This window comes from Alphaproteobacteria bacterium (assembly GCA_015231795.1).
GTDB lineage: Bacteria > Pseudomonadota > Alphaproteobacteria > Rhodospirillales > WMHbin7 > WMHbin7.
In genome coordinates, this window is the sequence record JADGAX010000013.1 from 1 (window position 1) to 48493 (window position 48493).

At 59.4% G+C, this 48493-nt stretch carries 35 protein-coding genes and 3 tRNA genes; 16 read left to right on the forward strand and 22 right to left on the reverse strand.

All coding sequences use genetic code 11. From position 1 onward, the window contains the following. A partial coding sequence (locus tag HQL44_16800) for a hypothetical protein (GenBank protein ID MBF0270244.1) occupies window positions 1–226 on the forward strand: 226 nt, incomplete at its 5' end. Between the two features lie 93 nt (window positions 227–319). Here HQL44_16800 and nifJ read toward each other — a convergent pair. After that, window positions 320–3886, reverse strand: coding sequence for a pyruvate:ferredoxin (flavodoxin) oxidoreductase (nifJ, locus tag HQL44_16805; GenBank protein MBF0270245.1), 3567 nt, complete (start codon window positions 3884–3886; stop codon window positions 320–322). 364 nt (window positions 3887–4250) lie between these two features. Between nifJ and HQL44_16810 the strand changes: the two genes are divergently transcribed. Continuing rightward, complete coding sequence (locus HQL44_16810; protein ID MBF0270246.1) at window positions 4251–4775, forward strand: Hsp20/alpha crystallin family protein; 525 nt, start codon at window positions 4251–4253, stop codon at window positions 4773–4775. A gap of 237 nt (window positions 4776–5012) precedes the next feature. Here HQL44_16810 and HQL44_16815 read toward each other — a convergent pair whose 3' ends face one another. Beyond that, window positions 5013–5276, reverse strand: a complete 264-nt coding sequence (locus HQL44_16815; protein ID MBF0270247.1) for a Usg family protein — start codon at window positions 5274–5276, stop codon at window positions 5013–5015. Between the two features lie 195 nt (window positions 5277–5471). On the opposite strand from HQL44_16815, the gene HQL44_16820 reads away from it, so the two are divergent. Next, window positions 5472–5546: transfer RNA gene (locus HQL44_16820), tRNA-Gln, on the forward strand. 237 nt (window positions 5547–5783) lie between these two features. Here HQL44_16820 and HQL44_16825 read toward each other — a convergent pair. Together HQL44_16825 and HQL44_16830 are read right to left on the reverse strand one after the other, a co-directional pair. Then, the gene (locus tag HQL44_16825) at window positions 5784–6920 is read right to left on the reverse strand and encodes a helix-turn-helix transcriptional regulator (GenBank protein MBF0270248.1); all 1137 of its coding nucleotides are present in this window, start codon (window positions 6918–6920) and stop codon (window positions 5784–5786) included. A gap of 19 nt (window positions 6921–6939) precedes the next feature. After that, a complete protein-coding gene (locus HQL44_16830; GenBank protein ID MBF0270249.1) occupies window positions 6940–8103 on the reverse strand; it encodes a PAS domain-containing protein in 1164 nt (387 codons plus the stop codon). A 418-nt stretch (window positions 8104–8521) separates the two neighbouring features. Here HQL44_16830 and HQL44_16835 point away from each other — a divergent pair, with 418 nt between their 5' ends. Continuing rightward, entirely contained in the window at window positions 8522–18928 is a 10407-nt protein-coding gene (locus HQL44_16835; protein ID MBF0270250.1) for a cadherin-like domain-containing protein, read from the forward strand. Between the two features lie 906 nt (window positions 18929–19834). Here the strand turns inward: HQL44_16835 and HQL44_16840 are convergent. The 7 genes from HQL44_16840 to HQL44_16870 form a co-directional block, all read right to left on the reverse strand. Next, window positions 19835–20020 (reverse strand): hypothetical protein, encoded by a 186-nt coding sequence (locus HQL44_16840; protein MBF0270251.1) that lies wholly within the window; start codon window positions 20018–20020, stop codon window positions 19835–19837. A gap of 6 nt (window positions 20021–20026) precedes the next feature. Continuing rightward, window positions 20027–22006 carry a diguanylate cyclase gene (locus HQL44_16845; protein ID MBF0270252.1) on the reverse strand — a complete coding sequence of 660 codons (1980 nt, stop codon included), beginning with the start codon at window positions 22004–22006 and terminating at the stop codon, window positions 20027–20029. Between the two features lie 165 nt (window positions 22007–22171). Continuing rightward, window positions 22172–23473, reverse strand: coding sequence for an HlyC/CorC family transporter (locus HQL44_16850; GenBank protein MBF0270253.1), 1302 nt, complete (start codon window positions 23471–23473; stop codon window positions 22172–22174). A gap of 20 nt (window positions 23474–23493) precedes the next feature. Then, a complete protein-coding gene (gene der, locus HQL44_16855) occupies window positions 23494–24849 on the reverse strand; it encodes a ribosome biogenesis GTPase Der (protein ID MBF0270254.1) in 1356 nt (451 codons plus the stop codon). Window positions 24850–24858: 9 nt separating this feature from the next. Then, window positions 24859–26205, reverse strand: a complete 1347-nt coding sequence (locus tag HQL44_16860) for a PQQ-binding-like beta-propeller repeat protein (GenBank protein MBF0270255.1) — start codon at window positions 26203–26205, stop codon at window positions 24859–24861. 3 nt (window positions 26206–26208) lie between these two features. Beyond that, window positions 26209–26895: a tetratricopeptide repeat protein gene (locus HQL44_16865; protein MBF0270256.1), complete on the reverse strand. Its 687-nt coding sequence runs from the start codon at window positions 26893–26895 to the stop codon at window positions 26209–26211. A gap of 52 nt (window positions 26896–26947) precedes the next feature. Continuing rightward, window positions 26948–27502, reverse strand: coding sequence for a thioredoxin family protein (locus tag HQL44_16870; GenBank protein ID MBF0270257.1), 555 nt, complete (start codon window positions 27500–27502; stop codon window positions 26948–26950). A 75-nt stretch (window positions 27503–27577) separates the two neighbouring features. Between HQL44_16870 and HQL44_16875 the strand changes: the two genes are divergently transcribed. After that, entirely contained in the window at window positions 27578–28558 is a 981-nt protein-coding gene (locus HQL44_16875; GenBank protein MBF0270258.1) for a transglycosylase SLT domain-containing protein, read from the forward strand. Window positions 28559–28621: 63 nt separating this feature from the next. Beyond that, the gene (locus HQL44_16880; GenBank protein ID MBF0270259.1) at window positions 28622–29320 is read left to right on the forward strand and encodes a Crp/Fnr family transcriptional regulator; all 699 of its coding nucleotides are present in this window, start codon (window positions 28622–28624) and stop codon (window positions 29318–29320) included. A 308-nt stretch (window positions 29321–29628) separates the two neighbouring features. On the opposite strand, the gene HQL44_16885 is transcribed toward HQL44_16880, so the two are convergent. The 4 genes from HQL44_16885 to HQL44_16900 form a co-directional block, all read right to left on the reverse strand. Then, entirely contained in the window at window positions 29629–30048 is a 420-nt protein-coding gene (locus HQL44_16885) for an SET domain-containing protein-lysine N-methyltransferase (protein ID MBF0270260.1), read from the reverse strand. A gap of 65 nt (window positions 30049–30113) precedes the next feature. Continuing rightward, entirely contained in the window at window positions 30114–30383 is a 270-nt protein-coding gene (locus HQL44_16890; GenBank protein MBF0270261.1) for a SemiSWEET transporter, read from the reverse strand. Further along, a complete protein-coding gene (locus HQL44_16895; protein ID MBF0270262.1) occupies window positions 30383–31666 on the reverse strand; it encodes an HD domain-containing protein in 1284 nt (427 codons plus the stop codon). The genes HQL44_16890 and HQL44_16895 overlap by 1 nt, the downstream gene beginning before the upstream one ends. Before the next feature lie 74 nt (window positions 31667–31740). Beyond that, the gene (locus tag HQL44_16900) at window positions 31741–34221 is read right to left on the reverse strand and encodes a glycogen/starch/alpha-glucan phosphorylase (GenBank protein MBF0270263.1); all 2481 of its coding nucleotides are present in this window, start codon (window positions 34219–34221) and stop codon (window positions 31741–31743) included. Window positions 34222–34357: 136 nt separating this feature from the next. Between HQL44_16900 and HQL44_16905 the strand changes: the two genes are divergently transcribed. From HQL44_16905 to HQL44_16915, 3 genes are all read left to right on the forward strand, one after another. Further along, entirely contained in the window at window positions 34358–34699 is a 342-nt protein-coding gene (locus HQL44_16905) for a rhodanese-like domain-containing protein (GenBank protein MBF0270264.1), read from the forward strand. 82 nt (window positions 34700–34781) lie between these two features. Next, window positions 34782–35915, forward strand: coding sequence for a SpoIIE family protein phosphatase (locus HQL44_16910; GenBank protein ID MBF0270265.1), 1134 nt, complete (start codon window positions 34782–34784; stop codon window positions 35913–35915). A gap of 86 nt (window positions 35916–36001) precedes the next feature. Beyond that, entirely contained in the window at window positions 36002–36388 is a 387-nt protein-coding gene (locus tag HQL44_16915; GenBank protein ID MBF0270266.1) for a hypothetical protein, read from the forward strand. An 8-nt stretch (window positions 36389–36396) separates the two neighbouring features. On the opposite strand, the gene HQL44_16920 is transcribed toward HQL44_16915, so the two are convergent. Then, window positions 36397–38565 carry a transporter substrate-binding domain-containing protein gene (locus HQL44_16920; GenBank protein MBF0270267.1) on the reverse strand — a complete coding sequence of 723 codons (2169 nt, stop codon included), beginning with the start codon at window positions 38563–38565 and terminating at the stop codon, window positions 36397–36399. A 118-nt stretch (window positions 38566–38683) separates the two neighbouring features. Further along, a complete protein-coding gene (locus tag HQL44_16925) occupies window positions 38684–40090 on the reverse strand; it encodes an adenosylhomocysteinase (protein ID MBF0270268.1) in 1407 nt (468 codons plus the stop codon). Window positions 40091–40252: 162 nt separating this feature from the next. Between HQL44_16925 and HQL44_16930 the strand changes: the two genes are divergently transcribed. Genes HQL44_16930 through HQL44_16940 form a run of 3 tightly spaced genes read left to right on the forward strand, consistent with a single transcriptional unit; the run spans window position 40253 to window position 42094 of the window. Then, window positions 40253–40711, forward strand: a complete 459-nt coding sequence (locus HQL44_16930; GenBank protein MBF0270269.1) for a hypothetical protein — start codon at window positions 40253–40255, stop codon at window positions 40709–40711. Next, window positions 40712–41470 (forward strand): TSUP family transporter, encoded by a 759-nt coding sequence (locus tag HQL44_16935; GenBank protein MBF0270270.1) that lies wholly within the window; start codon window positions 40712–40714, stop codon window positions 41468–41470. It begins immediately after the preceding gene. A gap of 9 nt (window positions 41471–41479) precedes the next feature. Then, window positions 41480–42094, forward strand: coding sequence for a MarR family transcriptional regulator (locus HQL44_16940; protein ID MBF0270271.1), 615 nt, complete (start codon window positions 41480–41482; stop codon window positions 42092–42094). 188 nt (window positions 42095–42282) lie between these two features. Here the strand turns inward: HQL44_16940 and HQL44_16945 are convergent, their stop codons facing one another. Further along, window positions 42283–44322, reverse strand: a complete 2040-nt coding sequence (locus HQL44_16945) for a sel1 repeat family protein (protein MBF0270272.1) — start codon at window positions 44320–44322, stop codon at window positions 42283–42285. 50 nt (window positions 44323–44372) lie between these two features. Between HQL44_16945 and HQL44_16950 the strand changes: the two genes are divergently transcribed. Further along, window positions 44373–45299, forward strand: a complete 927-nt coding sequence (locus HQL44_16950) for a response regulator (protein MBF0270273.1) — start codon at window positions 44373–44375, stop codon at window positions 45297–45299. 284 nt (window positions 45300–45583) lie between these two features. Next, window positions 45584–45952 carry a hypothetical protein gene (locus HQL44_16955; GenBank protein MBF0270274.1) on the forward strand — a complete coding sequence of 123 codons (369 nt, stop codon included), beginning with the start codon at window positions 45584–45586 and terminating at the stop codon, window positions 45950–45952. Between the two features lie 6 nt (window positions 45953–45958). Here HQL44_16955 and HQL44_16960 read toward each other — a convergent pair whose 3' ends face one another. The 4 genes from HQL44_16960 to rlmB form a co-directional block, all read right to left on the reverse strand. Beyond that, window positions 45959–46369 carry a nuclear transport factor 2 family protein gene (locus HQL44_16960; protein MBF0270275.1) on the reverse strand — a complete coding sequence of 137 codons (411 nt, stop codon included), beginning with the start codon at window positions 46367–46369 and terminating at the stop codon, window positions 45959–45961. 15 nt (window positions 46370–46384) lie between these two features. Next, a complete protein-coding gene (locus tag HQL44_16965) occupies window positions 46385–46783 on the reverse strand; it encodes a type II toxin-antitoxin system VapC family toxin (GenBank protein MBF0270276.1) in 399 nt (132 codons plus the stop codon). Continuing rightward, a complete protein-coding gene (locus HQL44_16970; protein ID MBF0270277.1) occupies window positions 46784–47005 on the reverse strand; it encodes an AbrB/MazE/SpoVT family DNA-binding domain-containing protein in 222 nt (73 codons plus the stop codon). Between the two features lie 67 nt (window positions 47006–47072). Then, window positions 47073–47882: a 23S rRNA (guanosine(2251)-2'-O)-methyltransferase RlmB gene (gene rlmB / locus HQL44_16975; protein ID MBF0270278.1), complete on the reverse strand. Its 810-nt coding sequence runs from the start codon at window positions 47880–47882 to the stop codon at window positions 47073–47075. Between the two features lie 245 nt (window positions 47883–48127). On the opposite strand from rlmB, the gene HQL44_16980 reads away from it, so the two are divergent. Together HQL44_16980 and HQL44_16985 are read left to right on the forward strand one after the other, a co-directional pair. Further along, window positions 48128–48213, forward strand: a tRNA-Tyr gene (locus HQL44_16980). A gap of 49 nt (window positions 48214–48262) precedes the next feature. Beyond that, window positions 48263–48336: transfer RNA gene (locus tag HQL44_16985), tRNA-Gly, on the forward strand. Window positions 48337–48493: the final 157 nt, after the last annotated feature.

Below are 48493 nucleotides of genomic sequence, written 5' to 3' on the forward strand. Positions count from 1 at the left end.
ACTGGGCTATCTGTTGGCCGGGCTGCTGGGCGGCACAAATTTCTGGGCGCTGGCCTTGCAGGCGGGCTTGAACCAGATCGGCCCGAAATATCAAAACGATTGGCAGGAACTGAAACTGGACGGCGAGATCGGACCCAAGACCACCGACGCCTTTAATCGCGTCTCGGCCAGCGCCGGGCCAATGGCCATGGCCGAAGGCATCGGCAATTTCCTGGGATGGCTGTGAGAAGCTGTCCGCCGCTAGCAATCAGCCGCCAGCAAGCAAAACGGCCCCGGATTTCTCCGGGGCCGTTTGCGTTTTCGAAAGTGGGCGCAGCCGTTACTCGGCCGCGTCCTTGGTGCCGTCCAGCTTGGGCATGCCCACGCCGGTCATGCGTTTCAGCATGTCGTAGCGGCGCCTGAGCAACACTTCCGACTGCTTGACCATGTCGGCAAAGCGGGCGGGATTCTGGCGCTTGGTGGACTGGAAGCGGGATTCCAGCTTCATGTACTCGTCCAGCGACGCCGTGGGTTCGCCCGAGTCCAGGGTCATCGGCCCTTCGTCGGTGCCGAACTTCCTGGGATCGAAGCGGTACAGCGGCCAGTAACCCGACTTCACCGCCAGGATCTGCTGATCCAGGCCGGCGGCCATGTCATAGCCATGGGCGATGCAATGACTGTAGGCGATGATCAGCGACACGCCGTCATAGCTGGCGGCATCCAGGATGGCGCGCACCGACTGCTGGTCCTTCGATCCGAAGGCCACCGAGGCGACATAGACGTTGCCGTAGCTGATCGCCTGCATGCCCAGGTCCTTCTTGCCCAATGCCTTGCCCGCCGTGGCGAACTTGGCCGTGGCCGCCATCGGCGTCGATTTCGACGCCTGACCGCCGGTGTTGGAATAGACCTCGGTGTCCATGACCAGGATGTTGACGTTGCGGCCAGAGGCCAGCACATGGTCCAACCCGCCATAGCCGATGTCATAGGCCCAGCCATCGCCGCCGAAGATCCACACCTGCTTTTCGACCAGATAGTCGGCCGCCAGCAACAGGCGGGCCGCTTCCGGCGACGTCAGGCCCAGCAGCTTTTGCTTAAGCTGTGCGACCAACGCGCGCTGCTTGGCGATGCCAGCCTCGTCGTTCGCGCCGGGGTGCAGAAGCTCGGTCGCCAACTGCTCGCCGATCTGCGAGGCCAGTTGCTTGACCAGGATGCGCGCCTGCTGCGTATGGAAATCGACGGCCAGACGGAAGCCCAGGCCGAACTCCGCATTGTCCTCGAACAGCGAGTTGGCCCAGGCGGGGCCGCGTCCATCGTCGTTGGCGCAATAAGGCGTGGTCGGCAGGTTGCCGCCATAGATCGACGAACAGCCCGTGGCGTTGGCGATCAGGGCGCGGTCGCCGAACAACTGGGTGACCATCTTGATATAGGGCGTTTCGCCGCAGCCGCTGCAAGCGCCTGAGAATTCGAACAAGGGCTGCAACAACTGCGTCGCCTTGACGTTGGTGAGCTTCAAGGCGGTGCGATCGACTTCGGGCAATTCAAGGAAGAAGTCGAAATTCTTCTTCTCGGCTTCCATGATTCCCATCTGCGGAACCATCGCCAGCGCGAAGCGCTCGGGATTCTGCTTGTCCTTGCCGGGGCAGACCTTGACGCACAGCGAGCAGCCGGTGCAATCCTCGGGCGCCACCTGCAACAGATAGGCGGCGTCCTTGAATTCGGTGCCCTTGTAGGTCATCGACTTGAAGCTGGCGGGCGCGCCCGACATCAAGGCGTTGTCGGCCACCTTGGCGCGGATGGCGGCATGCGGGCAAACCATCACGCACTTGTTGCACTGAATGCACAGGCTGGTTTCCCAGACCGGCAGTTCGTCGGCTAGGCTTCGCTTTTCGAAACGCGCCGTTCCGATCGGCCAGGTGCCGTCGGGCGGGAAGGCGCTGACCGGCAACAGATCGCCTTTGCCTTCCAGCATGACGGCGGTCACGGTCTTCACGAAGTCGGGCGCATGATCGGGCACCGAGGGTGGCAGGTCGTGATCGGCCGTGGCCAAGCCGTGCACCGGCATCTGTTCCAGATGGGCCAGAGTGGCGTCGACGGCTTCGAAGTTCTTCTGAACCACTTCGTCGCCCTTGCGGCCATAGGTCTTTTCGATCGCCTTCTTGATCTGGCTGATCGCCTCGTCCCTGGGCAGAACGCCGGACAGGGCGAAGAAGCAGGTTTGCATGATCGAGTTGATGCGCGATCCCATGCCGGTCTTCTGGGCCACTTCATGGGCGTCGATGACATAGACCTTCAGGTCCTTGTCGATGATCTCCTGCTGCACGCTTCTGGGCAACTTGGCCCACACTTCGTCCTTGCCGTAAGGCGCGTTCAAAAGCAGCGTTCCCTTGGGGGCGGCATATTGCAGCACGTCATACTTCTCAAGGAAGACGAAGTGATGGCAAGCCAGGAATTCGGCCTGATGGATCAGGTAGGGCGATTGGATGGCCCTGGGGCTGAAGCGCAGGTGGGAAATAGTGACGGCGCCCGACTTCTTCGAGTCATAGACGAAGTAGCCCTGGGCATACAGGTCGGTATTGTCGGCGATGATCTTGATCGAGTTTTTGTTGGCGCCAACGGTGCCGTCGGAGCCCAGGCCGAAGAACACGGCGCGGGTGACGTCCTTGGGGTCGAATTCGAAGTGGGAATCGACGGCCAGCGACAGATGCGTGACATCGTCGGTGATGCCAACCGTGAAGTGGCGCTTCGGTTCGGGCTTGGCCAACTCTTCGAAGATGGCGCGCACCATGGCGGGGGTGAATTCCTTGCTGGACAGGCCGTAGCGCCCGCCGATGATGGTCGGGTTCAGCTTGGTGCGGCCTTCCGCGCGGGCCTCGGCCAGGGCCGACAGCACGTCGCAATACAAGGGTTCGCCGACCGATCCCGGCTCTTTGCAGCGGTCGAGAACGGCGATGGTCTTCACCGACTTGGGCAGGGCGTCGATGAAATGCTTGATCGAGAAGGGACGGAACAGGCGCACTTTCAGCACACCCAGCTTCTCGCCATGCTGGTTCAGCCAGCCGATGGTCTTGTGAACCGTTTCGGCGCCCGAACCCATGACGATGACCACGCGCTCGGCCTGGGGATGGCCGTGATATTCGAACAATTGATATTGGCGGCCGGTCAGATGGGCGAATTTGTCCATCTCGGCCTGCACCTGATCGGGGGCCTTGAGATAGAACTGATTGCGCGCCTCTTGTGCCTGGAAGAAGGTGTCGGGATTGGCCGCCGTGCCGCGCACCTTGGGGGCGTCGGGGTTCAGCGCGCGCTTCCTGTGATCGGCCACCAGTTCGGGGTCGATCATGGCTTCCAGAACGGAATCTTCCAGATATTCGATCTTGGCTACTTCGTGCGAGGTGCGAAAGCCGTCGAAGAAGTGCAAGAAAGGCAGGCGCGTCGACAGCGTCGAGGCATGCGCGACCAGCGCCATGTCGTGGGCTTCTTGCACCGAACCCGAGGCCAGCATGGCGAAGCCGGTCTGGCGGGTCGACATCACGTCGGAGTGATCGCCGAAAATGGACAACGCGTTGGTGGCCAGGGTGCGCGCCGAAACATGCATGCAAAAGCTGGTCAGTTCGCCAGCGATCTTATACATGTTGGGGATCATCAGCAGCAGGCCCTGCGAGGCCGTGAAGGTGGTGGACAAGGAACCCGCCTGAAGCGCGCCATGCACGGCGCCGGCAGCACCTCCTTCAGATTGCATCTCGACCACGTCGGGGACCACGCCCCAGATGTTCGTGCGCCCGCCCGCTGACCATTCGTCGGACAGCTCGCCCATGGTCGAAGAAGGCGTAATGGGGTAAATGGCGATCACCTCGCTCAAGCGATGGGCGATCGAGGCGCAGGCTTCGTTGCCGTCCACCGTTACCATGGCGGGCGCATTCTTTCCCGCGGCAGTCTTTGCCGCGCCAGTCTTGGCAGGGGGCGTCTTCGTCTTGGGCATGGATTCCGCACTCCATTATCGAATTGTCATGATGCGGTGCCGCAAAGACGCCGCGAACGACCGCAGATTAGGCGATGTATTTCGCATGTGCAACCTGATTTTGAAACAATACTGCTTATTTCTGGGAAATCATGGTAATAAAGTTGCGCTGCGGTGCGAAATGACGTCGCCCGGCCCATCCCATGTAGTAATTCGATCTCGGCCATGACAGGCCTGCATGCCAAAAAATAATGAAAAGTGATATATTACAGACGGGTAGATGTGATCCCACCTCTGGCAAAGGAGGGTAGCCATGTCAACCAAGACGTTAGAGAAAACCGGCAAGGCGCCGGTTGGCAAGGCAGGGGCGGCCAAGGCCCCCGTGTCTTACGAGTACCCCAGCGGCTGGCTGTTCGAAGGTCTGGCCGATTTCGACCGGATGTTCGATTCCTTCATGGGTGGCCTGCCAATGCTGCGGGATATGGAACGTTCGCTGGCGGCTCTGCCAAAAATGGATGTGGCGGAGACCGAAACCGGGTTCGAAGTGACGATTGATCTGCCTGGTATGGACGAGGCCGACGTCAAGCTCACTCTGAAGGACGGTCTTTTGACCATCGAGGGCGAGAAAAAGTCCGAAACCCAGGAAAAAGGAAAGGATAAGGAATATCACCGCGTTGAGCGGCACCACGCGACCGTCATGCGCAGCCTAAGGTTGCCCGAAACGGTCGATGCGGACAAGATCACGGCCCGCATGGAAAAGGGCGTGATGACTGTTTCGCTGCCCAAACTTCCCGCCGCCGCCCGGGAACCCCGCAAGATCGAGGTGAAAGGCACGTAACTGATGCAGCTTGATAGCCGTTTTGCCAGCGGCCCGGCCCAGCCCGCCGGGCCGTTTGGTTTTGTTGGACTACGGCGTGGGAACCCTTAATACTGTTTTGCATTAATCGTGACCGATTAATGCAAGCCTCAATCGCCGGGCGGGATGCTCCGCATCCCTTGGCTCCCGCGCCATTGGGCGCGCGCGAGCCTTGCTCGCGTCCAAGCGGCAATAAGTTAAGCACTTTGCCGCTTGGTATTAATGCACGCTTAGGCTGACCTGGGCATAGCGCCAAGCGCCGGGGCGCAGCGGCTTGGCCGAGGCGACATAGATCGAATGCAGCGTGCCCTCGATATTATGGCTCCAATAATCGAGGAATTTGTGCAGTTCCGGATAGTCGGGGGCGTGGTCGTATTCCTGCCAAACATAGCTTTGCAGCACATTGGGGTGATCGGGCAGGTGATAGAAGATTTCGGCCGTGGTCAGGCGGTAATCTTTCAGCATCAGGTCGAACTCGCGCATGGCACCCTCCTTATGGGCAATGCTTGCCGGGAGGAAATTGCCGATCCGCTTTGAAATGAAAGGCGTTTCGGGTTCCGGCAGCGTTCTAGCCATGGTTCTTGCAACCCTTGGGCCAAACCGTCCAAAATCGCTAACATGAAAAGCTCGGGCTTGCAGCCAAAGGGCAAGCGCATTATGTTGCGCGCTCCTCTGTGTTGGGGCGTAGCCAAGTGGTAAGGCAGCGGTTTTTGGTATCGCCATTCCTAGGTTCGAATCCTAGCGCCCCAGCCAATGTTTTCAATGGCTTAGAGAAAGACAGAAAATTTGGCCCGGATTTTTCGGGATAATTTGGGGCCACTTAAGATTGCTTGGTGACCATCTGAATCCAGTTGAAACAGCCTAAACCAGCTTCGACAGGCACGACGGAACCTTCATGGCGACGGTTTGCATCGCAGCCGCTCTTGCCTGCTTCCTCAAGTGAGTCTTGCCTTAGTCCTAACCTACCGTGCCGTGCCAAAAAACAAAGCATCACGTTCCAGGGGCTGAGGCATGTTCCCACACCGGCGCCGAAAGCACCAGCCTGACCAAATCGGCCTGGGTTGCTGCGCCTGTCTTTCCGAAAACGGATTGCAGATGCGTTTTTGCCGTCGGGATTGAAATGTTCATATTCGCCGCGCAGGCATCGAGCCGCTCGCCCCTGGCAATCAAGGCGGCCAATTCGACCTCGCGCGGTGTCAGGCCATAGAGGCGCTGAAGCAACTCCAACATCGTTTCCTGCGGACGGTCAGGATCGGTGATGTACAAGGCGGCCACAGGTTGCGGCAAGGCGATCTGCTTTCCTGCCATTTCATTCCGATGAAGCGAGGCGATGCGCAGGAATAGAGGGGTGCCCGCCTGGCGGGTTATGGCTAGCGCCTGATGAGGCTTGCTGCCATCCACGGCACAAGCGATGGCCGATCTAAGAGCTTCCGAAGCATCTGATGTATTGCCCCAAAGCCTTCCGTGATTGAACAACAATCCGTCTCCGGCTTCAAGAATGCGCTGCGCAGCCGTGTTCGCATGCAGTAAATGACTTTGCGCATCCGCGATGGCCAGCCCCATCGGCATCGTGTTCAGCACTTCGAGGGCGGCCCACTTCTCCTGCTCCAGCCTGAGAAACTGCACAACCAAACGGATGGCCCGCCTGAGATGCGGGACCAGTCGTCCCATGCGCCGCAAATCGCTCTCATCAAAAATTGCATCTTGGCGTCTGCGGTAGAAGCCAACGGCGGACATGGTTGTTTCATCGACGAAGGAAACGCCCAAAGTGTATCTAAGCCCATTGGGGATCAGACAATCCACGGCCATTGGCGAACGGTCAAGCTCGTCATGGGGCATGACAAGATAATCCGAAAAGGGCCGACCGGGGTTTGCCATGCTGTAGAGCACACGTAAATCCGTTTGGCCATGCTGGATCGCCTTGGCAAGCTGGTCTGGATTGAGATTGTACAGGGCGCTGTAGACGCCGTTGGCCACCTGCGCATCGGTGATGATGATCGATGCCGCCTTGGCGTCGAACGCATTGGCGCAGACGTTTAAGAACTCCTGCCAGCGCGAGGAATCGGTGATGGCTTCGTAAAGAAGCTCGATGGCGCGTTCAAGCACCATATCCGGGGGGCTGTCCATGGCTGTCATGATGCTCTACCTATTCAATCCTCTTCCTGGTAAGGCCGGTTGCGTCCATTTCCCACACCGGTGCCGAGAGGACCAATCTGACCAGGTCGGCCTGGGTGGCGGCGCCGGTTTTCGAGAAGATCGATTGCAAATGGGTTTTGGCCGTCGGCTTCGATATCTTCATTCTTGCCGAACAATCGTCAAGCCGTTCGCCTTTTGACAGGGCCGCCGCCAGTTCGACTTCACGCGGCGTCAGTCCGTACAGACGTTGCAGAAGCTCGAGCATCGTTTCTTGGGGACGGTCGGGATCGGTGATATACAGAATGGCCAGCGGCTGCTCGAGGGATATGATGCAGCCCTCAAAGCTGTCCTGGCGTAGGGAGCCTATACGTAGCAGCAACGGAGAACCTTCCAGCCGGGGCAAGGTGATGCCCTGAGGCGTGTGGCCGTCAATTGCCGCGCGGATTGCCTGCTTCAATTTCGAGGTGCTATCGGAATCCGAACCCCATAGAAGATTGTGCCTGACCAACAAACCGTCCTTGAGACCGAGAATCTCCCTGGCGGCGAGATTGGCATGCTGGAGATGGGCCTCGGCATCGGCGACCAGAATGCCAAGCGGCATGGTGTCGAGAACGCTCATGGCCGCCCATTTGTCGCGTTCGAGTCGCATAAACTGCGTAAAGAGACGTACGGCGCGGCGGAGATGGGGAACCAACTTTCCTAGTTTTGCGACTTCCCTCTCGTTAAATACTCTGTCTGAGGGAGAGCGGAAAAAAACGAAACCGGAGTTGACTCCGTCCTGCGGCAGATGCACGCCCAGGGAATATTCGATGCCGTTTGGGCGCATTACCTCGGTAAACAGACGGGACCTGTCGAAATGCGCCTGGGGAAGTTCCAAATGATCGGAAAGCGGTCGCCCCGGATTTTCTTTCCATAATGGCAAACGCGGGTCTTCGGCGACATAGTCCATGAACCGCACGAGCAACCCCGGATCCAGCTTGTAGAAAGCGTTGAACAGCCCGCTTGACCAAGTAGGATCAAGAATATTGATCGAGGCGGAACTGGCGCCAAACACTTTGGCGCAGCTCTCCAGAAGCGGTTCCCATTTGGTGGAATCGGTAACCGCTTCGTACAAGAGATCAATGATCGGTTCCAATTCGCTGGAACCGTCCGTTTTGCAAGCAAGTCCCTCCATGATGCCCTGCCTCCCGCTTGCGGCCATTGCATCAGCTAACGGTCCTGCGGGGCGCGCGCACAGCGCCTGTTGCTCTTGTCGGTCGGCAATTGTTCCCGCTTTGACCGTATAACCCTCTCATAGAGAATTCACTGCGTCTACGGAAAGATGATTATCTTTCGATATTTTGTTGCCATATTCAAATGCGTTGTAATTTCTCCCGGCGCATATCAACTGGGGGGCTCAACCCCACAAGAAAAATAGGGATTATTTGTTCTATCGAGAAAAAATATTTTTCAAACTCATACGTTCGAACGATGGCTGCTTGCAAAAGATTTGGTCTTCTTGCATGCGCGATAAATTCAACTCCCCTCGTAGCGGGGTAAAAAAGCGCAGGGAGAGGGTTGCCGCCAGATAACTGTAAACATTCAGGGCGGAAATGAAAAAAGCATTTAACACGGGAGACGGCGTAGAATCTGGAGGAAGTATTAGGACCGGCGCCTCGTCGCAAACAGGAGCCGCCGTTGGCGTTCCCTCGTCTCAACTTTTGCTTTCGGGGGAGTATCAGCGGCTTGGTCCGGACCTGCTTTTGCAAAGCCCGAACGGCGAGCAGTTCCTGATCCGAGATTTCTTTGCCACCGAAACGCCGCCTGACCTGGTCAGCGCGGACGGTTCCGTCATTCCGGGCGAGTTGGCTGTCAGGCTGGCTGGCTCCCTGACTCCTGGACAATACGCCCAGGCGGGAGACATCCCGGCCAAACAGCCGATTGGTCGCGCCGACGCTTTGTCCGGGGACGTGACGGTTGTTCATGCCGACGGCAGCAAAAACCAGTTGCACAAGGGTGACGCGGTCTTCCAAGGCGACGTGCTGCAAACACTCAAAGGCGCCGCTATCGGCCTCGTCTTCATGGATGGCACCACTCTTGCACTTGGCGGCAACGGGCGACTTGTGCTCGACCAGATGGTCTTCGACCCTGCCACGCAAATTGGAAGGTCATCCTTCTCGCTTGTTCAGGGCAGCTTTTCCTTCGTCTCGGGCCAGATCGCCAAATCGGCGCCGGATGCCGCGTCGCTCAAAACCCCGGTGGCCACCATCGGCATTCGCGGGACCATGGTGGCGGGAAGTTTCACGCCAGAGTCTGGGTTGGTCACCGCTCTGCTTCCGGAGGGAAACAGTACCGGCGAATTCACGATCACCACGGCGGCAGGAACCACCACCAACAATCAAAACTTTGGCGCCGTGCATGTTGCCAACTTTTTTGCGGCTCCCTCAAGCGTGGTGCAGGTCAGCAAGGGCCAGATCGCCAACAGTTTCGTGGAAGTCTTAAATGCGGTGACGAGCGTCAGCGCGCCACAGGCCGCACGAAGCTCCGCCGAACAGATTTTGCAATTGGCTCCACAGGCGCCTCAATTCCAACAAGAGCAGGTCGGACCGAAAGCCGGTCCTGTATCCGGCATTCCGGACGCCAAGGGGGGTGGCGCAGCCGTCCAGCCGTCTGGCACTCAGCCTGCTTCAGCTTCCCAGGCAGCGGAAACCGTCGAGGGGGTGTTCCAGGCGAAGGCCGTGGAAACGGGAGGATTGGCCAAGGGGATCGATGCCAGTTTCGCCGCGGCTGCCCAGGCGGCCATTCTAACCGCCGTTCAGCAGGGAAAGCCAGTGGAATCGGCACTGCAAGCGGCCATGGCGGCATCCCAGGCCTACAGCGATGCCAAGGCTCAGGGCGCTTCGACCGAAAATGCCCTTGGAGCAGCCGCCAGCGTCGCCCAACAGACCGGTGTGCTGACAGCGACGCCTTTCGTTTCAACCACGCCAGCCACCACCAGCCCCCAAACGACCGCACCAGTTTCAGCGCAGACTGCGGCAACGTCCGCTGCACAAACATCAACACAGGCCGCCGCTAGCCAGACATCGACCGCAACGCCAGCGCAAACCGTTACGACAGGCTCGCAAGCAACCAGCGCCATCGACGCAACCGCTTCAACCTCCTTCATTCGGGTCACGCAGACATCTGTCGACACCTCCACCGCTTCAAGCCCGACCACGACAAGCGCGACGACGCAGACCGCATCCGCATCGACGGCCTCATCGCCGACAACCACCACCTCGTCCAGCACGACAGGCAGCAGTTCCAGCAACAACGACAACAACGCAACGACGTCTAGCCAGACAACGACCGCCCCTGTGAATTACACCTATTCCGGCAAGGCCATCGACGGCTATATCTCGGGCGCTACCGTTTTCCTGGACGCCAATGGTAACGGGACCTGGGATACCGGCGAATCAAAAACGACCACCGACGCATCTGGCAACTTCTCCCTCTCCAGCACAGGCACGACAGGATCGCTGGTGATCGAGGGCGGTACGGACCTTTCGACCAACAGCGCCTTCACGGGGTCGATGAGCGCTCCCATCGGTTCCAGCGTCATTACGCCGCTGACGACCTTGATCGACCAGATGATGTCCAGCGGCATTAGCGAAACGGAAGCGAAGGCGAAGCTGGTGACGGCGCTGGGCATTCCTTCTTCGGTCGATCTAAAGACCTTCGACCCCATCGCTGGCAGCTTCAGCGGAGCGCAGACAAGCGAAGCCGCAAGCGTACTGGCCGCCGCCGTCAAGATCCACAATACCGCCGTACAGGTTGGATCGGCGCTGAGGGGGGCCAATTCCAGCCTGTCCGCCGCCGGGGCAACCGGTTCCGTTTACAGCGCCCTGGCTGACCTGCTTTCCACGTCGTCAAGCGCCGTAGATCTTAGTTCGTCGAACTCGACGGCGCTGGGCAACCTGATAGACAATGCGGCCATATCGGCGGGCCTTGGCGGCAGCAGCTTCATCGTCAACGCCAAAAGCAATATTTCCCAGATGATCGCGGCGGCCAACAGCCAGATCGATGGATTGAGCGGTTCCGGCGCGTCGCTGGTCGATTCCATCGCCCGCATCGCCTACGTGGCACAGGGGGCGGCGGATACGATCAAGGCTGCGGTCAGTGGCGGCAATAGCGCCAATCTGGTCGCGCAGTTCACCGGAGACGCTTTTGCCACAAGGATGGAAGCGGCGGCAAGTTCCATCGGCGTCATCAACCCAAACTTGGCGGCGACGGACGGCAATGACGTTCTGACCGGAACTTCGGGCGGCGACATCATCCGCGGTCTTCTGGGCAATGACTTCATATCCGGCATGGAAGGCGCCGACTTTCTCTATGGCGGACCCGGGGCGGATACGTTGATCGGCGGCGACGGATCGGATCAACTTACCGGCGGACTTGGCGTCGATTCCTTCATGTTCAGCCTGTCCGACACGGGATTGGACACGATTGCCGATCTGTCGGAACTGGAGCGGATTTTCTTTTCCGACCTTGAGCTTGAAGGAATCGTCAGCGAAGGAAGCGGCGATGCGACCGCAGGCGCCGTTCAGGTCCAATGGAGCGACAGCGGATTCACGACAGTCCATGTCGGAACCGGCGACGGCATTTACGATATCAGGCTGACCGACGAGGATGGCGGCTGGGAAGATATCACCCGCTGGGGGATCGCCGACGGCCAGTTGCGGGTTCTGGCAACACCGGTTCTTGAAGGTGGGCGAACGGCAAACTTCACCGAGGGCGGCGATGCGGTTCCGGTCGCCCCTCACCTGATCGTCGCCGATAACGACAGCCCCCTTCTTGCGGGCGCTACTGCCACCATCGTTCAAGGCTATGCCGCCGGACAGGATATGCTGTCTTTTACCCAGACGGCCAACATCTCTGGAAGCTACAACGCCCAGAATGGCGTTCTGACTCTTTCCGGCCAAGCAACGCTGGCCGAATATCAGACGGCGCTGCGCTCCGTTCTGTTCGACAACGAATCACAAGATCCGGCGGCGGACCAGACCAGAACCATCAACATCACCGTTAGCGATGGCGTAAGGACAAGTCAGCCAATTTCCTCCACCATATCTTTAACCGCGGTCAACGACGCGCCGCAACTTGATAGCGGCGCCCTTCTGATCACCATGGACGAGGACGGCGAGCATAGCGACAATTTCACAGCAACCGATCCCGACAGCGCAAGCCTTGTATATTCCGTCGCCGTCCAGGCTGCTCATGGTTCGGTCATTTTGGATTCGGTCACGGGAGACTACACCTACGCGCCGCAAGCGAACTTTTTTGGTCAAGACAGTTTTGTCCTTCAGGCAAGCGACGGGCAAGGCGGCACAGCGTCGATGGCCGCCAGTGTCGCCGTATCCGCCATTGACGACGCGCCGGTTCTCGATATCAACCAGGGTCTGGCGACGACCGGCGGACAAAGTCTGGTTTTGACGACGGCGCTGCTGTCCGCTCATGACATCGATACGCCGACCAGCTCACTGTCTTACATCCTGACCGGGTTGCCGGAACACGGCGCGATCATGCGAGGCGGCGCATCCCTTTCGATTGGCGAGAGCTTCACCCAATCCGAACTGGCCTCTGGCCTTGTCTCTTATGTCCATGACGGCGGCCAAACAACAAGCGATGGCTTCGGCTTCGCGCTTTCGGACGGAGTCAGCACGCTTGCCCCGGCAAACGTTGCCATCACCATTGAGGGCGGTTCCGGCCAGGGCGGAGAACAGGGCGGCGGCAGCGAGCCGGGGGTGGCTGAGTTCCAAGACACCATGAGCGGCTACCGCCTATCCGCATCCATGCAGATCCTGACGGTCACGGATCTCGATTCCAACAACGGCAATGACAGCGCCGCCGGACTTGCAGACATCACCACCTTGAGTTTCGCCAACGGCGATATCGCCGTCTCGGCAGTGACCGTGGGTGACACAAAGGTCAATACGACGACAAGCAGCAACCAGTTTGGCGCGTCCGTAAAGGCACTGTCGGACGGCGGGTACGTCGTTGCCTGGGCTGGGTCAAGCACAGCGCAGGCAGCGAACGGGATATTCCTTCAGCGTTACGACGGACAAGGCATTCCTCAGGGCGGCGAGGTGGCGGTCTACACTGTTGGCTACACCAACAACACATACGAATGTTCAGTGGCTGGGCTGGAAGATGGCGGGTACATCGTCGCCTGGAAAAATGATGGCAACAGGATCAGCGCCAGGCGTTATGACTCCGACGGCATTGCCCAGGGTGGGACGATGAGCCTTGGCGCCTGGACCGGCGGAGGACAATGGCATCCAGATGTCGCAGGCCTGGAGGGCGGTGGATTCGTTGCAGTCTGGAACAGCTACCTGCAAGATGGGTCAGGGCAGGGAGTTTACGGGCAGGCATTTAGTTCCGGTGGTGCGGCGCTGGGAGACGCCTTTCGGATCAATGCCACGACGTCAAACGACCAGTGGTACGCATCAGCAGCCCCTCTGACAGGCGGCGGATTTGCGGTGGCTTGGCAGAGTCAGTACGAGGTTTATGGTCGGATCTACGATGCGTCCGGCTTGCCGATTGGCACAGAATTTCAGGTCAACACTTACACGGCCAATTATCAAAGCATGCCTTCAATTGCTAAGTTGCAAAATGGCGGCTTCGTCGTAACTTGGCAGAGTCAAGGGCAGGACGGTTCTGACTACGGTATTTATGGACAAGCCTATAACTCTGAAGGCATTCCCCAGGGAGCCGAATTCCGAGTCAACACGGCGACGGTAAACGCACAAATAAATCCTTCAGCCACAGGCCTTGCCGGAGGGGACTTTGTCGTCACTTGGCAAAGCATTGGACAAGACGGTTCCGGCTATGGCGTCTATGCGCAGCGTTTCACAGCGGACGGGCAAGCCGTTGGCAATGAGTTTCAGATCAACACCTATACATCCTACCACCAGCAAGCGCCGTCGGTCTCTGCATTGCCGGATGGCGGTTTCGTTGTGGCTTGGCAAAGCTCTGGTCAAGACGGCTCGGGCGATGGCGTCTACGCACGGCGTTTCGACGCCAATGGCAATGCAAGCGAGTTGGTACTGACAGCCGGGGGGCTGGACGACACGCTAAATATCGGCACCGGGCTGCGCAGCATCGATGGCGGCGCTGGAACAGACACCGTAATTCTGTCTAACGAGAACCATGCACTAACTGTTTCTCACGTCGAATCCGTCGTCGGCGGCAGCGGCGATGACGCCATCACGTTGGGTGCGGCTTTGGCATCAGGCGCCATCGACCTTGGCCAGGGCACGGATCGGCTTGTTCTATATGGGGGCGCCAACAGCCTTACCGTCAGCAACACGGAATTCATCACCGGCAACAGCGGCGCAGACATCATCACCTTGGGGGCCGCCCAGGCAGTCGGCACCATCGACCTGGCGGGCGGCATCGACCGTCTCTATCTGGCGGATGGCGGAAATACGCTGACCATTCTGGCCGTGGAATCCGTCATCGGCGGTACCGGCGACGATTCCGTATCCATTGGTGGCGGCCTGCAAGGCGGGTTCTTCGACCTTGGCGGCGGAACCGATGTGCTAAACCTTTCCGGTGCCGCGACCATAAATATAGCCAATGTCGAAACCATCAATGGCAGCTCAGGACTTGATTTCATCACATTGACCACCGCGCAAAGCCAGGGATTAATCGATCTGGGCGCTCATTCTGGATCGGGCGATTCCCTCCAGCTTGCCGATGGCGGCAATATTCTGACCGTGAAGAACACGGAAAACATTTTTGGGGGTTCCGGCAACGACGCCATCATTTTGGGAACGATTCTCGCCTCCGGAAGCTCCAATCTAGTCGATCTCGGAGACGGCACGGACGCTCTGACGCTTGCCAACGGCGCCAATTATCTCAACGCTAGATATATCGAGACCATTATCGGCGGAACCGGTAACGACAACGTCACTTTGTCGATTGCGCAGAGCGAGGGGTTGATTGATCTTGGCGCAGGCACGGACAAGCTGACGCTCGCGGCTGGCGGCAATGCGTTGACCGTGAGAAACACGGAAACCATCACCGGCGGCAGCGGCAACGACGCCATCGCGCTGGGAACCGCAATGACCACCGGCTCCATCGACATGGGGGCGGGAGCGGACGTTCTAACGCTGGCCAATGGCGGCAACGCCCTAACCGTCAGGAATTCTGAAACGATCATCGGCGGCACGGGCAACGACGTTCTAACGCTCGGCATCGCCCAGACATCTGGCGCTATTGATCTTGGAGCCGGAGGGAACAAGCTGACTCTTGCTGCGGGAGTCAATGTCCTGACCGTCAGCAACGCCTATAGCATCGTCGGAAACACGCACGGAGACGTCATCACGCTGGGCGCTGCCCAGTCTTCGGGCACGATCAACCTAGCGGGCGGAACCGATCAGCTGTATCTGGCAGATGGCGGCAATACCCTCACCGTTTCCTATGTCGAAACGATAACAGGCGGAGCCGGAGATGATGTCATCACGCTGAGTGCAGCGACGCCTGCATCCCTTGTTGATCTTGGAGGCGGGACCGACCGGTTGGCCCTTTACAGTGGCTCCAACCACCTAGTTGTCAGAAATGTCGAGACCATCACCGGCGGCAGCGGCAACGACCAGATCGTGCTGGATACTGCCCAAGCATCCGGCGCCATCAATCTGGGTTCTGGAATCGACATGCTGACCCTGGCCAACGGCGGCAACACGCTGACCGTCACCGCCACTGAAACCATCACCGGAGGCAGCGGAGCGGATATCATCACCCTGGGCGCCGCGCAATCTTCCGGCATTATCGATTTGGGGGGGGGCGCTGACCGGCTGGTCCTGGCGAATGGGGCCAATAGCCTGAGCGTCAGAAACGTCGAAACCATCACCGGCGGCGCCGGCAACGACACGGTAACCGTTATGGCAACGCTTGTTTCCGGAAGCATCAATCTGGGGGCGGGAACTGATACGCTTGTAATAAACGGAACCGGCTCCAGTTCGATTGAGGTCACAGGCGTTGAAAACGTTATCCTTAATGACAACTACGCTCACTTCATCAACTTGGCTGCCGGCTCTGCCGTTTCCATGATCGGGGGAAGAGGAAGCGACACGTTATACGGCAATGCAGGAAACGATACGCTCACAGGCTATTATGGCGCCGATACCCTGAAAGGCGGCGTCGGCAATGACGTTCTGGTTGGCGAATTGGGTCCAGGCTACTCGGTTGCGGACTCGGCAATCGACATCGCCTTGTTCTCGGGAGATGCCTCGAACTACACCATCAGCGCAAAGGGGGCGGACGGCTATTACACCATCGCCGGAACGGACGGCGTAGATAGGGTGCACGGCATCGAAATCCTGCGCTTTGACAGCGGCAACGACATTCATTTGCCATATTCTCTGACTGGGTCGTCAGGTTCGGACACCCTGACTGGCGCGGACAAGAGCGACATACTGTTGGGCGATCTTGGCGCCGACACGCTGCGTGGCGGGGCTGGCAACGACACGCTGAATGGCGGCTCGGGTGACCTGTTCCTGGATATCGCGCTCTTTTCCGGCGATGCCTCCGCCTATACCGTCAGCACCCAAGCGGCCGACGGCTCCTTCACCATCACAGGCCCGGATGGCGACGACAAACTGATCGGCATCGAGGTTCTGCGCTTCGACAGCGGCAACGATATCTACCTGGCCCGCAGCCTGACGGGAGGCAATGGCGCCGATGTCATGATCGGATCAAGTTACAATGATTCCTTGAACGGCGGCGGCGGCAACGACACGATCATCGACGGGTTTGGAAATGACAGCTTTGTCGGAGGTCCTGGCAGCGACGTTGCGATCTTTTCGGGAAGTTATTTTGATTACGCCGTTGACTTCAGCATGCTAACGGGAAAGACGACGGTTACCGGGATTAATGGAACGGATACAATCAGCAGCGTGGAATTGCTGCAATTCAACGATCTTAGCCTTTCTCTCTTCACCAATATGACGCTTGCGGGCACAGACGCCAGCAACACCCTAGTCGGAAAATCGGGCAATGACACGTTCATAGGCGGACTTGGCAACGATAGCCTTGTCGGAAATGCCGGCAACGACATAGCCGTCTTTTCCGGAAACTTAGCCGATTACGTCGTCACCTCGAGCAGCGCGACTGGAGTCATCACCGTAGCCGGTGCGGGCGGGACGGACACTTTGATCGGAATCGAAACGTTGAAGTTTGATGATCAAAGCCTGTTTTTGCTTTCCTCCACGAGCTGGGTAGGCGGTTCGACTGCATGGTCATCCCCCGCCTACTGGAATTCTGGAGCAATTCCCGACCCGCTAAGCGCTGTTACAATCTCACAGAACGCAGTAACCCACTCAGATGGTACGCACACCATAGGCTCCCTGGGCATTTCTGGTTCCGGCTCCCTGATTCACAGCGGCGGCAGCCTGATCATGTGCGCCAATTCGTCAGTTGGGTCAGGACGTACGCTTACTGCCAGCGGCGGGACTTTGGCCGGAAACATTTCCAACAGTGGCACCATAAATTTCAACGCGTGGACGAATCACTCCGGCCTGACGCTCACTAATCTGACCGGAGGAGCCGTCAACGTAACGAAGCATGGCGTTACGCTGGGCGGCCTTGTTTCGAATGCCGGTACCCTAAACATAAGCATGACCGAGCAAGGTGGCGACGCGCTGTATATCGCTGGCGATCTGCGCAATGTAGGTTTAATAACGCTGAACGCGGGAACCAGTGGCTATAGGACGGCTCATCTGGTGATGAAAGATGGAATTTTGACGAACGAAGCGGGCGCCACGATCACCACGATGGGAACAAACCCTTCCGGCTACGGTGATCGAATAACGTATCTAGATGGGCGAATCGACAACTACGGGACAATCAATGCGAATACAATAACCTATCTGTCAGGTATGGACACCAACCTGATCAATTGGGGAGTTCTCGCCGGATCATGGGCTTTGTATGTGGAGAATGGAGCTGCCTTAACTTTTACAGGCAGCGGAAGTTACAACGTTCCGATTTATCTGCTCAATGGCGGCATCTTTAATGTGGCGCAAGACGCTACGCTTACAAACGTAAGCATGCTAATGGATTATGCAAATGGAACCATAACCAATTTGGGTACGATCAATCCAGGCGGAATCGGCGTTCGGTCAACAATGACCGTGTATTCTCCAACCGTTACTTTCCTGGACGGTGGCGATCTTGCAGTGGACATCACCGCCGCTGGCTCAGACAGCCTTGTCCTGGCCAGTGGCAAGACGGTCAACCTGACCGGCATCGACAACGATCTTGACGTCGCCTTCGCTTCCGGCTTCACGCCATCCGCAGGCGCGAATTACACTGTCGTCTCGGCGGGAACGGTGAACGGCGCCTTCGACGCCATCGACGGCGTCGATCTTGGTGTTTCCTCGGGCCTTGCCGTTGGCGCCACGGCCAGTTCGACCGCCTTCACCTTGAACGTGCGCGCCCTCACGGACAGCGGCTCTGATGGGGCCAATGACACGCTGACCGGCGATTCCGGCATCGATGTGATGCATGGTGGCTCCGGCAACGACACGCTGATCGGCAATGGCGGCGCCGACATTCTGGTCGGCGGCGCCGGCAATGACGCGTTCCATGTCTCCGACGACGCCTTCTCGCGCATCGACGGTGGCGCGGATTTCGATCGGCTTTTAGCCGACTTCAATCTGGACCTGACCGATCTTTACGGCTACCGGCTCGATAACATCGAGATGATTGACAGCAGAGGCGGCAATGCAAACACGCTGACCCTGGACCGGAATGCCGTGCTCAACATCACCGATGGCGGGGTCAATCAAGCCACCCAAACCGCCAACACGCTGATCGTCGTCCAGGATTTCGCCGACAACTTCATTCTATCCGACAGCGCGGACTGGACCACCTCGACCGCCAACCTTACCGTCGACGGCAACCTGGACAGCTATACGGTCTATACGAACCAAACAGACACATCCGTCAAGGTCTATGTCGCAAGCAGTGATGGCGAATAAAGTTGCTTGGGATTGTCCACTCAATTTGTAGAAGAAAGTGACACCTAGCACCTTTATTGAAATTTATCTCTTCCAGGACGGCAATCGTCGGGTTACGACCCGCAATATGGTTCGGGAATTTGGGGCAAGCCTCAACACACTCAAGGTGACGTTCGGAAATCTTGTCGAAAAAGGGTTGCTGGTCCGCCATGGCGCTGGGCGCTCGACATGGTATGGCCTGCCGTAACGCGCGGGCGAGGGGGCCATTCGCGGGACAATTTGGGGACAGTGCTAGGTGAAATTACCGGAATCTAGAGGAAACTAGGCGCAGGTTAATCTGCTGATTTTAAAGGATACAAAATTTTCTGGCATTGATAATAAACGGTTTTCTGCGGTTTTTGGTATCGCCATTCCTAGGTTCGAATCCTAGCGCCCCAGCCAAACAAAAACCCGCCATCCGGCGGGTTTTTGTTTGGCTGGTGGTAATCTGATTCAACCTTCGTTCGACACCGAGGCCCGAAGGGCCGAAGGGGCGGCGGAGCATAGCGCAGCCAATCTTAGCGCCCCAGCCAAACAACACGTTGTCCGGTCTTGGGACATAGGTAACAGATCGTACCTAAGACATGGGTGACAATCTCGAAGCCCAACGTCTCCGTCATCAGAAAGCAAAAGCCGAAAGTACGGAATCGCAAACCGCAACCGGCCATAATCCGGTGTAATCGGGTAAATTTAGGGGTGAATAATCCGGTGTAATCCGGTATAAATGCCGGTATGCTCAAGACCGAAACAATCCAGATCACCCCGGAACTCCTCGCTTTCCTATCGGAAATCGATGAATTCAAGGGGGCTTGGCGCGCCCTTGGCACACTCGCCCCTGAGCGCCTGAATGCGCTCAGGCGCATTGCGACAATCGAGAGCATCGGATCTTCAACCCGCATCGAGGGCAGCAATCTTTCCGACCGCGAAGTCGAGAAGTTGCTGGCCAATCTTGAGATCAAGAAATTCGCAACACGCGACGAGGAGGAGGTCGCTGGCTATGCCGAGGTCATGGAGACCGTCTTCCATGCCTGGGCCGACATCCGCATGACCGAGAATGTCCTGAAGCAATTGCACGGCGACCTACTGAAACACAGCGCCAAGGATCAGCGGCATCGCGGCGACTACAAGACGCTTCGCAACGATGTTGGCGCTTTCGGCCCTGACGGCAAGATGATCGGTGTCGTCTTTGAAACAGCTACGCCCTTCGACACGCCGCGCCGCATGGCCGAGCTGATCGCTTGGCTTGCCCAAGCGCGTGAGGTGGCAAGGCTCCATCCGTTGATCATCATCGCGGTGTTTGTCGTGACCTTTCTGGAGATTCATCCCTTTCAGGACGGCAATGGCCGCCTGTCTCGGATTCTGACGACGCTGCTGCTGCTCCAGGCAGGCTACGCCTATGTGCCCTACAGTTCGCTTGAGAGCGTCATCGAGAACAACAAGGAAAGCTATTATCTTGCCCTGCGCCAGACCCAGACCACCATCCAGAGCGCCGCGCCCGACTGGCAGCCCTGGCTGACCTTCTTCCTGCGAGCCTTGCAGCAACAGAAGCGCCGTCTTGAAACCAAGGTCGAGGCTGAACGGCGTGCCCTTCTCGATCTGCCCGAGCTGGCGCTCCAGATCATCGACTATGTTCGCGCACATGGCCGGGTTTCGACACGCGATATGGTTCGGGAATATGGAGCAAGCCCCAACACCCTCAAGGTGACGTTCGGAAGCCTTGTCAAAAAGGGCCTGCTGCTTCGCAAGGGGGCTGGGCGCTCGACATGGTACGGACTGCCATGAAGGACGGGCGAGGGGGCGTCTCGCGGGACAAATTGGGGACAGTGCCAGCGGAGTTGTTTTTAGAATCCCTTGCCGGGGGCTTGGGCCAGTTCTGGGGTGAAGCGCACTAACCCGGTTGCGGCCATTCTTCTTGGCCGCGTATAGCGCCTTGTCGGCGCGTTCCAGCACCAGCAGGAAATCGTCTTCCTCGGGCAGCATATCGGCAACGCCGATGCTGACCGTCATCGAGAAGACGGTCCCGCCGCCGTCGATTCGGGCGGCCGCAATGTTTTCGCGCAGTTTCTCGGCGACTTGGCAGGCTTGCTCCAAGGCCGTCTCGGGCAGAAGGATGGCGAACTCCTCGCCGCCCAACCGTCCCAACAGATCGCTGGCGCGAATGCTGGGCAGGATGGCGTTGACCAGAATCAGCAAGGCATCGTCGCCGACGGCATGTCCGTAGCTGTCGTTGATCTTTTTGAAGTGATCGATATCCAGCATCATCACGGACAGCGTGGCGCCCGAGCGGCGCTTGCGAGCCGCCTCGCGCAGGGCGGCGTCCATCAGGAACCGGCGGTTCCAGCATCCGGTCAGGGGGTCGGTTCTTGCCGCATCGAGCAGCTTGGATTGCGCGGCTTCCAGCTTGCGGAACAAGGGGCGGAAGACGAAAATGGCTTCGGCACCCAGGGTCGCCAGCATGACGCCCACCAAAGCCAACAGAATTTGGCGCAGGTTGCGGATCGCGGCTTCGCTTTCCGTCTCGTATTGGCGAACGGCCTTGTCCAGCGCTTCCAGGATCGGGCCGTGCGAAGCGTCCAGCAGCGCATTCAACTGGCTGCTGTTGGCCCGCTCTTCGTCGGGCAGCGCCATGAATTGGCGCGCCTGCAGCAAATAATTCGCCACCTGACCGTTCAAGCCGAGCGGCTGGGTGGTGTACAGAGCCGCTACTTCGGCGCTCTTTTCCGCCGATATGTTCAGTGTTGGCGATCCCTGGGCCAGCGCCTCATGCGAAACGGCCATCATCTCGACGGCCTTTTGCATTTCCGCTTGGTATCGGGCGCGCGCGCTAGCGCTGTCTGTCCGGCTGATTTCAAGCGCCAACATGGGAATGCGTTGCGACAGCATGCGCTGGCGTCCGCTGATGTTGACGATGCGCGCCGTGGCTTCCTGGCGCTGCACGATGGCGTCTACCATGACATGCGTCACCATCGACAGAGTGGCGATCAAGGCCAAGGCCCCCGCATAGATCAGCGTCGCCGTTCGAAACCCACCCAAGCCGGAATGATCTGTCCGGTCCTCCATGCCATTATCCCGCCGCGTCAGCTCGTTGTTATTTTATATTCCTTAACATACCCGGCGGTTGGGGGAAAGAAAGGAAGGGGCGGCGATTATTCTTGATTGGCCGATTACCAACCCGGAACGCTGAAGGGCGGCCAGCGCCATTACGGCAAGATAAGCAGGTTTCATTCAAATGGATGTCGGGCGGGAAATTAGAACTTTATCAATACGGCGCCCATCCATATCCATGATTTCGAATTTCCAACCGTCCCATTCGAAATGATCGCCCGCCTTTGGAATGCTGCGCGCCCTCGATAGAATGAAACCGGCCACGGTGGAAAAATCTCCGCCTTCAGGATTCAAGATTTTGCATCCGGTGCGCTCGGCCGCCAGATCCACGGCGACATAGCCGTCCAGCAGCCATGATCCATCCTCGCGCTCGACGATGCTGCCCTCATATTCCTCGCCATGTTCATAGAGCGAGCCGACGATGGAGGAGAGGATGTCGGCCATCGTGACGATGCCTTCGAAACTTCCATGTTCGTCCACCACCACGGCAAGATGAATGGGCGAGCGCTTCAAGATATCCAGCACATGCAGGGCAGGGGCGTTGTCGTGAACCGCCTCGACCTTCTTGATCTGGGCGGCGACATCCATCGGCTTGCCGTCCAGGAAGGCGTTCAAGATGTCCTTGGCCTGCACGACGCCCAGCACGTCGTCGGGATTGCCCCAGCAGACCGGCACGCGCGAGTGATGGCATTCTTTCAGCGTGGCGGCGATCTTGGCGGCATCCCAGCCAAGATCGACGTAAATCACCTGATTGCGGGGCGTCATGATGGCCCGGATCTTGCGGTCGCCAAAGCGCATGACGCCCGAGATCAGTTCCTTTTCTTCCGGTTCGAAAACGCCGCTTTCGGTGCCTTCGGCGATCATCGCCTTCACTTCTTCCTCGGTCACCGACTGATCTTCCGATTTGCGCACGCCCAGGATTTTCAAGACGATCTTGCTGGACTGTTCAAGAATCCAGATCAGGGGCGAAGTGGCCTTGGCCACCATGGCCATGGGGCGGGCGGCCAGGACGGCGATCCCTTCCGGATTGGCCAGGGCGATCTGCTTGGGCACCAGTTCGCCCGCGATCAAGGACAGATAGGTGATGGCGCCGACGACCAGAAAGATCGACAGCGCTTCGCTGGCCGGGGCAAGGGATGGCATCTCGGTTTCGATCCAGCCATCCAAGTGACCTGCCAGCGTGGCGCCCGAGAAAGCGCCGGTCAGGATGCCGATAAGCGTGATGCCGATCTGAATCGAAGACAGGAAGCGACCGTGATTCTCGGCCAGTTCCAGCGCGATGGCCGCCCCCTTGCTGCCCTCTGCCGCCATGGACGCCAAGCGCACCTTGCGCGCCGAAACGATGGCCAGTTCCGACATGGCGAAACAGCCGTTCAGAAAAACCAGAAAAACGATGATCGCGATTTCAAGAAAGATGGACATGGATCCGAATCTCCATTCCGTCAGTTGTCGCCGTCGTCATAGGGGTTTTTTGTTTTGCGCAAGGTCATGCGAATGGGCGTGCCCGGCATGTTGAAGGTTTCGCGCAGGCCATTGGTCAGATAGCGCATATAACTGTCGGGCAGTTCTTCGGGCCTTGTGGTGAAGATCACGAAGCTGGGCGGTCTGGCGCTGACCTGGGTCATGTAGCGCAGCTTCAGCCTGCGCCCCCGCACGGCGGGCGGCGGGTGGCGCTGGGTAGCTTCTTCCAGCCAGCGGTTCATCTTGGAGGTCGAGACCCGGCTGTTCCAGATGTCATAGGCCTTGATCACCGCCTGCATTAGCTTGTCCAGCCCCTTGCCGGAAAGCGCCGACAGGGTGACGGCGATAACACCCTTGACCTGCGGCAGGGCGATGGAGATTTTATCGTGCAGATGTTCCAGCGCCTCGCGGTGGTTTTCCACGGCGTCCCACTTGTTGACGGCCAGCACGATGGCGCGGCCCTCGCGCTCGGTTAGTTCGGCGATGGACAGATCCTGGCGTTCCAAGGGCGCGTTGGCGTCGACGACCAGCACCACCACTTGCGCGAATTTCAGAGCGCCCAGCGTGTCGCCCACCGCCTGGCGCTCGATGCGCTGGGTGATGTTGGCCTTCTTGCGCATGCCCGCCGTGTCGATCAGCACGACATTGCGTCCTTTCCAGGAAAAGGGCACTTCGATGGCGTCTCGCGTCAGCCCCGCTTCAGGCCCGGTGATCAGCCGGTCTTCGCCGATCAGCCGGTTGACCAGCGTCGATTTGCCGGCATTGGGCCTGCCCACCACGGCGATGCGGATGGGGCGTTCCTTGCCGCCTTTCTCTTCGTCCTCGTCCTCGTCGATATCCGGCGCGGGGGCATAGGGCAACAGCGCGTCATAGAGATAGCCTAACCCCTCGCCATGCTCGGCCGACAGCGGCACGGGATCGCCCAGCCCCAGGGCATAGGCCTCCAGCATTCCAGGCTGTCCGGCGCCGCCTTCGCATTTATTGGCGGCAAGAATGATCGGCGTTTTGCCTTTGCGCAGCCACTGGGCGAAATGTCGGTCCAAGGGCGTCAGACCCGCCCTGGCGTCGATCAGGAAGACGGCGACATCGGCCAGCTCAAGCGCCTTCTCGGTCTGGGCGCGCATGCGCGCCTCGATGGCTTCGCCCTTTGCGTCTTCAAGGCCCGCCGTATCGATGATGGTGAAGGTCAAATCGCCCAGGCTGGCGGGCGCTTCCCTGCGGTCGCGGGTAACGCCCGGCAGATCGTCGACAATGGCCAGACGCTTGCCCGCCAATCTGTTGAACAGGGTCGATTTGCCGACATTCGGTCGGCCCAGGATGGCGACGGTGAAGCCCATTTCTTTCTATCAGCGATAGACGACCAAGTCTGCTTCGTCGGTCAGGAACAACAGTTCCTTGTTGGCGACGATGGGAGGCAGACTGACGCCGTCGGGCATTTCGGCCAGCCCCTGCGGCTTGCCGGTGTAAGGCGAAAGAGAGACGGCCATTCCGCTCGAACTGGTGACGATCAGCCGGTCGCTGGCCAGCACGGGTCCGGCCCAGACGATGGGGTCCTTTTTCTTTTCGGCGTTTTTCCAGCGTTGCAGCGGCGTGACCCAGCGGATGCGCCCCGATTTCGCCTCGACGCAGATCACTTCGGCTTCGTTGGTGATGGTGTAGAGGTACTCTCCCGCCACCCAGGGGCTTTGCACGCCGCCGACCTCAGCTTCCCAGATGCGTCGTCCCGAACGTAGGTCGATGGCGACCATCAAGTCGCCATGGCCGATGGCGAAAACGCGACCGCGGTCGATGATGGGCCGCCCGCGAATGTCGGAAAGGCCTGAAATCGCGTCGGTGCGACGGCCCGAGGACAATGAGTCGGACCACAGTACGGTGCCGTTTTCGCTTCTAAGCGCGGTCAGTTCGCCCGAGGAATAGGGCACGATGACCAGCGTGTCGTCGGCAGCCGGACTGGTGGAACCAAGGATGCTGGCTCCTTCGTTGATGCCGGTATGCGTCCACAGCGTCTTGCCGGTAGCCTGATCGAGCGCATGGGTTTGGTTGTCCATGGTCACCACGAACAGCCGACCCGCCCGCGCCGTGGGGGCGGCGCGCAACGAGGCCACCAGTTTGGTACGCCACAATGCCTTGCCGTTGGCGGGATCGAGCGCCACGATGTGCCCGAAACTGGTGGTGGCGAACAATCGTCCGCCATCGACGGCCAAACCGCCGCCCATCAAATCGTCGCCGTCTTCCTCGTCGGGCGTCAGGTCGATCCGCCACAGGCGCTTGCCTGATTTTTCGTCATGGGCCGAAACCCTGGATTTGACGTCCATCGCGAAAACCCGCCCGGCGAAAATCACCGGCGGCGTCAGCAGTCGGCGATAGTCCGAGGAACCCGCGCCGATGCCCGCCGTCCAGGCGCGCTTCGGATTGGCGCTGACCAACATGTGGTGCATGGCGTGGGTGGAATAGCCGCCAGCCTGCGGCCAAGCGTCGTTCGCCTCGGGGGCGGGCAGGCGCAATTCCTGCTCGGCGGCTTCTGGGTCGGCCTTCAGCTTGCTGTCATGGGCCAGAACGGAAACGCGCTTGCCGGGAAGGGGCTTCTTGTCGTCGCCGCCCATCCAGGTGTCTTGCATCCATTCGCATCCCGCAAGGGAAAACGACAAAACAAGGGCCAGCGCGAACGAACGGCGGCTAAATGAGAGTGTCATGATCTAGCTCCGGCCTTTGGCTTCAAGAGATTGGCGAAGCTCGGCGGCTCTGGCTCGCAAGCCATGCGGGGCGGTCGCGTCGTCGGAAAGGCGGGTGTAGATGTCTTGCGCCTTGGCGGTGTCACCGGTGCGGATGGCCAGCAGGGCCTGCAATTCGCGGGCGGAATGGCGCCAAGGCTCCGAGGCGCCTGCCAAGGGGGCCAGTTCAGCTTCCAGCTTGGCGGAATCGCCCGTGTCGATCTGCAAGGCCAGCGCGTTCAATTTCGCTGCGCTTTGATAAAGAGCACCCATGCCGGAATGGGTGGCCGCCAACTGATAGCTTTCGACCGCCTTGGCCGTCTCGCCGCGAATCGTCAGGATGCCTGCTTTCTTCATTTCGGCCAGCGTGCCATAGACGCCGCCGTCCTTGGCCATGGCTTCCAGGCCGGAAAGCGAGTCTTCCGCCTTGCCCTGGGTCGCTTGCCGACTGACCTGGGCGAAACGGGCGCTTTCGTCTTGGGCTTGGCTGGTCTTCCAATGGGACCAGCCTTCGTTTCCGGCCACCCCCAGCACCAGGATGGCGGCGGCGGCGACCACGTAGGACCCATAGGCTTTCCAGAGCTTTTCCGCCTTGTCGCGCTTCAGGTCTTCATCGACCTCGCGGATCAGGGCTTCCGTTGCGGCGTCGCTTTCGTTCACTTTGGCGTTCACTTTGGCCTCTTTCAAATTTCGGGCGCTACCATAGCCGCCGCAGCGCCCAGGCTCAAGCCTCACGCCACTTTATCGAGCAACCCATGCTGGGAATCTGCTCAAGCGGGCCTTGCCCACACTCGGCCACCAGCCGCATTGCCAGGAAAAGCTCTCTTTTCGAGTCGCCAGGGGCCGGGTTCTTGCCCGACGAATCGAGCCTACCCCGGTATTGAAGCTCGAATTTCCGGTTGAAGCCGAAGAAATCCGGCGTGCAGACGGCGTCGTAGGCTCTGGCCGTTTCCTGACTTTCGTCGATGACGTAGGGGAAGGAGAAGTCGTGTTTTCTAGAGAATATCTTCATGTTTTCAAAGGAGTCTTCGGGGTAGCGGCTGACGTCGTTGGACATGATGGCGATGCTGCCGACGCCCAGGCCAGCCAAGTCTTTGCAGTCGCGCGCCAGCCTGGGGGCGATGGCCTGGACATAGGGGCAGTGATTGCAGATGAACATCACCAGCAAACCATTGGGACCCATGGCCCGGGCGGGGGTCCATATCTGGCCGTCGATGCCGGGCAGGCTGAAATCCGGGGTTTTCCAGCCGAAATTGCAGATGGGCGTGGAAATAGCCATGGCGTCCTCTCTTTTTTAACCATTCCGTTAATGAATCGCCGTAATCTGGAATGACGTCAAGAAAACGAGCTTCTCATGTTGAACGACCCTCAAGCGATCATCAGCGCGGTAGCGGGAAAGCCCGTGCGCACCGACGTGGCCCATGGGCTGAAGTCGGCCAGCGAGAAGACTGGGGTCAGTTTCGAATTCCTGGTCGCCGAGGCCACGCGGGAAAGCGGGCTTAATCCCAACGCCAAGGCGCCAACCACGTCGGCCAGGGGGTTGTTCCAGTTCACCAGCCAGACTTGGCTTGAGATGTTCAAGACCAACGGCGCCAAATACGGCCAGGGCGACTTGGCCAAGAAAATCCGGCGCAACGACGATGGCGTGCTGGAAGTCGGCGACGATGCGGCGCGCAAGACCATTCTGGGGATGCGCCAGGACCCCGAAATGTCGGCGCTGATGGCGGCGGAATACGCCAAGGTGAACGAAAAGCGCCTGGAAACCCGCCTGGGGCGCGAGGTCGGTCCCACGGAAGTCTACCTGGCCCACTTTTTGGGACCCAATGGCGCGGCGCGTTTCATCGGCGCTTCCGATAAGTCGCCTGGCAAGGAAGCCGCCAAGTTGATGCCTGCGGCGGCCAAGAACAATCATTCGGTTTTTTACGAGGGCAGCAGGCCGCGCACGGTGGCCGCCGTCTATGACCAGGTGCGCAACTCCATCGACGGAACGATTGACCGCTTGAACCGGGCCAGCGCAATGGCCGAAGCGCCGAAGCCCGAGGCCCAGCCCCCGCAGGCTGATCCGCAAAGAATCGCCGCCGCCCAGGCCGAAGCCGAGGCGCGTCACGACATGGCCCGCCAGGCTCTGGCGTCGCAACTGACGCCCGCCTCGTCTTCTCGGGGCGCCAATATGTTTGACCCGTCGGAAAGTCAGCAGTACGGCAACGCCACGCCCCGGGTTTCCATGCCCATGCCGCCGCCTTTGGTGCGCCAGCCCCAGCCGCAGGCCCAGGCACCCGATGCCGGAGCGCTGGAAGTTCTGATGCGCCGTGTGCGCCTCTCCTTCCTGGGATAGCAATTTTCTCGAATTCCCGCCCGAGTCGTGCTACTAGATGGCCGATACTCTAAGGGGGTTAGGGTGAGCAAGGACATCGTCAGCAGTCTGGAAGGCATACGCCTGTTGTCGGGCCTCTCGCGCGAGGAGCGCGAGGCGGCCGAACGCCAATGCTCGTGGAAGCGTTATCGGGCGGAAGAGCAGATCCTTGATCGCGACAGCGATACCCGCGACGTCTTCTTCGTCGTTTCGGGCAAGGTGCGCATCGTCAACTACTCGCTGTCCGGGCGCGAGGTCACCTTGGGCGACGTGGCGGCTGGCGGTCACTTCGGCGAATTGGCGGCCCTTGACGGCGATCCTCGCTCGGCCAGCGTGATGGCGCTGGAAGATACGGTGGTGGCGGCCATGCCGCCCGATTATTTCCTGCGCCTGATCCACGCCCATCCGGAATCGACGCTGTTCATTTTGCAAAGCCTGTCTCGCATCGTGCGCCGTTCGACCGAGCGCATCATGGATCTATCGACGCTGGGCGCCAACAACCGCGTCCATGCCGAGTTGCTGCGTTTGGCCAAGAGCGCAGCCAAGGGGGCCAATCAGGCCGTCATATCGCCCATTCCCGTGCATAGCGACATCGCCAGCCGGGTCAGCACCACGCGCGAGACCGTGGCTCGCGTGCTGAACGAATTGGCCCGCGAGGGCATCGTCAAGCGCGAGAAGGAAGCGCTGAAGGTGCTGGACATCGACGCCCTGGAAAGCCTGGTCATCGAAGTGCGCGGCGAGTAATCCCCCTAATTTTATAGCGGAATATACGAAAATATCTTAAGTCGCCCCTCTTGTGACGGGCGTCACCGCATCCTACGTGGAAATTTGGCAATGTTGCTTTACGGCAATCGTGCCGGAAGGGCCGCCGGGCGGCCAAGGAGGAAAAGATGTCAGCAACATGGAAGGCGTTTGCGTTAGCAGTCCCCCTCTCGTTGATGATGCTCCTTTTCTCCTGGCCGCGGATGGCGGGCCTTTTCGATCCGTTCTGAACTCTTCCTCTCTTCCCCTCTCGAAACTCAAACGGGCCGGTTCATCCGGCCCGCTTTTTTTCAAGCGGCGGAAGGGCCGCCGGGGAACCACAAGGTCATTTGATAATCGATGGTGATTTCCTCGCCTTCAGAGATGTCGCGCACGGCGAAGAGATCGAGCAGGCTTTCGTCGATCAGGCGGTCGAAATCGGCATTGGGGTTGTTCGAATGGTTGCACAGGCTGGTATAGCCCAGCGTGACGCCGGCGCGACCCTTGCGGCTGTACAGATCTTCTTCCGTGGTATCCTTTTCCCACATGAAGACATAGGTAAAAAGAATGCTTTCGTCTGTCTTGGCGCGATCCCATTCGGGAATGACCAGTACGGGCGAACGCTCGATCAATTCCCCCTTCTTGATGGGTTCCGCCGCAACGATCCCCCGGCCCCTTCCTTCAAAAACGACGATCTTCACCTTCTTGCGCATATCACTTGTTGCAAGCATGTAGTCCCCTGGGCGAAATGACATATCGCCAACAAGCTAGGGGGAATCACTTAGCCTCGCAAGAGTTAAAGACGCTCGTCTTTTCTGTGGCTTAGCTTCAGAAAGAGGATGGTTCCCGCCAGTCCCAGGGTGACCAGATTGGCCAGGATAATGGGCCAAGCGCCCAGGATCAGGCCATAGACCAGCCACAGGGCCACGCCCAGGGTGAAGGACAGGAACATGGTCAGCGAAATGTCGCGCGTCGAGCGCGTTTTCCAGGTTTTCACGACCTGGGGCAGGAAGGCCAGGGTGGTCAGCATGCCCGCCAGCATGCCGACGAAATCGAGCAAGGTCATCAGGCCACCTCGAAATAGGGCCGGGTCAGGATGCGCGCCGCCTCCTCGACCGAGGGGTCTTCACGCCCGCCATAGTCGGTGTGCAGCTTGGGGGCCAGCTTGGCGAAGATGGCCAGAAGTGTGGGATCGAAATGACTGCCAGCGCCCCGGTCCATGATGGCCAGTGTTTCCTCAAGTCCGAACGCCTTCTTGTAGGGACGCGCCGAGGTCAGGGCGTCGAAGACGTCGGCAATGGCGAAAATGCGTGCGCCAAGGGGAATGTCATCGCCCGCCAGCCGGTGCGGATAGCCCGATCCGTCGAATTTCTCGTGATGCGCCTCGACGATCTTGGCGGCTTCCGCCAGCCAGCTTGACCGGCGGACGATATCGACGCCATGCGCGACATGGGTCTTCATGATGGCGAATTCGCTTTCGTCCAGGCTTGCGGGCTTCAACAGAATTGTATCCGAAATGGCGATCTTGCCGACATCGTGCAGGAAAGATCCCTTGATCAGTTCGCGGATTTCATTCTGCGCCATTCCGGCCATTTCGGCCAGCCTGACGGCATAGATGGTCACCCTGAAATTATGCGTATGCGTATCGCTGTCGCGCTTGGCGATGGCGCTGCCCAGCACTTCCAAAGTCTGGATGTTGGCGTGCAGAAGTTCCTGGCTAAGCGCGATCAGCCCGCGATTTTGGGCGCGGATGATCGGATACAGCAGCAGGGCGGTTGCCAGAACCGACAGGATGACCATGGACAAAGTGGTGGTCAGAAGTTCGGAAATTTCGGCCATGCGCCTGGGGCTGACCTCATAGACGCCTTCGAAATAGCCCAGCAATTCGCCCTTCCCGCCGCGCAAGGGGGTCAGCGCCTGGATGAACAGCCTGTCGTCAATGGTGCGTTTGATGTACCAGGTCGAGTCGCCCTTCGGAAATTGGTGCTTGTTGCTTTTGAGGGAACGCTCGACCCATTCCGAGCCGGGAAGGACGGCCTCGGCCACCTTGTCGCGGTCGGTGTCGTACAATTCGGCGACGATGAAATTTCCCTCGGAAAGATTCCTGTGCTGGCCCAGAAAAGTCTCAAGATCCTTGGCAATGTCCGACGCCGACGTCATTTCCCTTAAAGGGGCGTGCCTGGCGGCTTCGGGGGCGAAGGCCCTGGCCTCGGCCGTAACGCTGTCCACAATGGCTTCGTCGATCTTCTCGAGTTCGTAATAATAGACGGCAACGCCCAGCGCGCTGGCTATCAAGACGGCGCCAAGGCAAAGCCTTAGGATCAGGTTGCGGTGCAAATGGCTGGTCATATGGGCCTGTGATCTCCTAACAGGGCCGCATATTACAGATTTTAAATGAATGAGCGATGAATAACCTCGCAGGGTCAGTCTTGCGTCTGGCGCGGCTGGGGGTTAAGGGCGGCCACGTTCCAGATATGCTCGGCATATTCGGAGACGGTGCGATCCGACGAGAACTTGCCCATGCGCGCCACGTTCAAGATAGCCTTGCGGGTCCATTCTTCGGGGTCGCGATACAACTCGTCGACCTTGCTTTGTGCCTCGCGATAGGCGGCAAAGTCGGCCAGCAGCATGTAGAAATCGCCGCCATGGGTGAGCGCGTCGAAGATGGGGCGAAACCGGTCGGGTTGGTCGGGCGAGAAAACGCCCGCGGCGATCTGATCCAAGGCTTCCTTCAATTCCGGGTCTTTGTTGTAGACGTCCCACGGATTGTAGCCGAGATGGCGCGTGTCTTGAACCTCCTGGGCGCTAAGCCCGAAGAAGAAGACATTTTCTTCGCCCACTTCCTCGGCGATCTCGATATTGGCGCCGTCGCGCGTGCCGATGGTCAGCGCCCCGTTCAGCGACAGTTTCATGTTGCCGGTGCCGGAGGCTTCGGTGCCCGCCGTCGATATCTGCTGCGACAGATCAGCCGCCGGTATGATCAGCTCAGCGGTCGAGACGTTGTAGTTGGGCACGAAAACCATCTTCAGGCGACGCCCGACGACGGGGTCGGCGTTGATGACGGCGGCCACGTCGTTGATCAGCTTGATGATCAGCTTGGCCATGGCATAGCCGGGAGCGGCCTTGCCGGCGATGATGATGGTGCGCGACACGATCGGGGCATCTGGATTGGCGCGAATCTTGTTGTAGCGGGTGATCGTGTACAGAATGTTCATAAGCTGGCGCTTGTATTCGTGGATGCGCTTGACCTGCACGTCGAACAGGGAATGAAGGTCGACATCGACGCTTAGGCGTTGGCGGATCAGGGACGCCAGGCGCTCCTTGTTGGCGCGCTTTACCGAGCGGAAGGATTCGCAGAATTCCGGGTCATCGACGATTTCCTCCAGCTTGCGCAGGCCATTCAGATCCGCCGCCCAGTCCATGCCGATATGGGACGAAATCAGGCGGGTCAGTTTCGGGTTGGCCATCATCAGCCATCGCCTGGGCGTGATACCATTGGTGACGCAAAGGATCTTCTTGGGGGCCAAGCGGTGAAAATCCGAGAAGATGGTGCTTTTCATCAGTTCGGTATGGATGTGCGCCACGCCATTGACCTTGTGCGAACCCACGAAGGCCAGATGCGCCATGCGCACGCGCCTTTCGCCCATTTCGTCGATCAAGGAAACGCGGCGCGACAAATCGGCGTCGCCCGGCGCCAGGACTCTGACTTCGCCCAGGAAATGCTGGTTGATGTCGTAGATGATCTGGATGTGCCGCGGCAGCAGGCGTTGGAAAATATCGACCGGCCAAGTTTCCAGCGCTTCGGGCAGCAGCGTGTGGTTGGTATAGGCGAAGACGCGCTTGGTGATGTTCCAGGCGCGCTCCCAGTCATAGAAATATTCGTCGGTCAGGATGCGCATCAATTCGGGCACCGCCATCGCGGGATGGGTGTCGTTGAGCTGGATGGTCACATAGTCGGGCAGGGCGTCGAACCCTTCGTGATGCTTCCTGAAACGCGACAGGATGTCTTGCAGCGACGACGAGATGAAAAAATATTCCTGCCGAAAGCGCAGCTCCTTGCCGCGCGCCGTCGAATCGGACGGATAGAGAACCTTCGACAGATTCTCGGACTCGGTCTTGTCCTTCACGGCTTCGATGTAATTGCCCTGGTTGAAGTAGCGCAAATTGAAATCGCGGGTCGATTTGGCCGACCACAGGCGCAGATTGTTCACCGTCTTGCCGCCGTAACCCGGCACCGGCAGGTCGTAGGCCATGGCCATCACTTCCTCGCCGTCCTGCCATTGATGGCGCCATTTGCCTTCGCTGTCCTTGACATGGATAACTCGCCCGCCGAAGCGCACCGGATAGATCACGCCGGGGCGGGGGAATTCCCAGGGATTGCCATAGCGCAGCCAGTTTTCGGGCGCTTCGACCTGATTGCCCTGTTCGATATGCTGGGTGAACATGCCGTATTCGTAGCGGATGCCGTACCCGAAACCCGGAACGCCCAGCGTGGCCATGGAATCGAGAAGGCAAGCCGCCAGACGGCCCAATCCGCCGTTGCCGAGCGCCGGTTCGGCTTCCCAGCTTTCCAACTCGGCCATGTCGTAGCCCAGGTCCATCACGGCGTGGCGGCAAGCCTCCATCATGCCCATGTTGAGCATGCCGTTGGAGAGCGCCCGGCCCATCAGGAACTCCATCGACAGATAATAGACGCGTTTGACGTCCTCGTCGTAATAGGCGCGCATGGTGTCCATCCAGCGCTCGATCATGCGGTCGCGCACGGTTTGCGCCGCCGCCTGATACCAGTCGCGCGAGGTGGCGTTTACCGTATCCTTGCCCACCGAATGCAGAAGATGGTCGTGGAGGCCCTTCTTGATGGCCTCGCTCGGTTCCTGGCCGTCCTTGCTGGAACTGTTGCTCATTGGATCGAAATCCCCATTCCCCTGGTGCGGCGACAGTTTAGTTGGAATTTTTTGAAGAACAAGCTCAGCTAGCTATAGGAATTTCCAGTGTCATAGGGTAAAATGGCACAATGCAACATACAAACAGTGTGAAAACATGACCGAGTTGGCCGATTTGAAACCCCAGGAAGTTCTTGAGCTGATCGAAAGCGATAATGTGCTGCTGGTCGATGTGCGCGAGATGTCCGAATATTCCGCCAAGCACATCAAGGGCAGTCTGTTGTTGCCGATGTCGGTGTTCGATCCCGAAGATTTTCCACTTCTGAAAGGGGCTAAAGTGGTGCTGATCTGCGCGCTTGGCAAACGGTCGGTGGCGGCGGGCAAGCAACTGCTGCAGGAAGGCGTTTCTTTACCGCTCTATAATTTGGAGGGCGGCATCAAGGCCTGGGGTGAGGCGGGGCTGCCGCTTGTTCTGGCGCCCGAGGATTATTCTATTTGACCCTGGGCGAAAGTCGGTCAGCATGGCGCTGCAAGGCTGGGCGACCTCTCGCATCGGCCAAAAAATTCACATTGCGGTCATAATGCCCAAGACCCTGGTCATAGATAACGATCCCGACTTCGAAGCCCTGTGCCGTCTGCCCAGCCATGTCGGCAACGAATATGTTTTCGCCAGCAACGACGAGGCGGCGCGCCAGCATTTGATGAATGCGCAGGACCTGGATATTGCGCTGGTCAGCGTCGATTCCTCCAGCTTGGGCGGATTGGATCTGTTCAAGCAACTGTCCGGCGTGAAGGTGCGCATTCCCCGCATCGCCTTGCTGTCGTCGCGTGATTTGGAAACGGCGCGCAAGGCGATGAATGACGGCGCTGCCGACTTCCTGGTCAAGCCGGTGAGTTTCGCCGATCTGGAAGGCACGATCGAGCGGGTCTTCAAGACCTGCGAGGAGCGCAGGCTGGCCTGGCGCAACGAAGCCAAGCTGTCGGCCATTCAACGCGAGATCAACATCGCCGAGGAAATTCAGCGGCGCATTTTGCCGTCGCAGTTCGACGGTGGCTTGGGCTATTCGCTGTTTGCCCGTCTGGCCTCGGCCAAAAGCATGAGCGGGGATTTCTACGACATATTCGAATTGCCCGAAGGAAAGCTGGGATTGGTGGTGGCCGACGTGTCGGGCAAGGGCATCCCGGCCGCCTTCTTCATGGCGGTCGCCAGAACGCTTCTCAGGGCCACCGCCATGACGGTGCATAGCCCGGCGGAGTGCATGGCCCAGGCCAACGCCGTTCTGTGCCGCCATGACATTCCCAACATGTTCGTCTCGGCCTTCTACGGCGTCTTCGATCCCAAACAGTGGACCCTGGTTCATGCCAGCGCCGGACATCAGCCGCCCTTGCTGATTTCAAGCGACGGAACCGTCGGCGAGTTGCAAGGCGTCGATGGCTTGGTCCTGGGGGTCAGCGAGGATTTTCCCTACAGCGAAGCCGTGTTGAATCTGCAACCCGGCGACGGGCTGGTCATCTATACGGATGGCCTGAGCGAGGCGTTCGACCGCAAACGCAACCAGTTTGGCGAGGAACGCGCGCTGGCCATTCTGGCGGGACTTCCCGCTGGAACAGGTGCGGAGGGGATCGTGGACGCCCTGTTTGCCGCCCAGGAGGATTTCATGGCGGGCGCCGAGCGGGCCGACGACACGACCGTACTGGCGCTTAGGCGCGAATAGCCAAATTTATAAGGGATAATGGGTGGCTTGAATCGCCATTGCCCCCATCCATGTCTAAGGGACACCTCATGCCGGGGAGTTCCGCCATGAAACATCTCATTTCAGCTTCCGCCGTCTTAAGCCTTGTTCTGCTAAGCCTGTCTCCGACGATGGCCGCCGAAGCTCCCGCCATGACCGGCGAGAGCGCCATGGGCAAGGTCATGGTCGATGCCAAGGGCATGACGCTTTATTGGTTCGACAACGACATGGGCGGAAAATCCGCCTGCAACGGCCCCTGCGCCGTCAACTGGCCGCCTTTGACGGCACCCGCCGGAGCGGTGCCCATGGGCGATTGGTCTGTGATCATGCGCGATGATGGCGCAGCGCAGTGGGCCTATAAAGGCAAGCCTTTGTACCGCTGGCTTAAAGACATGAAGCCGGGCGATGTGACCGGCGACGGCTTTAACGGCAAGTGGCACATTGCAAAGCCGTGATGTGAGTTTTATAGGCCGATGACGCGGTTGCGTCCGGCCTCTTTTGCCTGATAGAGGGCGCGGTCTGCGCGGCCGACCAACTGGTCGGGCGTTTCGCCGGGAAGGCTGACGGCGACGCCAAAGCTGGCGGTCTGTCCGGGTTCGTCGCCAACGGCGAGCCTGGGCAGTTCCTCGCGCAGGATTTCGGCGAGGCGCATGGCGCCTTCCTGCGTGGTCGAAGGGCAGATGATCAGAAACTCCTCGCCGCCCCAGCGTCCGACCAGATCGCTTTCGCGCGTGTGACGCCTGAGCAAATCCGCCACCTTCCGCAAAACCGCATCGCCCGTCTGATGGCCATGCGTGTCGTTGATCGTCTTGAAATGGTCGATATCGAGCAAGATGACGGAAAAGGCGGTTCCATAACGCTGGAAGCGCTTGACCTCCTCGACCAGCGTCTCGTTGATCATATGCCGGTTGAAAAGACCGGTCAGGGAATCGGTGCGGGCCAGCCGGTCCAGCGCCTGGTTCTTTTCGTCCAGGCTGCGATTGGCGGCTTCGACCTGGGCATGCGCCGCCCGCAGCTCGGCCGTGACGCGCATTCCCTTGCGGAAATGATAAAGAACGAACAGTCCGACCACGAACACCCCAGCCAGAAGCTGCCACAAGTAACTGTAATCGACGCGATCGACATAGGCGACGGCCAGCCAGCGCTTGTAGACCGTCTGCACAGCCTCGCGGTCGATTGAGGTCACGGCACGGTCGAGAATTTCCGCCAGTCGGGCGTCGGACGGGTGAACGCCGATGGCGTAAGGGGCGCTAAGACCAATGCCCCCTGAAATTTTGACGCCCTTGACGGCCTCGCTTTGCATGGTGCGGCTGATGATGGGAAGAATGTCGACGAAGCCGAACAGGCGCCCCTTGCCGACGTCTTTCAACCCCGCCGACACGCTGTCCATTTCCACCAGTTCAAGATTTGGGAATGATGCATGCAAGATGGACATGGCGGCGGAATTGCGCACAACGCCCACCTTGTTGCCCAGTACCTGCTTGAGGTCGGAAATGTAAATCTGATCGTGCCTAGTCGCGATGACCAGTTCGGGCGACAGCCAAGGCGAGGTGAATTTCAAACGGGCGTCGGACGTGGCGGGGCGAGGCACCATAGGCACAAGATCGCAACGCCGTTCATCGATGAAGCCAAGGCTTTCCTCCCAACTGCGCGTCTGGATCAGTTGCATCGGAATGCCCATCCGCTCGGACATCATCTTGACGAATTCCGACGCAACGCCCGTATGGGCGCCATCCAGGGTGATGGCTTCCAGGGGCAGAAGATCGGGATGGGCGCAATAGCGAAGCCTGCCGATTTTCTGGAGATAGGCCGTGTCCCCGGAGGGCAGCGGCGAGGCGATCTCGGTCGCCTCCTTCAAGCTCCATTTGCGGCTAAGTTCCTGCTCTTCGGCGGGCGAAATGGAATCCATGCCCTTTTGCAGGATGTTTCTGAGAACGTGGTTGTCGCTTCGCGTGGCGATCGAGAAGGTCGTGATGAAGCGGGGATCGCTGACCTTGCCGCCGAACTTCAGTCCCGTCAGCTTTTCTTCCTCTAGAATGCGCCTGGCGACGCCGGGCGTATCCATTGCCGCGTCGGCCTGCCCCTCGGCCACGCCCTTGAAGGACGCCGGGGCGGAATCGAAGGTGACGATCTTGATCTCGGGATAGTATTTGCGGATGAATTCTTCGAAGAAGAAGCCCTTCGGAAAGGCCAAGCGCTTTCCGGCCATGTCGCCAAGATCGGCGATGTCGGTTTCCCGGTTGCGGACGTAAAGACCGACATTGGTGATGTAATAGGGTTCCGTGAAAGCCAGGTATTCCCGCCGGTCCTTGGTGTTGGCGATGTTGAGCATGATGTCGAGCGACCTGCCCTTCATCATGTCCAGGAACTCGTCCCAGGTCGGGCCGCTGACATATTCGATTTTCAGGCCCAGCTTCTTGGCCAAAAGATTCATGTAGTCGATGGAATAGCCCTGCGGCTTTCCGGCTTGGTTGAAATTATAGGGCAGCCAGTCAAGTTCGTTGTGCACGCGAAGCGGGGCTAGGCGTTCGCGCAGCCATGTCTGCTCCTGCGCCGTCAGATTCAGCGGCACCTCGGCATGGCCCAAAACGGGCAGCAGGATTAAGAGCAAGGCGAATAATGCGCGTCTCATGATACCCCTGGCGGAAAGGCCCCATGCGGACTTAGTCAAATGGCATGATCTCGTCAAGACGGCCAAAAGAAAGGGGGGCGAAAGCCCCCCTCTCGAACATACGGATGTATTCACTCTGTCAGTAGCGATAGGTATCCGGCTTGAAGGGGCCGTTCTCGCCCACGCCGATATAGTCGGCCTGCTTGTCCGACAGCTTGGTCAGCACGACGCCCAGTTTTGCCAGATGCAGGGCCGCCACTTTTTCGTCCAGATGCTTGGGCAGCACATAGACTTTCTTTTCGTACTTGCCCGGATTGCAGAAGATTTCCATCTGGGCCAGCACTTGGTTGGTGAAGCTGGCGCTCATCACGAAGCTGGGATGGCCGGTAGCGCAGCCCAGATTGACCAAGCGGCCTTCGGCCAGCAGGATGATGCGCTTGCCGTCGGGGAATTCGATTTCATCCACCTGCGGCTTGACGTTGTGCCACTTGAAGTTCTTGAGACCGGCGACCTGGATTTCGGAATCGAAGTGGCCGATGTTGCAAACGATGGAACGATCCTTCATGGCCCGCATATGCTCGACCGTGATCACATCCACGTTGCCCGTGGCGGTGACGAAGATGTCGGCCCTGGGGGCGGCCTGTTCCATGGTCAGGACTTCATAGCCTTCCATGGCGGCCTGCAGGGCGCAGATGGGATCGATCTCGGTCACGATGACGCGGCAGCCCGCGTGACGCAGCGATTCGGCGGAACCCTTGCCGACGTCGCCGAAACCGCAAACCACGGCCACCTTGCCCGCCATCATGACGTCGGTGGCGCGGCGGATGCCGTCGACCAATGATTCACGGCAGCCATACTTGTTGTCGAACTTCGACTTGGTGACCGAATCGTTGACGTTGATGCCGGGCCACAAAAGCGTGCCCTTCTTTTCCATCTCGTACAGGCGATGCACGCCGGTGGTGGTTTCCTCGGTCACGCCGCGGATGGCGGTACCGTTCTTGGAATACCAGCCGGGCTTGGCGGCCAACTGCTTCTTGATGGAAGCGAACAGAACTTCCTCTTCCTCGCAGGTGGGGTTCTTCAAAACCGAGATGTCCTTCTCGGCCCGCATGCCCAGATGGATGAGCAGCGTGGCGTCGCCGCCGTCGTCCAGGATCATGTTGGGGCAACCGCCGTCCGACCAATCGAAGATGCGGTGGGTGTAGTCCCAGTAGTCTTCCAGGCTTTCGCCCTTGATGGCGAAGACGGGGGTGCCGGCAGCCGCGATGGCCGAGGCGGCATGGTCCTGGGTCGAATAGATGTTGCAAGACGCCCAGCGCACATCGGCGCCCAGGGCCTTCAGGGTTTCGATCAGCACGCCGGTCTGGATGGTCATGTGCAGCGAACCGGCGATGCGAGCGCCCTTCAAGGGCTGCTTGGGGCCGAATTCCTCGCGGACAGCCATCAGGCCGGGCATTTCGGTTTCGGCGATGGTCAGTTCCTTGCGGCCCCAATCGGCCAGGGCGATGTCGGCGACCTTGTAATCTGCTGCGGCCATGATGCGCATGTCTCCAGAAGGATGGATAAGGGGCGGTTTATAGCCCCTGGCAGGGCGGTCGGCAACCTTGTATCTTCCAACCATTAAGGAGGACGACGAATGCGGAGGGCTGTTTTGGGACTATTGAGCTTTCTCAGTGCGTTAGGGCTTTCCGCCTGCGGGGATGGGCCGGTGACGCAGCAAAGCTATCTGCGTCCCTCGGGCACTTGGAGCGAATTCGTCTATGCCGGGTCCGACGGGCCGATCTTGCTGGAAATCCGGGGCGAACCCTTCAAGGGCGGCCAGGCCCAATTGGACCGGCTGGTGCTGGCGACCCTGGCGGATGCATTCCCGGAGCGTCCCACCACTTTTACCCTGGATCCCGCCCAGGCTTTGCACCCCAATTTCAGGCTGACCTTGATGTTCGATCCGCCCAAGATGGCGCGCGCGGCCAACCTCTGCGCGGGTGAGGCCGTGGCGCAAGCTCCCAACGAGGCGGGCAAGGTGAATGTGCTGATGGGCTTTTGTGCGAAGGGCGAGATGTTAAGCGAGTCCTGGGGCTGGGTGAAGAAAGTGGAGGGGCCAACCGATCCGCGCCTGGGCAAGCTGATCCATTTCGCGGTTCGCCATCTTTTTCAAGCACCTAAGTAGTTGATTCAGGAAACGCTTCTGCTTTTGTGCCTAGCCGCCTTCGCGGCCGGGTTCATCGACAGCATTGCGGGCGGGGGCGGGCTGTTGCTCACCCCCTCGTTGTTGCTGGCGGGCGTTCCGCCCCATGTGGCGCTGGGCACCAACAAATTCGCTTCAACGCTGGGCACATCGACGGCGCTCTATAATTTTGTGCGAAGCAAAATGGTGCTGTGGAAAGTTGCCGCCTTCGGGATCGTCTTTTCCCTGGCGGGGTCCTATAGCGGAACGGTGGCGGTTCTGTCCTTTCCAGCCGAGCCGCTGGGCCGCCTGATTCTGCTGGTTCTGCCCTTTGCCGCCCTGGCGGCCCTGATGCCCAAGAAGGGACGCCATCACAAGGTGGAGTTCTCGCAAACCGATCTGATGGTCAAGGCGCCGCTGATCTGTTTCGCCATCGGTTTCTATGACGGTTTTCTGGGGCCAGGGACCGGCAGTTTCCTGATTCTGGCCTTTCACGCCTTCTTGAAGATCGACTTGGTTCGGGCTTCGGCGACGGCCAAGATTTTCAATTTCTCATCTAATTTGGCGGCCCTAGCTGTTTTCGCCGTCAATGGCATGGTGGATTATGGGCTGGGCTTGCCGCTGGCGGCGGCCAATATCGCGGGCAATTGGCTGGGCAGCCATCTGGCCATCCGCAAGGGAGCCGGATTGGTCAGGTGGTTGCTGATCGTCAGCCTGTCCCTTCTATTCTTGTCGCTGGCCTGGAAATTCTTTCTCGCCTGAACAGGCGGAATGGTCAAAATCGGGCGGACGGCATCACATTTTCGCGGACTTTCTCCATCAAGTTCTGGACAACGGCCTCAAAACCGTTTCATCTTATGCAAAACAAAAATCGAAGGGCGGCGGGGTGCGCCTGATGGTACTCTGACGCCATCACTCTCAAGGGGTTTTCTAGTGCGTGATTCTTACTTAACGGTCGTGCGCCTGATCGAACGGCTGCACCGGCATTTTCTGGACGTGCTCCGCATCGAGCTGCGCCGGTTGGGCATTGACGACATCAACGCCGTGCAGGCGCTGCTGCTCTCCAATATCGGCGACGAGGAAGTGGTGATCCGCGACCTTAAGGACCGCGGCTATTATCACGGCTCGAACGTGTCCTACAACATCAAGAAGCTGACCGAATGCGCGTATCTGGCCCAGGAGCGCAGCTCCAAGGACCGCCGGTCGGTCATCCTGCGCCTGACCGAGAAGGGCATGAATTTATGCAACGCCATCCGCCAATTGCAGACCGAAATGGCGGGCAAGCTGGGCGAAAAGTCGGATTCCGAAAAGGAATTCGCCGAAGCCAGCAAGGCGCTTTTGCGCCTCGAGCGCACCTGGACCGACTTCATCCGCTACGGCGATTAGGCATTACTGGCTCTTCGACGTTTCGAGTGGAATTGCCAATCTTTCAACATATCGTCATGCCCGGCCTTGTGCCGGGCATCCACGCCTTGTCTTCTGACGTTATTGCAAGAACATCGTGGATGGCCGGGTCAAGCCCGGCCATGACGGATTAAAGCATCCGACAAATTCCACTTCCAGCGTCGAAGAGCCTACTTCTTTGGCTTGGCCAAGGGCGTGGGTTTGCCGCCCGCCTTGCCGCCCGGCTGTTTCGCCGGGGCGTCCGGCGCGCTCCAGCGCTGGCCGTTGATGTCGATGGCCCCGTCGGCGCCGAAGGTGACCTCGAACAATTCACGTCCCTGCTCATCCTTTTTGGGGGGCGAGGTGCGCCTTAGCCCATCCAGCATGACGGCGGCGAAACTGGAGCCGTCGTCCAGCGTCTTGATCAGCCTGTCCAATCCCTGGCCGGTGATGCTAAGAACGCCCGAGAAGGGAAGCGTTTGGCCGCGTTCCGGCGAGAACAAACCCTTGGCCTCGATTCCCCATTCCTGGGCCGTGGCTGAAATTTCTTCGATCTTGATTTCGCTTTTGGCGTCGATCAAGGCGTCGGCGAAGGTCGCCATGATGTCGAAAAGAGCGTCGTTCATCATCTGCCCGGCATGGACCTGACGGCGCTCTCCTTGCATGAACATGGCCGCAACCTGATGGCTCAAATCGCGCAGCGGCAACTTCTCCCAAGACAGTTTGGCGACCAACCGTTCGGGCAGGGCGTTGGCGGGCAGTAGCGACGGCGCGTTGTCGGCCTGGCTGCCGCTGATCTTGCTGGCTTCGAAACTGCCGCTCAGGCGGCTGGTCGCCTGATCCAGCCCCTGGGCGCCCAGTTCCATTTCAAGCGATCCGACGGCGATGTCCTGGCGCACGGTCTTGCCGCCCGAAAGTTTGAGATCGGTGATTTTCACCTTGCCGGTCATGCCCGCGAGAAGCGAGGCGGCATCGCCGGAAAGGGCCACGCCCGACCGGTAGGCGTTCACATCCAGGCTTTCCAGGGTTGAACTGGCGTCCAGCAGATCAAAGGAGACGCTGGGTTGCCCCGAACTTTTCAGTTCGACCTTCTGAAGGCGCAGTCTTTGGGTCAGGTTGGTGCCCTTGCCCTCGCTCCCCGGCTGGGTCTCCAACAGCGACAGGATAGACTCCACATGGCCATCGCCTTCGGGCGAGGTCAGCTTGATGGCGTTCAGCAAGACATGATGGCGCAGCCATTGACGCTGGGCTGGCGACCACAGGGCCGTGACCGACTGGCGGCCGATTTCAAGCCGCCCTGTCTCGCGGCCGGCATGGTTGACGTGGCGCCACAAGCTGGGCAAGGAAATCCGTACGTCGCGATTTGCGTCGCCGGATTTGGTGATCGTCATGCGAATGCTGCCCGCCTTCCAAGCGGCCCCTTCGCTGGCGCTGCCAGTTTCCGGCTTGGGCAGGATAAGGGTCCAGGAGTTTTGGCTTTGCTTGGCGATAAAGGGCTTGCCGCCAAGCCTAAGATCGGGACCCAGGGGCAAGGGCGCGCCGATCGTGTGGATCATCGTCTCGACTTCGGCCAAGACAGCGGCTGATTCGGCGTCGGCGGGTTCTTCCCCAACCATCCGGCTAGCCGAGGCCAAGCCTCGGCGCTCCAACTCGGCCAGTTGCGTTTCCGCTTCCGGCTCGCCCATCAGGGCGGCTTCGGCGATCAGGCTGATCCCCTTGTTGAAGCTGACCTTGCCCCCTTTGCCCTGCAGGGCCAACTTGCCCAGCCGCGCCTTGGCGCCGGTATGACCCGACAGGCTGGCGCGCTGATACCATTTCACGGCGTCGGAAAAACTTTGCGGCACGCCGCGTCCGCTTTCGTGCATCTGGCCCAGCCGATACTGGGATTCCGTATCGCCGCCCTGGGCCGCCTTGCTGTAATGCGCCCAGGCCAGCGCGTCGTTTTGCACGGCACCGCGTCCATTCTCGTGCATCTCGCCCAGCAGGCGTTCAGCCTCGCGGTTTCCCTGTCCGGCCAGTTGGTTGGCCAATTGCGCCGCTTGCTCATAGTCGCCCTTGGCGTAGAACTCCAGGGCATCGGGCATGCTGGCCAGCGCCATCGGCGAAGACAGCAGCAGCAGGGAAAGGGGCAGGGCAAGACGGGTCAGGGCGTTCAAGGGCTGATTTCCAGATTGGTTTCGCGCATTCTGGAAGAAAGACAGCCGCTTGGGAAGGGGGGCGCTTGCGGGCATCCAGGCTGTGGGCTAACAATAGGCAGCTTAGACTGCCAAAGGTGGCCCCCATGGGGGATGGCGATTTTCTTAAGAGTGACCGTTTTTCGCCCGCTCCCAAGGTTCTGGTGGCGGATCGAGACCCGTTGTTCGCCCGCATCGTCGGCTCGCGCCTTGAGAAGCTGGGCTATACGGTTCATGGCGAGGATTCGGGGGCGGCGGCGCTGGAATGGTTCCGCGTCGAGGATGTGCGCATCGTCATTCTGGATTTCGACATTCTCGATATGGGGGGGCTGGAACTGGTGCGCGCCATCCGCGCCATCCCGCGTCCGCATTACACCTACATCCTGTTCTACAGCTCTCGCACCGACAAGGAAGCCTTGACCGAAGCCTTGGCCGCCGGCGCCGACGATTTCATGAACAAGCCCTTCAACGGGGTGGAACTGCGCTTGCGTCTGGATTTGGCGCGCCGCCTGCTGGACATGGACGACGAGCTTTATCACGGCGGCGGCACCGATAAGGCGACGGGCGTCATCAATCGCCGGGCGCTTGAACAGATCCTGCCCAAGATATTGGCGCTGTCCAAACGGGCGGATTTCGCTGGAACCATGCTGTTCGTGCGCCTTCAGAATCTGAAGGAAGTCTTTCAGCGCCACGGTTATGAAACGGCGCATCGGCTGATGGTGGAAACCGCCAATCTGCTGACGAAATGCCATCGCGGCAGCGATTTGATGGCCAAAAGCGCCGAGGATGAATTCTGCATTCTCTTGAACACGACGACCGAAGAGATGTGCATTCATCTGGTCGAACGCCTGCTGGATCAGGCCGCCCGCATCGAAATCGATCTGCCGGTCAGAGATGGCGAGCCGGTGCAACGTTTGTCGCCGCAGCTCAGCTTCGAAAGCCTGGGCTTCCCGCCCCAGGACGATGCGGACGCCGCATATATCCTGGATCATGCTACGCGCACGCCGTTGGTTTGCCCGGCCAAGGTGGCGTAATTCCAGTTTGCGTTAATCGTTACCGATTAACGCAAGCCTCAAGCGCCGGGCGGGATGCTCCGCATCCCTTGGCTCACGCTCGCCCGCCGACAATGTCGGCAGGACATTTGGTTGGCCCGCCCCCGGAGGGACAGGCTCGCGCGCGGGCCTTGCCCGCGTAAGATCGCAGGCCATTTTCATAAAATTTGACTGAAATCTTCGTCAAGTTTTCGAAATAAAACGCGATGAAATTCCATCAATAAAAAATATTCGACAAGTATTCGCGCTGGTGCCATCGTTGGGCCATGGAAACAAAACGCCCCCTTCTCATGATGGTTCTCGCGGTGATCGCCGCCCTGCAAAGCGCCCCGGCTTTCGCCGTCGGTTCCTTGCAGCGCGACCAAGGATATCTGTCGGACGTGGACAAGGCGGCCATCGAAAACATGAGGGATCTGATGGGCGACCGCCCCGACGCCCAATACGCCATCGGCAAGATTTATCTGCGCGGCGGCTTGGAGCGCGAGGCGCGCACCTGGATCAACAAAAGCGCCGCCGCCGGTTACCCGCAGGCCAAGATGTGGGTGGCCGAGCAGAAGATGAAGGCCGAATTCCGCAGCCGCAAAGGCGGCATGCTGGCCGCCAGCCGCCGCTTGATGGCGACAAAGGGCGAGTAGCCCCCCCTAAACCATCGGCTGGCTATGCCACCAGATGCGGGCTTCGGCGCACAATCCACCCGAGAACGTCGCTTTCAAAACTCCGTCCAGCACCATCCTGGGCAGCGGATCGCCGGGCTTGCAGGCCACCAGATTGGTCCCCGTCGATTTGGCCCAGATTTGAAACAGTTCCTCGGAGGCGACTTGATAGGTCGTGTGCCAATGGGCGATGTTGGGGCCGAGGATTTCATAAGTGAGTTTTACGTCTTCTTGAAGCTGCACGCGCTTCCAATATTCAACCAGTTGTGCGGTGCCGCTTTGAACCTGGAAGGGCGTGTTGTGATAGCGCCCTTCGGGCTGGAAAAGGGCCGCGAACATTGCCGGGTCGCGCTGTTCCCAGGCCGCCTTATAGCCTTGCATGAATGTTTCGATGTCCATGTCCGATCCTCGTCGTTATAGCCAGTTTTCCGATCTCAAACCTTCAACTCTCGAAAATTCCTTGAGATTGCCGGTGATGACGACGAGACCACGGCTTCTTGCATGTGCCGCGATCATCGTGTCGTAAGCGCCAATGCCTTGTCCCTTGCTTTCAAGGCTTGCGCGGATTTCGGCGAAATGAAGCGCTGCCTGCCCATCAAAGTCCAAGACCTGCAAAAGGGCGGCAAAATATTCAACTTCCTTGCGGTGGTGGGAGGGACGGGCAGATTTCTCTGCGCCATACAGCAACTCGCCCAGCGTCACGGTTGAGATGCAAAGCCCGTCCGCCTCGGCATTGAAACGTTCTCGAGCCGATTGCGGGCGGTCGCGCAGCACGCGGATGCAGATATCCGTGTCCAGCATGTGGCGCAACATTTAGAACGGGTCTCGCTCTTGCGGCTTGGGCTGACTGCGATCACCAAGATCGATGCCGGAGCCATTGAAGAAATCTTCCCACGTCGCGTTGGCGGGCGTGATGACGCGCCGGATGCCATCTTTGACGATGGAGACTTCGTGGACTCCCACCGGAAAAGCGACGTCTTTTGGCAAGCGGACGGCCTGCGACCGGTTGGATTTGAAAAGCGATGTCCGTGTCATGCAGGCGCCCTCATTTTATGGGATATACAATAGACATATCCGCACCAATTTTCAATCCGGACATGTCTCAGCCAGCCCGTCCCGCCTCGTAAAGGGCGATCGCCGCCGCGTTCGAGACGTTCAGGCTGTCCACCGGTCCTTCGGTCACCATGGGCAGGCGGGCCAGCAGGCTGCAGGTTTCGCGCTGTTTCTGGCGCATGCCTTCGCCCTCCGATCCCAGCACCAGCACCACCTTCTTGGGCAGCGGCGCCAGTTCGGGCAGGGTCTTTTCTGCCGTGGCTTCCAGCCCGATGGCGACAAAACCCTCGGCCTTCAATTCCTCCAGCGCCTTGGACAGATTGACGACCCTGGCCAGCGGCACCGATTCCAACCCGCCCGAGGCGGCCTTGGCCAAAGCGCCCGATTCCGGGGGGGCGAAACGGTCTTGCATGATCACGCCCAAGGCCGCGAAGGCGGCGGCCGAACGCAGCACCGCGCCCACATTTTGCGGATCGGTCACTTGGTCCAGCATCACCAGTACGGCGCGGTCCTTGATGAAGGCCGACCGTTTTAGATCGTCAAAGGACAAATCGGGCAGGGGGTTGACGGCCAGGGCCAAGCCCTGATGCACCGTGCCGGGGGGCAACAGCGCGTCGATTCCTTGCCGGTCGGACGTTTCCACCTTTTTCACCCGGGCCAGCAGGGCGGGGTCCAGCTCTTTCACCCGGTCCTCGGTGGCGACCAGACGGCGGCAAGTGCGTTCCGGGTTGCGCAGGGCAGCGTTCACAGCGTGAACACCAAACAACCATAAGCCTTCGCCACCGCTCAGCTTGGCCAGTTTGGCGCGCTTCGGCCCGCCTTTGCCCGCGTATTTCAGGCGCTTTTCCTTCTTGCTCATGCCTGCCGAAGCCCCAGGGCGGCGTGAAGGTTGCTGATTATCGGTCATATTTCTGGCCCTTTCGCGAGCGGCTTGGATTCAGGAAGGCAGACGTGCTAGCCTTCCAGACATGATTTAGAACGCTCCGGGGACCCTAGCAGGGTTTCGGGTAGCGTTGGATTTGTTTATGCTTGTGTTTTGAAGTTGACAAGGGCCGCGAAATCCTTATGTTTCGCACTTCCGCCGAACCGGTTGGCCGGTGGCGCGGAGGGGTGGCCGAGCGGTCAATGGCAGCAGACTGTAAATCTGCCCTCTACGGAGTTCGAAGGTTCGAATCCTTCCCCCTCCACCACCGGCTGGCGGCGACGGGAGGAATAGGCGTCGAATCAAGGGCTTACTGGGCGGGTGTAGCTCAATGGTAGAGCAGAAGCCTTCCAAGCTTACGACGAGGGTTCGATTCCCTTCACCCGCTCCAAGGCCCAGGTCGCCCGGCGGTCTGTATATATTAAGGTCGAAGTCGATAGGTTAGTCACTTTTGTTCGGACACATTAGTAAAGCATCACAGGAGCACGCAGGGTCATGGCAAAGGCGAAATTCGAGCGGAACAAGCCGCATTGCAACGTCGGCACGAT

What these genes read in the sequence shown, in the direction of transcription:
- nifJ (MBF0270245.1), bottom strand. Translation starts at nt 3,886, where the DNA reads ATGGTAACGGTGGACGGCAACGAAGCCTGCGCCTCGATCGCCCATCGC.
- HQL44_16810 (MBF0270246.1), top strand. Translation starts at nt 4,251, where the DNA reads ATGTCAACCAAGACGTTAGAGAAAACCGGCAAGGCGCCGGTTGGCAAG.
- HQL44_16815 (MBF0270247.1), bottom strand. Translation starts at nt 5,276, where the DNA reads ATGCGCGAGTTCGACCTGATGCTGAAAGATTACCGCCTGACCACGGCC.
- HQL44_16825 (MBF0270248.1), bottom strand. Translation starts at nt 6,920, where the DNA reads ATGGACAGCCCCCCGGATATGGTGCTTGAACGCGCCATCGAGCTTCTT.
- HQL44_16830 (MBF0270249.1), bottom strand. Translation starts at nt 8,103, where the DNA reads ATGGAGGGACTTGCTTGCAAAACGGACGGTTCCAGCGAATTGGAACCG.
- HQL44_16835 (MBF0270250.1), top strand. Translation starts at nt 8,522, where the DNA reads ATGAAAAAAGCATTTAACACGGGAGACGGCGTAGAATCTGGAGGAAGT.
- HQL44_16845 (MBF0270252.1), bottom strand. Translation starts at nt 22,006, where the DNA reads ATGGAGGACCGGACAGATCATTCCGGCTTGGGTGGGTTTCGAACGGCG.
- HQL44_16850 (MBF0270253.1), bottom strand. Translation starts at nt 23,473, where the DNA reads ATGTCCATCTTTCTTGAAATCGCGATCATCGTTTTTCTGGTTTTTCTG.
- der (MBF0270254.1), bottom strand. Translation starts at nt 24,849, where the DNA reads ATGGGCTTCACCGTCGCCATCCTGGGCCGACCGAATGTCGGCAAATCG.
- HQL44_16860 (MBF0270255.1), bottom strand. Translation starts at nt 26,205, where the DNA reads ATGACACTCTCATTTAGCCGCCGTTCGTTCGCGCTGGCCCTTGTTTTG.
- HQL44_16870 (MBF0270257.1), bottom strand. Translation starts at nt 27,502, where the DNA reads ATGGCTATTTCCACGCCCATCTGCAATTTCGGCTGGAAAACCCCGGAT.
- HQL44_16875 (MBF0270258.1), top strand. Translation starts at nt 27,578, where the DNA reads ATGTTGAACGACCCTCAAGCGATCATCAGCGCGGTAGCGGGAAAGCCC.
- HQL44_16885 (MBF0270260.1), bottom strand. Translation starts at nt 30,048, where the DNA reads ATGCTTGCAACAAGTGATATGCGCAAGAAGGTGAAGATCGTCGTTTTT.
- HQL44_16890 (MBF0270261.1), bottom strand. Translation starts at nt 30,383, where the DNA reads ATGACCTTGCTCGATTTCGTCGGCATGCTGGCGGGCATGCTGACCACC.
- HQL44_16895 (MBF0270262.1), bottom strand. Translation starts at nt 31,666, where the DNA reads ATGACCAGCCATTTGCACCGCAACCTGATCCTAAGGCTTTGCCTTGGC.
- HQL44_16900 (MBF0270263.1), bottom strand. Translation starts at nt 34,221, where the DNA reads ATGAGCAACAGTTCCAGCAAGGACGGCCAGGAACCGAGCGAGGCCATC.
- HQL44_16905 (MBF0270264.1), top strand. Translation starts at nt 34,358, where the DNA reads ATGACCGAGTTGGCCGATTTGAAACCCCAGGAAGTTCTTGAGCTGATC.
- HQL44_16910 (MBF0270265.1), top strand. Translation starts at nt 34,782, where the DNA reads ATGCCCAAGACCCTGGTCATAGATAACGATCCCGACTTCGAAGCCCTG.
- HQL44_16915 (MBF0270266.1), top strand. Translation starts at nt 36,002, where the DNA reads ATGAAACATCTCATTTCAGCTTCCGCCGTCTTAAGCCTTGTTCTGCTA.
- HQL44_16920 (MBF0270267.1), bottom strand. Translation starts at nt 38,565, where the DNA reads ATGAGACGCGCATTATTCGCCTTGCTCTTAATCCTGCTGCCCGTTTTG.
- HQL44_16925 (MBF0270268.1), bottom strand. Translation starts at nt 40,090, where the DNA reads ATGCGCATCATGGCCGCAGCAGATTACAAGGTCGCCGACATCGCCCTG.
- HQL44_16940 (MBF0270271.1), top strand. Translation starts at nt 41,480, where the DNA reads ATGGTCAAAATCGGGCGGACGGCATCACATTTTCGCGGACTTTCTCCA.
- HQL44_16945 (MBF0270272.1), bottom strand. Translation starts at nt 44,322, where the DNA reads ATGCCCGCAAGCGCCCCCCTTCCCAAGCGGCTGTCTTTCTTCCAGAAT.
- HQL44_16950 (MBF0270273.1), top strand. Translation starts at nt 44,373, where the DNA reads ATGGGGGATGGCGATTTTCTTAAGAGTGACCGTTTTTCGCCCGCTCCC.
- HQL44_16955 (MBF0270274.1), top strand. Translation starts at nt 45,584, where the DNA reads ATGGAAACAAAACGCCCCCTTCTCATGATGGTTCTCGCGGTGATCGCC.
- HQL44_16960 (MBF0270275.1), bottom strand. Translation starts at nt 46,369, where the DNA reads ATGGACATCGAAACATTCATGCAAGGCTATAAGGCGGCCTGGGAACAG.
- HQL44_16965 (MBF0270276.1), bottom strand. Translation starts at nt 46,783, where the DNA reads ATGTTGCGCCACATGCTGGACACGGATATCTGCATCCGCGTGCTGCGC.
- HQL44_16970 (MBF0270277.1), bottom strand. Translation starts at nt 47,005, where the DNA reads ATGACACGGACATCGCTTTTCAAATCCAACCGGTCGCAGGCCGTCCGC.
- rlmB (MBF0270278.1), bottom strand. Translation starts at nt 47,882, where the DNA reads ATGAGCAAGAAGGAAAAGCGCCTGAAATACGCGGGCAAAGGCGGGCCG.